Genomic DNA, 57,025 nt, shown 5'->3' with positions numbered 1-57,025 from the left:
AATAAAACACAGTCAGGGTTTGAACACCTTTTAAGGAAAATAAGCTTATTTTCTACTATTAAAGTTAAAGCATCAAATGCAATTAACGATGTGAGTACATCCTCGATTTCTCCAACCGGGATAGGTACTAGCTGCTGTTCAATGATTTTATATGTAAACGGTGCTTTCTCAATTTGTTTTTCTAAATACGTAATAAAATCATTGGAAATTTCGTGCTGATCAGCAATTGCCTCAAACTGCTTTCTCATTATATTTCTTATTTCTAATATACTAGATGTAACCAGCTTCATTCGCTCTTGAATCCCTATAAATGTTTTTCCATTCAAAAAAGGAAGATTAACCTTTATTACATGTAACCATTCTAATACATCTTCATCTGTTATTAATAAATCATAACGTTGTCCACGCCTAACTAACTCTGTATTTACTAAATCTAATGAGAGATTTCCCGATATAAGCGGGAATTGTTTTGTTTCATGCATGTACTCATCACCTTCTCTTTAAATAATCATATTCCAAATTAATACAGAAGTACAACTTTTTTATAAAGTACAAAGTATGAAGATTAAAGCCTTTAGCCATAATTACGACTAGAGGCTTTTGTATATAAGTAAATGAAAAAGGAGCTAATTTTATGGAACATAATAAAAATGGAGTACTTGCTTTAATTGTTTTATTTTTAGGATTAGTGTTTTTTGTTAGTGGAATGGTTTATCATTTATGGGGCTCATTTTAATTTCAACTTTTAGACAGATAAATAATTCGAATCAGAGAAATGTACAACATTTTCCCTTTTCCTTCCAAAATCAATATAATAAGATATAAAATGTAATACATATAAAGACAAATATATATAGCACTCATTAAAAGTGCTTCTATTTTGGAAGGAAGAAACAAACGATGAACAAAAAGTTATTAACATCATTATTATGTAGCACATTCTTGTTTGGAGTATCAGCTTGCAGTTCACATGATACATCTGCGAAAAACGAGCAAAAGACTTCAAAAAAAACAGAGAATAACGAACTTAATCGCAAGAATCCGCAAAAAGAACTTCCTACCAATGTAGATTCCTCTGATGTATACATGTCAATGGGATCTGCCGAGTCATTAGATGTTCTAGGGACTGGAGAAGTTAAAGCACAAGGTGTCTTTAAAGTATTAGATATCGCAGTTTATAATCGCAAAGAAGAACCCATTACACTAGATATCAACAACTTTAAATTAATTGATGAATTCGGAAAAGAATATCACATTTCTAATGAACATCAATCCGTACTTAAAGCTGCAAATACCTCTACATTTAAATTTGGCATTGTTAACCCTGATGAACATTCGGAAGGAAACATTGTATTTGATGTACCGAAAAACACGCAAGGATTAACTTTAAAAATTAATAATGATAAGTTAGATAAAGAACTCCAATTAAAAGTGGAATAGGCCAAATAAATACGTCTCCCTTAACATTCTCTACTGACATAAAAAAGTACAGTCTTTTCTACAGCAGACTGTACTTTTTTACTTATCATTTCACATAACATTCCCTAATTTTTTTGACTAGATGCTCTCCAATCACGAAAAGATGTTGGGCGTCCAGAAAAAGCCCTTTGCTTTGTAACAGATGGTTTTTCTTCAGGAGTCATTGTTTTTTCTTTAAGAGTCGCTGGTTTTTCTTTAAGCGTCACTGATTTTTCTTCAAGAATAGTCACAGCTGTTTGCATTTTCTCTAACTGTTCTTTCAACAATTGTTGTTCAATCTTTAAATCCGTAAGTAAACGTAAAATCATCTCAGAATTAGCCATAAGATCCTCCTTCCCCCAATACACAGAATAAAATACAATATGTAGAAGACGAAATACCGGTGACAAAAATAAGGTCGTCAACTCTTTTTAACTTCCAAAATCCTTTTATTTTTTAAGGACCTGCTCCATTCATCCTTAAAAACATAAATTAAATTAAATCCATTAATAAATGGTCTTTATGGAAGGAGGAGTTAATATGGGATATGGCGGTAGTTGTGGTGGAGGCTGTGGTTTCGGCGGCGGATTTGCCTTACTTGTTGTGCTCTTCATCTTATTAATCATCGTTGGCGCTAGCTGTTGGGGCGGCGGATTCGGCTGCTAAGGAGAGGCACTCTTGAGAGTGTCTTTTTTTGATATGCGGCTCGTATACATATTGTTCAAATCTATATATTTTTTAAAAATATAGATTTAAAACATATTTCTCAATGAATAAAACAACTTAACATGGTAAAATAATATTTGGATGGGAGTCCAATATATTATTAAAATTAAGATGGTTCAAGTCGAAGGAAGGCACCTTAGGGTGTCTTTTCTTTTTTATAAATAATTATAAATTAAAATCGAAAAAGATGCTTACTACTTACAAGGAACATTTTGTTCAGTCCAACTATCCCCATATTTATTTGAAACTAATTACTATCATAAATATAAAGAAGTTATAGATAAAATAGTGAGGTAAATAAAGCAAAAAAATAATAAGCTGCCCATATGGACAGCTTATTTACATCATTACATTTCTATTATTTATCTTACCACCTGAACAGATGCTGGTTTCCACCCCTGATTTTCTACCCAATCAATATTAACCTTATATTTTTTATTATTTTGCTTATCTCGTACATTACCGTAGGCTTTATTATTACCATTATTCCCAATAAAATCGAAAATCAATTGGCTCTCTGGAACATCAACAGCATAAGAAATTGCTTTTTTCATCTCACTCCAATCTACTGTTCCTTCTTTAAATTTCATTTCAGGTTTTGCTCCTTGCTCGGTACCAATTGGCTTCCAAGAAGGATTAGTTTGAGAACCCTTTTCTTGAGATGCCGCTTTTTCTTCCTCATTATTTTCATTTCCGTTTGTTTTTACCGATTTTTCTGCTTTTGATTTCTCTTCTAGCTGTGCTGCTTCTTTATCTTCAGTTTTCTTCTCTTCTATCTTTGCTACCTCTTTATCTTCAGTTTTCTTCTCTTCTAGCTGTGCTGTTTCTTTATCTTCAGTTTTCTTCTCTTCTATCTTTGCTACCTCTTTATCTTCAGTTTTCTTCTCTTCTATCTTTGTTGCTTTCTTTTCTTGAGCAATTGCTTTCTTTGATGTATTAGAAGCAGTAAATAACTGGTATGTCACTATACCAACTGTCACTAATATTAAAGTAAATGCAATATTAAAAATTGCCTTTTGACGACGATTCTGTTGTTTTTCTTGAAATCTACTTACTTGTCCCATTCTTCAAACCTCCGCGTTTACTTTCTCCTCTACTCTTTATGTATTATCTCTATAATTTTCTTAATATTTTATTAAATAATAGAAATAAACTACACTTTCCTACAGGATCTCAGATCATAATAAAATTTATTTTTTTCAAGCATCTGACATATGTCATTCAAAATAGTTTAATACATTAAAAATTGATAAGCTTCCGCACTTAAGAAACCTTCAATTTTATTCAAAGGTGATTCCAATTATGTCCACATTAGATCTCCTGTAGAAAGCTTTTTAACAATTAAACCTCTTCTTCCCTTATTTATAATTTTTAAATTAAATTTCCCTCTATAGTATAATAAAGATGTTTCGTTTTCTAATGGGGTATGTCGTAAAATCAAAAGAGATTTTATCTCTTTTACCTTCTTTTCAGAGTAAATTTCACCACTAGGAAATTCTATTATTCCTAATGTAATCTTTAATTCGCTCTCATCGAAAGGCCACACCTTATTAAGTTCCCTTATCTTTTGTATAAAACTTCTTTTGGTTTGTCCTATATATAGCAATGTTACATTCTTAGCACATACTCTAGAGATTGCAAATATCCCCTTCTTAGAAGCTTCTTCCCTATTATAAAAATCATTTATACTATACATTCCATACCATTTAATATTTACTGTTTCTATGAATCTCACCTCATTTTTAGACAATATTATAATTTCTGAATGTTCAAATTATAATGGGCGCATAGTCCTGATTACTTGAATTATAAATTGTGCTTTTCAATAATACATTTTATTATTACTAATTTCAATAATACAAAAAAAATACAATATTATAGTTTAATTACAAAACTTTATAAAAAAACAAAGTGATGTCGTACCAAATATTATATTTTTTTCAATATCAGACTATCGTGAACAAAAGTTAGGGAGTTATGGAATAAAATATAATTTGTATGTACATACATTTCTTTAAAAGAAGTTTTGTAGTTTGCAACTGAATTAAAAAAACATAGATTTTTATGACTCTTTTTGAGGATATAGCAAAGTGGGATCTTTTATATGCACGTTACTATACCGAACTAAATTTCGGTATAGTATTTTTTTGCAACTCCTTGATTTTTCACCAAATACTTATAAAAATCAATAGTATGAAAATAAACTACTGGCTAAAAGTTTACTTTCGATAAAATAAAAAAGAAACTGCTCCATTCATTGTTAAAAACATAAGGTAAAGCGAGCCTGTTAAAATACATGAATGAACCTTAGTTTTATCCTCTTACCTAAAGGAGGAACTATTATGGGCTATGGTGGTAATTGCGGAGAAGGCTGTGGTTTTGCTGGCGGATTTGCTTTACTCGTTGTACTCTTTATACTATTAATCATTATCGGATGCAGTTGCTTCTGCTAAAAAACTATTAGAAAGGACACTCTTATATAAGTGTCTTTTCTTTATGAAAAATATCTAACTATCAACCTTTTCCTTATGATTTCTAACATCAACAAAGGGTGATACAAACTATTACATATGTTTGTACCACCCTTTATTGATGCGTTTAAACTTCACAGGTGTTGAAGCTTTAAACTTCTCCCTTTGTGCACCCATATTATTAGAACATCCTGTAATCTGTAGACAAAATGTAGCTAATAAAAACAATATTAATAATTTCTTCAATAAATCCTCCTACATACATAAAACACCATATGTTACAAAACAAACATAACATCAACTCTTTATAAAAACAACATAATCCTTGGTACTTAAGCTATCTCTTAACATAGGAGTACCACCACATATCCATCAAGCTAAGATTTTAAAATATCCCCTGCTTAAGGAATTTGTAAGTATCAAGTAAGAAAAACGAGAGCTTTGTTTCCTATAATCAAAATAGAAAGTGAAGGAAGGAAGATTATTTCTGGGATTAATATGCATGTGACAAGAGAAAAAATCTACGTTTTTTAGAATAATAATATTAGTATGTCCAAGTTTTGGAGATTACTTGCAAATATTTTGAAGTTTTCGCACTAAAATTCTAATTACTATACCTGTTTTTTACCATCACATATTGGAGGTTAAAACATGAATAAAAAAAAGAAAATAGAAAGATCTGCACTTACCTTTACCCTACTCTTTTCTTTAGGCGTTTCATCTTTCCCGCTTACAACAACTATTCACGCAGATACACACGAGGAACAATCTGCTGAAAAGAAACTAGTCTCTTTAACGGAGCGTACATCATTATTTTTTGAATATCTCCAGCAAGGTAAGTATGCAGAGGCACTACAGTTGACGTCTGCTGCTTTTCAATCCAAGTTTACAGCAACCACATTACAAAACTGGTGGACACAAAGTGGTTGGAGCGGGATAAAAAGCATGGGAATCCCCGTGATAAAAAAACGAAACTTGGTCCATCAGACGGTGGAAATTCCAGCAGCTACCGAAGGAACTACCATACCGCTACTCCTTAAATTCACACCTGGCGGGAAAGTAGATGAAATTGGAGAAAGGCCACCCGAGGAATCTTATACCATCCCGCATCCTAGCTATGATCAACCTGACTCCTATCAAGAACGTGAAATCGTCATTGGAAATTCTACCTATCCGTTACCAGCGACATTAACAGTTCCGAAACATAAGCGTGGTGAAAAACTGCCCGTAGTTGTTCTTGTTCATGGTGCTGGCATCCATGATCGCGATAGCACATATATGGGAACAAAAATCTTACGAGACATTGCGGTGGGCCTTTCATCCAACGGAATTGCAGTGTTGCGCTATGAAAAGCGCACCTTAGAACATGCATTAAAGATGAGTGCAGAACCTGTTACATTAGACCGTGATACTACAGATGATGCCATATATGCAGCAAAATCAGTAGCGCAGCAGGAAGGCATTGATCCAAATAATATTTTCATTCTTGGACATAGCCTAGGAGCTGGCACAATGCCACGTATACTGAACAAAGCGCCTTCCTCACTTGTCCGAGGAAGCATCTTACTCGCACCACCTGCACGCCCTTTGACTGACATTGCCATTGATCAGTATGAATACCTTGGGGCGTCAAAGGAAGAAATCACTGAACTAAAAAGACAGGTTGCTTTTATTCAGGATCCTACTTTCAATCCTGACCGTCCTCCAGCTGACTACAATTTTGGGTCACCTCATTTTATGTATGATGTTTCTAGGTGGCGTCCAGTTGAAGAGGCAAAATTACGAAAAGAGCCTTTACTCATTCTGCAAGGAGCACGCGATTACCAAGTAACAGTAAAAGATGAATATACAAAATGGCAAGAAGGACTTTCAAACCGCGGAAATGTTCAGTTCAAAAAATACCCGAAATTGAATCATTTCTTCATGGAAGGTGGCGGTGAATTAAGTCTTCCTAGTGAATACGAAATCCCTGCTAATGTTCCCGAGTACGTCATCCAGGACATTATTACATGGATCAACGAGACAAAAAAATAAGAAAACATCAAAATCCTTCATGCAATCATCATTGCGTGAAGGATTTTTGAAACTAGTGATTCAGACATATCTATTATAATTATATTTTTCTACGCACTAAATAAAAAGCTAAGGACCCCATAATGACAGGTGCAGCGAAGTCAAAGAAATGTGAAAAAGTAAAAGTAAAAAGAAAAAGAAATGGTATAAGTGTATAGATAAATGCTAGTCCTATAAATAAAGGAATTCCAAATTGAAACTCTCGACATCGTTTAATTTTCCTATATAAAACTTCCCCAAGTAAACAAGCTATGAGAGCTGGTATACTACCATAAGTGACGATAGTTTTTATGAATCCATGTAAAACGTCCGGGTGAATAAAGCTAGGATTAAAAATATATGAAATTAAGAACCATCCAAAAATAAAAGCAAACAGACTTGCAGCATAACTAACTACAAATTTTATCAAAGTAAGCAACGTAATCATCCCCATAATTTCCTAATATTATCTTCATTGTATCATTTTCTCTTAAAAAGATTCCAAAAGGGTATACTTGCCCTTCAGCTTTCTTTTTTAATGCTTGTTCAAGACGTATTTTTTGATGTTATTCTGTATAAAAAACTTCTGGGAGCAACCTGTTCTGTTGGCTTGATGAGCATGATATGCCGCTAATATTTCGAAAAAAATTACGCTAAACAAAAAACTATAACAAACTTTCCATATGGGCAACTAAATTACATCAAAAAAGACACCCTTAAGGTGCCTTTCTCCGACTGGATAACCACTTTAATTTTACAAATGTGTATTGGACTTCCATCCTCAACGAATGGAAAGTAGAGATGCTTCAATTATGTACCGATCTGGAGCGTCTCCTATATAGTCAAAAGGATAACAAGTTGTTAATGTTAATGTTGACTCACTTTTTTCTACAATAACTGTTCGATCTTCTGAATCTGTTATCCAATGCTTTTTAATTTCATATGTATATGTTTTATTTTCATATTCCACGATAAGTTGGTCATTTTCCTTTAATTGACCAAGCTCGGTAAAAACAGTATCTCTATGTCCACTTAAAACTGTATGACCATTTCCAGATGGTGTAGTAGTTAAGTCACTAACAAACATACCTACACCCTTTTTTAATACTTTATCATCAGCTCCCCAATATACAGAGTATTTCTTTTGTATTTTAGGGATAATTAAATATGCTACTTTATCTCCTAACTGATGGTTTACCTTTGAAGCAGGAATTTGTACAGGTTCTTCAGATTGTAATGAAGTGTCAATCTTTGTCTCTGTCTCTATCTCTGTTTGATTGATTTTTTGCGTTTCATTTTCTTTAGAAGGTGTGGAGGTCTCATATTGTTTAGCCTCGTTAGTTGTTAACGACTCTGCTGATTGTCTAGCACTATACCATTCTAGAAAATAATAGGAAAAGATAGTAAGTCCAATAACAGTTAAACATAAGCCTATCCATTGTTTTTTATTCACTTTTATCACTCCATTTGAAAACGACAGGATTTCTCCTGCCGTTTTAAGGAACTATTTTATGCGTTTGTCTTTTTACGACGGAACATTAATACAGAACCAGCTAATGCTAATCCTAAGCTTGCTAACATCATTGTAACACCGTTTGATGCTGTATTAGGTAATTTTTCACCTTGTTTTTTCGTTTCTTTTTTCACAACTGTATTAGTATTTTTCTTTGTTTCTTTTGCAGTTGTTTGAGGCTTAGTTTGTTCTTGTTTATTATTTGTTGTTTGGTTGTTTTGTTTTGAATTCTCTTGCTTAGTGTTTTCTTGTTTAACAGGTTCTTGTTTAGTGTTTTCCTGTTTAGTGTTTTCTTGTTTAGTGTTTTCTTGTTTAGGTTGTTCTTGAGGTTTAGTAGTTTCTTTATTTTCTGTTGTAGTATTTGTGCTCTTTGGATATTTATAATCTTCACATGGAATGCCGTCTTTATCATTATCTAAACGGTGTGGATCATTTCCAACACCATATCCATTTTGATCCCAGAATGCTTGAGCATCTTGTTGACTTTTAAAATGGCCACAGTTTTTTGTATCATTAGGACTCTTAGCTGCAAATGCAGAAGAACTGTACCCCACTGTTAATAGTGTTACCGCTGTTGCTGAAGCTAATAATTTTTTCATAAATTTCTTTATCCCCCTAAATGGTATGTATTTACATTGAAATATTTTACATTTAAAAAATTAAAAATACAATAATAATTTGTAGATAAATGTAAGATTTCTAGATAATAATACCAAACTATTAATTCGTATATTGTCATATTATGTCGAAAGAAAATAAAAAAAGAGCCAAGGCCCTCTTTAATAACTACTAATAACCATAGTCACTATCCTCACAGTAATATGAATTTGATTCATCATAACAAATATATGTTGTTTGTTGGATAAATAATGGACTCGGTGAAGCGTTAGCTGTAGTAGCATTTGAGACAGTAATACTTTGAAAACATCCTCAAGTAAGAAAGTTTTTGTATCTCTTGATGTTAATGTTGTTAGTGTAAAAACTCCCTTTAGATGTATACGGAGGTTTTTTAAATTTATATTTTATTAGATTCATAAACTTCTCATAAATTATAATACAAAATATAGAAATACAGTTATAATATACTATGTTCTTATATATTTTTGGGGAGGATTTATAGTGAATAAAGTATATGAATTTAAAAGTGCTGGAAAGTCTACAATTACTATTGATGGGAATTTTATCCGCATAAAAAGAAAAGGCTTTGTAAACCTTATGAATCATGGTTTAGATGGCGAAAAGACAATTGATATCAATACGTTAACTGGGGTACAAATGAAGCAGGCTGGATTTACTAGTGGATATATCCAATTTATTTTTATGGGGAGTAAAGAAAGCAAAGGTGGAGTATTTGCAGCTACAAAAGATGAAAATACAGTTATGTTTGTAAAAAAAGAGCAAAAAATGGCTGAAGAAATCAAAACATACATAGAAGGAATATTGTCAAATAAGGGGCAAACACAAGTGGCTGCAACTACAAGTGGTGCTGACGAAATATTAAAGTATAAAGAGTTGTTAGACCAAGGTATTATTACTGAAGAAGAATTCCAAGCGAAGAAAAAACAATTATTAGGTATATAGAGGGCACTCAGTTGAGTGCTTTTTTATTTTATGGATATCAACACATACACATCAAGCTAAAAATTCTTTGTGTTTTATACTAAGGAAATTTATTTTTATCATTTTGGTGAGGAACGTTTTCCTTAACCTGATAGCGATGGGGTGCCGCCAGCATTCCGAAAAAATCACGCTAAGCAAAAAATATAATAAGCTGTCGATATAGACAGCCCTTTACATAATTATCGTTATTGGAATCAAAATAAACTTACACATCCAAACTATTGATAATAGCTAATATTTGATGATCTGTCCATTTGCCATTAATCCTTATATTTTCTTTCGCTATACCTTCTTTTTTAAACCCCACTTTTTCTAATACACGAATAGATGCTATATTATCAAGCATCGCTCCTGCTTCAATTCTATGTAGCTTTAATTCCCTAAAAGCAAAATCTACAACAAGTTGAAGAGCCTCTGTTGTATAGCCCTTTGCATTATGCTCCTTATCTAAAGTAAATCCCGTATAACAGCTTTGGAGGTCCCCCCTAACAATTTGAGTTAATGAAATGTCTCCGATAAGCTTATCATTTTCTCTTAAAAAGATTCCAAAAGGGTATACTTGCCCTTCAGCTGTCTTTTTTAGAGCTTGTTCAAGACGTATTTTTTGATGTTCTTCTGTATAAAAAACTTCTGGGAGCAACGGGCAAACTCTTTGAAAAAATTCGCGATTTCTAATATGTAAGTTAGCTAACTCGTTAGCATCAGCAGTTTTATAAAGCCGAATATAAATGTGCTTCCCTACTAGTTTCATAACATCCCTCCAACATTTTTATATGTCTAATGAGGCAAAAGTATACCGTATACTTTATACAGTTGGCTATTGTCAGGAATCATTTTGCACGAAAGAAAAGACACTCTATATGAGTGTCTTTTCCAATAGTTTTTAGCAGAAGCAAGAAGCTCCAACGATGATTAATAAAATGAATAACACAACTAATAAAGCAAAGCCTCCAGAAAAGCCACAACCGCCACAACTACCACCATAACCCATAATAGTTCCTCCTTTAGATAAGAGGGGAAAACTAAGGTTCACTCATGTATTTTAATGGATTCGTTTCATCTTATGTTTTTCCGCATTGATTGAGCAGGTCCTTTCGAAAACTATTCACATATTAACTATATTTTTAAAAATAAATAATTCGACTATATCAATAGATAGATAAATTAATATAATGTATTAATCCTAAAAGAAGGGAGGAATAGCCATGCAATTAGTTTGTTTTAAAATAGTAAGTGGTCAGTATTTCTTGTTTGTAGAAGGTATTCAAATTCCTGTACCAATTCCAGCAGTTGCTGCAGCTTTATTAATTGGTTTAGGAGTAATTCCACTTTGTTCTTAATGTAAGGAATTCGGATCATTCCTATCTTTCAATTGGAAAAGCCTCAAGTATATGAATACTTGAGGCTTTCTTTATATCAAAGAAAAAACACCTTACAGCGCTTGAAGATCTCCTGATTTAACTAATGCGGCCGTTACATCATCACCGAAAGTATTGAGACAGAATACTTGCTCGTCTACCTTATCCATTACTGTAGCTTCACCTATCTCGCCACCTTGAAGTTTAATAAAATAGTTATGTTCTTCTAAAATTTTACTAAAATCTCTATTTGCCCATCTTTCAGTAATTGCTAATAGCTCTTCTTTATTCTTGAAATTGTTTCCGTTTAGAATGTTTCTTACTTTCTCTGCATTCTTTTTAGACATAGGAATTGCTCCCTTTCCTTCACACGCTTTTACTTTTTGATGAGTCATGCTATGCATAGCTGAAATAACTTCTTCTTCAGCAGAAGTTACTGTAATGTGAAGTTGTGCATTTGAACCTTTAACTTCTGCTTCATTCGACAGTATGTCTTCTTTATCAACCTCTGCAAAAACATGGTCCTCACTCCCAAGCGGGACTTCAGCAAACTGTAACATTCCATAAGTTATACCAGTTGCAAGTACTACTCCCCCTATAATAGATGCTAGCCAATACGTTAGCTTCTTGTCCATCTTCATTTCCCCTGTCTTCGTTTAAATATCTTAAATACAGAATACCATATTTAATTCCTTTTTATTGAAGAGTCTCTAATTTCTACTATTTAAAAATATTCTCATCGTTTAATGTAATACGATATAATCATTTTATAATACAAAAAACCCCATATTCTCATTCCCTATTTTTTTGGAGGTGATTGTCTTGAATAAAAACATCAATCTACTTCTTCAAATAATAATTGGAATTATAATCATGATTGCACCTATTCTCATAACAGGATCTATATACGATGTCACTAAATCATTTGGTGAACTATTAGTGGCAGAACTTATTATAAGAACACTTTCTCTCATTATTGGACTCTTAGTTATTAGTACGGCTTTGCATCGTTATTCTCAATAATTATTCATGCTCAAAAAGGATAAATATTGTACATACCAATTCTTATGTATTAAGACATCAAAAAAAGTGTTACGAAAAAAATATGAAAAAGACATCTTTCCCTAGAAAAGATGTCTTTTTTATATAAACCTTAATTTTCGTTCTGTAAAACGCCCTTTACTTCTACTCCCTTTTTCTCTTCTTTTAAGAATAGCGATACGATAAAAGCAACAACAATAAAGACTAACCCTAGTGTAAATGCACCTTGGAATCCTGAAGTTAAACCGTTTAACTTCTCTACTGAGTCCAGTGGGTTTGCGGAGCTTTCCATATACTTAGTTGTTCCTGAAGACATTTTCGAAATAAAGATAGCCGTACCAATTGCGCCAGCTACTTGTTGTAACGTATTAAACAGTGCCGTTCCGTGCGGATATAAATCTGGTGTTAATTGATTTAAACCGTATGTTTGTACTGTCATGACAAACATGAGTCCAACCATTAATACGCTATGCATGACAATAATTTGTACCATTGATGTATCAGGAGTAATGCCTTTAAATAAGAACATTGCAATTCCTACTAACACAATGCCGGGAACGATAATAACTTTCGGACTAAATTTATCAAATAGTTTACCTGCGATTGGTCCCATTATGGCGCTAATGATACTTCCTGGAAGCATGATGATTCCTGATTTAAAAGCTGTAACGAGTAAAACTGTTTGCAGGAACATCGGTAATAAAGTCATCGTTGAAAATAACGACATCATCACAATGACGATCAATCCAACTGATATTGTAAACATCGGAACTTTAAATGCTCGTAATTCTAAAATTGGATTCTCAATTTTCAATTGTCGAACGACAAAAATACATAATGAGATAAGCCCAACAATTAAAGTGCCATACACTTTCGCATCGGACCATCCTAAATCACCTGATGCACTAAAGCTATACACAAACCCGCCAAATCCTAACGTCGATAAAAGGATAGATGGATAATCTACTTTTGGCCTTGTTAACTCTGAAACATTTTGAATGTACTTCATCCCAATCATAATGGAAATGATCACGATCGGAATAACAATATAGAATAACCAGCGCCAATTGAGTGAGTCTACGATTACTCCAGATAATGTAGGACCAATTGCTGGAGCTGCCATCATGACAAGTGCGATTAATCCCATTGTGGCACCACGTTTTTCAGGCGGACAAATAAGTAAAATCGTATTCATTAATAACGGTGAGATTAACCCCGTCGCTACAGCTTGGACGATACGGCCGATTAATAAAACGGAAAATGTCGGTGCAAATCCCGCAATTAATGTACCGACTAAAAACGTTACCATAGCGATCAAAAACATTTGTCTCGTTGTGATCCATTGCTGAAGTAACGCTGTAATCGGGACTAAAACACCAACTACTAACATGTAAGCTGTAGACAGCCATTGAATCGTTGAAGCCGTTACGCCAAATTCTTTCATTAATACGGTTAACGCATTACCAAGTAACGTTTCGTTTAATAATGCAACCATTGCCCCTAAAAGTAATGCAATTAAAATCGGGGTATGTTTCATATTAGAAGTATCAACTTTGCCACTTGCAGGGCTCTTAGTTGTCATATTCATTTACAGATTCTCCTCCTGTTTCTTACTTAAAAAACTTTAAATACACCAGAACACATGTAATATAATATACATATGTAGATTAAAAAGGGAGAATCAATTTTCAGCCACTGTATATTTAATCTACAAAAAAGGAGAATTGTAGATGAATGATAATGAAAAACAACTTGATTTACGTATTAGACGTACACATAAATTACTATGGGATTCTTTATTCGAATTAATGACGCAATCAAAACAAAAATATAGTACGATCACGATTAACCAAATTTGTGACCGCGCGATGGTACACCGAACAACCTTTTATAAACACTTTGAAGATAAAGATGCTTTATTAGCCTTTGGATTTAAACGATACAGCAAGATGATTGCGGGAATACCGGTTTCAGATCGATTAAGCAAACCATTTCAAGTAATGGAGCAATTTCTACACCATGAAGAAATCGGTAAAATATTAGAGACGCAAATGTCTGATGAACAATTTATTAACCGGACACAGCAGTTAAGTCACGAAACGAGAAAACAAGAAATAGAAGCGTTACATCAACTGCGCAAAAATCATACGATGCCAAACGATTTAATCATTGAGTTTTATTCAGGGGCAATCACCTCATTAAGCGCATGGTGGTTTAAAAATGAAAGAAGCGTTTCTGCGGCTGAAATGGATAGGTATCTCCACCAACTTATTAATCGGGATATTTTTCAGTTTGAAGAGGAATAAGACTACACCTTTTCAATCATGCAATAAAGTGAAACTTTAATCAGTGGGGGGTTTTGTTCATCCCCCACTGATTATCAGCCCTCACCAATCGGACTTTTACGGACAGTTGATCCCCCACCTAACTTCTTTGCTTCCACTGAATTTTGAGGTGGGGGTCTTACTGCCCGTTAAAGCGGGATCAAATTGACCACAAAATAGGAATATGATATATTTTCCGTAGAATACTATATAAGTGTGACATCAAATAAAATGGCATATAATAAAAAGAAGAGATGCGCTAACATCTCTTCCCTAACTGCTACCGTATGGGTGGTAGTTATTATAAGCTATTTCTTTTTACGAAACCCACCCTTTTGCTTCCTACGGCGCGGAGTGGGTTTTTTGCTGTCCTTATCCAGAAGTTGCTTCCGCAAAAAATACGCTGAAACTTCACGCACAGTCGCTTTGACAAACTCTTTTACAAGGTCAAACAAAAAGTCCATATTATCACCTCCTTTCCTTCCAAATAGAAAGAAGGGATAACTACCCACCCTCACAATATGCAGTTGATTTTATTTTATCAAATGATTGTAAAGATATTATGTAAACAAAACAAATGAAATTTTACATAAAAAAAGCCCTCCAAACTGGGCTTTTTTTTATACATACTATTACTTCCCAATTGTTCTGAAAAAACCGTCGATAAATTTAAGTTACAAATATTCAGAATTAATATTAAAATAAACAATGGGGATAAGGGTATGGGATTATAAAGTGAAACTTTAATCAGTGGGGGTTTTGTTCATCCCCCACTGATTATTAGTTGAACCAATCGGGCATTTACGGGCAGTTGATCTCCCACCTAACTTCTTTGCTCCAGCCGAATTTTGAGGTGAGAATCTTACTGCCCACAAATAGCAGGATTAAATTTATACATAACGAGGGAATAGAAATGAAACTACAATTAAAAGCGGATTTAATGTTACTACTAGTTACATTTTTTTGGGGTGCATCCATCCTACTTACAAAACTTGGACTTGATGGCATAGAAGAATATAATTTAATCGCATTACGATTTATTATCGCTTTTCTTTTATCAGGTTTAATATTTTACAAACATTTATTTAAGATCGATTTTAAAACTGTAAAATATGCATTTATACTCGCTTCTGTCTTATTTATCGTTTACATTTTCGCGACTTTCGGTACAAAGTATACGAGTGTTTCTAATGCTGGTTTCCTACTATGTCTCACAGTCATTTTCATTCCGATATTATCAGCTATATTTTTAAAACACATTCCGGAAAAGAAAGTTATAGTAGGAATCATTTTAACGATAATAGGAATCGGCTTATTAACATTAACTAGCGAATTCAAGATCGGTAACGGCGATATATTTTGCATACTGTCTGCCCTATTTTATGCGATCCACGTCATCATTACTGGAAGCGTAACGAAACATGTGAATTCCATTGCACTTGGAGTCATACAACTAGGTTTCGTCGGCCTATTTAGTCTTATTTTCTCATTCATTATAGAAACACCAAAACTTCCTAGCACGATCGACTCATGGCTAATCATATTAGCTTTAAGCATATTTTGCACCGCAGTCGCATTCATCGTGCAAGTAATTGCCCAGCAATACACTACACCTACCCATACAGGTCTTATTTTTTCATTAGAACCTGTCTTTTCCGCAGGCTTTGCTTTTGTTTTCACAGGTGAAACGCTGACAGGAAAAGGATACTTAGGGGCTACCCTTATATTGTTGAGTGTGTTAATTGCTGAGTTAGATTTTAAGAGTTTGTTGAGGCCTAATTATAAGAAGAATATAGAGTAAACATTTCACTATGATCAATAAACATACCCCAGAAAAATATGAGTTTATATTATTTTCATTCTCTTCACTTAGATTTTCTTTTTAGATGCTATCTTCAAACAAGGTAGCATCTAAAAAATGTTAAAAGGAATCTCTCCTTAGTATCTTCTTATACTTGATGTAGTTTGCATACTTGACCTTTTCTACGTTCTTTAATTACTTACTGAATATAGTCATACAGATTTTTCGCTAACAATAAACAAGTTACTGTAATGAAAAGGGCACGAACATAACCACTTCCTTTTTTTATAGCGAATTTGGAGCCAACAATCCCTCCAGCAATTTGAGCAATCCCCATTATAAAACCATACGCATAGTTTACTTGCCCTACATACATAAACATCAATAATGCACCAACATTACTTCCTAAATTAAGAAGCTTCGCATTACCTGCTGCTTTTAAAAAGTCATACCCAATAAATAAAAGAGAAAACATTAAAAACGAACCTGTTCCAGGACCTAGAAATCCATCATAAAAACCAATAGCAAAAACAAAGAAAGTAAAAATAATGACGTGTCGACCAGACAATTTCTTATGAGTGGAAATACTACCCCAATCCTTTTTGAATATCGTATAAATAGCGACCGCACCAAGCATAATCAGCATCAATGGCTTCAGTATTTCTGGGTTCATTAAATGAACGGTCCATGCCCCTATTATGGAACCTATGAAAGTGAGTGGAACTAATTTAAACGCCGATTTCAAATCAAGATTACCAGAACGGTAAAACACAATATTACTAGTTGCACTTCCCATTGTCGATGCTAGTTTATTCGTAGCTACTGCACTTGCTGGATTCAGTCCTGTAAATAATAAAGCTGGTAAAGCAATGAGTCCACCACCACCTACAACTGAATCAATAAATGCAGCTACAAATCCAAAAACAATCAAAATCATCAATACAGATGGGTCTAAATAAAAATCCATACTATTAACCTCCCCTTTAGTCACTATTCGAATAGTAACTAATAATTTGCTAAATGTAAACAGTTATTGTAACGTTGAAATATAAAGTGAAACTTTAATCAGTGGGGGGTTTTGTTCATCCCCCACTGATTATTAGCCTTCACCAATCGGGCTTTTACGGGCAGCCCGCCCCCCACCTAACTTCTTTGCTTCCGCTGAATTTTGAGGTGAGGGTCTTACTGCCCGGCAAATAGCGGGATAAAAGCAAACATCGGAGGACGAAAAAAGTGGACTACATAGTGCAACAGCTTAAAAAAATTGGTTTCAATGAATATGAAGCTAAATCTTATGTATCTCTTGTTAAACAAGGGCCTGTCACAGCCTACCAAGTGAGTAAAGATTCGGGTGTCCCAAGAGCGCGAATTTACGAGATTTTAGGTAACCTTGTAGAAAAAGGAATTGTCATGAAGGAAGAAATAAATGACACCACTCGCTATTCACCTCTACCTGTTGAAATCTTTTTACAGAAGGCGCAATCAGAATGGCAGTCTACTTACGAAGGAATTAGTGATTCATTAAAAACACTAGAAACTTCCGAGGAAAAAACGGATAATCGAGTGATTACTTTAAAAGACAATAAAACAATCATTAGCTATTGTCAGGCATTAATAAAAAAAGCAGAACGACGTATTGTCATTTCAATGTGGGATGAGATGTATGAAGCGTTAAAAGAAGATCTATCTGAAGTAGCTGATAAAGTTACAATACAAGGTATTACCCTGCATGTTGAAAATCCCATTAAAAATCTAGAAGCCCATCGCATAACACCTTATACAGAAACCTTGTCTACAGAACATTGGTTTATTGTATCGATAGATTCTAAAGAGATGATTTATGGACCATCACTTGAAGAGCGTAATATTGCTTTTTATACAGATGACCCCGTTCATATATACTTACTAGAGGATTATGTATGGCACGATGTTTTAGTAAATCGACTTGTCCGACGTAGCCAAGATGATTTGCAGCAATGGATCACTGCAGAGAGAAAATCCTTCTTTATGGGGAAATAAGAAACATATTCAAGAGCAAATCAAAAAATTTGCGTATTAAACCTAACAACTTCTCCTTATAAAAATAGCCGACTATTACATAATAGTCGGCTATTTTTATATAAATTTATACAGACACTGCCATTTTCCCTTTGCGAAATATTCCCATTAAAATCCAGCGATTAATGAGATAAACGCTTCTCCCACTCTTTCACCTTTTCAATTGTTACATCTAATTTCTTAGCCACTTCCTCTATACTCATTCCTTTAAAGAGCATTCCAGCTGCCGAAAGTGCTTTATCAATTTCTTCTTGCTTCTCCTGTTCATATAAACGACCCACTTTTGTCATCCGTAACCACTCCTTTACTTTTTTCGCGTAGTCTTCATCAATAAATTTATCTGTAGCTACAAGAATTCCGGCAATAACTTGAATTTGTTCTTGCTCATCGGAGATACATTTTGCTACTTCTATCGTCTTCTCAATTAAAATTTGTCTTTTTTCCCTACTATGCATAAGTGGTACAAGTATTAATTTCATGGTTTCTTCATCCGTCAAAGATTTTCCTTCTTCCATTTTTTTAATAACCTTTTGAAGGATAGCATCACCATTATATTCGCTTAGTAAAACCGCTTTGGAATTTAAACGTATACTACATACATCTATTTCTTCTATTGGATTCATTACCTCACTTGTATAAATAACCACGATTCGAATATCCGGTAACTCTTTATTCTTATTATAATAACGATACATAATTTGATTTGCATAATCCATATACTTCAAATGGTTTTCAAGGAAACGGGTATTACTTTCATACTCTAACATTAAAATTGAACCATCTTCCATTTCAAATAAAGTATCTGAGCGCCTTTGATCTGCACGAACTCTCGAGAATTCATTTAATAACAGCTCTTTTATTTTTGGAAAGCCTTTTAATCCATATGCTTCAAGCCCTTTATCCCTATAACATTCACTTAAAAACTTCATAAGAATATCTTTATTATGATAAAAAATATCATTCCCTGCCAATAGCTAATCCCCCTTAACTATTAGTTACCATTTTCTTTATTATATAACTTATGAAATTAGCGTTACAACTTTGGTTCACATGTAGATACTATTTTCAAAACAACTTGCCCTTTCACTACTTTACCCCCTCCACGAACCGCCCAAATCCCTTCAAAAACCGCAGCTTAAAACTCCCCACAGGCCCATTCCGATGCTTCGCCACATGAATCTCCGTCATCTCTTTCTGCATCGTTTCCTTATCGTAATAATCCTCTCGATACATAAGCATAATGACATCCGCATCTTGCTCAATTTGGCCCGTCTCTCTTAAATCAGATAAAAGCGGACGCTTATCTTGCCGCGACTCTACAGAACGAGATAACTGTGATAACGCTACTACACAAACATTTAACTCACGTGCTAATAACTTAAGCTTACGAGAAATCTCACTAATTTCTTGAAATCGATTGCCCTTATGCTTCGGATCGCCCGTAATAAGCTGCAAGTAATCTACAATAATTAAAATCTTTTTATCACCGTGCTTCCTCTTTAACTTACGAGTTTGCATCCAAATATCTTGTACCGTAACGCCTGCATTATCGTAAATCTCAAATGGCAACTCACCAATCTCCGCAAACGCCTTACTTACCTTCTCCCAATCTTCCATCGCAAAACGATGCTTCGGATTTTTCAGCCTACCTCCTGACACTTCACCTATGCAAGATGCCATCCTTTTTAACAATTGCTTACTACTCATCTCTAACGAAAACAATCCAACCGCCACTCCAGACTTCGCCGCATGCAATCCAACATTTAGCGCAAACGCAGTCTTCCCCATAGAAGGGCGCGCACCAAGAACGACAAAATCACCTTCCTGCAATCCGCACGTCATTTTATTTAACGATGTATAACCAGTCTCAATACCTGTAATCTCTTTTACATCTTGATGAAGCTCTTCATATAAATCAACTAACGCATCCTTCAAATCAAACTCACATACACAATCCTTTTCCTCTAACTCACAAAGTGCTGTAATCGTCTCACCAATAATCTTCTCACTCTTCTCCGCAATAAGACGCTCTCCCATTTTGTGCCCAAGAACACCGGCCTGATACATTTTCCAGGCACCTCGAACAAGCCCCTCATAATAAGTAAAGTTGCTAGTAGTAGGCACACCATCCATTAATCCTATAAAATACTCCATTCCCCCGATCCCCTTCAAAAAATTCGGGTCCACTCTAGAAGTGAACGTCACAAGGTCAATCGGTTGCCCCTCTCCTTCCATTTTTCGCATTAACTGAAATATAGACTTATGTACTGGCATCGAAAAATACTGCTCTGTCAAACGGCACTCCTTAATAAGCTCTCCATCAAGTAATAGAGAACCTAACACTGTCTTTTCCGCCTCCACATTTTGAATACTCATGGACGCCACCCGCGCTCCGCTAAAAAGCGCTGCAACTCTTCCTCAGACGGCGCATTTTTCTCCCACTCCTCACACCTCGCCAAAAACTCCTCCGTCTCCCCCGTACTAACAGACGACTCCTTTTTCCGAAACTTAGCTGTATCCGCCTCAACTTCACACACTTTCGTAAATCCTTTCCCATGCCAACCTCTCAAAATCCCTTTCACATAAGCAACCGTCCGCTTATTATTCTCAAACGCAATTTGAAGAGCCTTCAGCACAAGCTCCTCTGACAAATCTTCCATCCACGCACTCAGTTCCTCTACAGTATGCGGAGACAAACTACCGAAATGTTGCTCATAAAAAGAAAACACACGACTTCCCGTTTCTTCCTCTACAACCTCTACAACCTCTTCTTCCTCTGTCTCCTCGAAAACCGGCTCAACATCATCCACAGCCAAATCACCAGGCATACCAAAATGTGCTAAAAGCATCGGAACACTTAGCTCCTCTTCTGCACACTTCTGAAGAAACATATGTACAAACTCCTTATTCTTCACACCCTTAAGCTCACGAAGAACGCACTTCTCCACATTCGTATTCGTCACCGGATTATAACGAAGCCAATTTAAAACGAATAACTCCCGCGTATCCGCATCATACAGAATCTTTCCATAATCAACAAAGCGCTGCACAAGCTTATCAACAGTCTCCCGATTATATCCCGTCTCCATCTCAGCTAACCGCTTCGGAAAAGGAAAAATCCCGCACTGCGTCGTCTTCGAACAAGTTAATAAGTAAATATAAAAATACCGCTCCTCCGGCGTCAAATCCAAAACAAAATCATCCTGCCAAAAATTCACCTGCACATTACGATACACCGCCATCCTAATTCCTCCCGTCTCCGTTCAAAATTAAAAGCCCCTTCATAATATATATGGGAGGTTGGTCGGGTTTTTGGCGTGTTATTTCAAAAATTTTTTCGACTCCTACTACGGTGTTTGTTGGTGTTTTTGTTTTGTTATGTTTTTTCTTAGTGATTTATTACTTGGTAGGGACTTGTAAGGGGCTTAGGAGGGGCTAGTTATCGGTTACTTCGATTAAAAATACTTGATCTGAGAAGCCGCCTCTTTCTTCTGCTTTCTTTTTCCGGATGTTGTTGATTTCTTCTAGTGTTGTGCCTTCGTGTTCGGCTAGGGCGTTTATTAGTTCTAGTAGGTCGGATAGTTCTTCGAGTTTATGTTCTTTTGTGTCTGCTTCTAGGTATTCGGTTAGTTCCTCTTCTGTTTTCTTGCAGATTTCTTTTATGTATTCGTCTTGGGGTAGGATTCTTGTTGTGGGTGTTTTTCCGTTGGATTTTATTATTTGTGGGATTTTGTTTCGGATTAGTTTGTTGTAAGTTGGCATGTGGTTTTCCTCCGTTTGGTTTTTCTTCTATTTTAAACTTCATAGAGTATGGGGGTTAAAATAGAAAAAAACTTTAAGGTAGACAGATTTTGATTTTTAATCTGTCTACCTTAAAGGGAACATATCATTTCTCCCGTACTCTTTTCCAATTATTACAACATAGAACCATACTAGTTAGTATCTACATTAAAAGATTCCATCATCTTTTGAAAACTACTTATCCTATCTCTATGTTTCACACTATTATTTTTGCGCTAAATTGACCACTTACTATCCAAAAATCAATAAGCTGGACCAATGACTTAGTTTGTTGTTCATTTAGTGGAACTCCCAACTCAAACTGTGTTTGCAATGCTCGTTCACTAAAATTTGCTGATCCCATATAGCCTTTTTCTTGATCTATTAATAATAACTTAGCATGGAACCATAACTTTTTCTCTTGTTTTTCTAAAGGTTCAAATATTCTCATCTGAATATTTTCGTGTAAAGACTGTTCTAATAAATATTCAAAAGCTTTTCTATTCATATCTAAATCATAATCATTTACTATCCAATCTATAGTAATACCGCTTTTGTTTTCGCTGAGCGCCTTTAGGCTTATCATCAATTGTTGTATACCTGCAACTGAATAGTATGGTGAAAAGAAGATTATTCTTTTATTTGCTGTTTGTATTAAATTTTGGATCCATGTATTTAAGTATTCGAAATGCTTCGAAATCCTTCTCGGAATCACAGGATTAATACCATGTGGAATAGTCCACAATAGTTGTTCATTCTCTGTTTCTAACGAATCATAATCAAAACTCCCTACTATTTCAGCTAATTCAAATATTCTTTGTAACTGGATATCATTAATAACAATGTATTTATTTTGACTTTGTTTTATCAATTCCATATCTTCTAATATCCTAAAAAGTGTATGTGCAATCCCTTCATCTATATGTTGTTTATTTAAGCTTATCCATTCTTTTAACGTAAAGCCATTTGGTTGAATACACTGTAAGTAACGAAAAATTCCAGCCCATTTAATTAATGCGCTATCTAACTTGTTTTTTTTAGTTAAATTTATAAGCCTTATCAAAATTTCCTTTCCCCTTCTTCATTACCTCGTCTAATTCTTTGGAAAAATAGCCAATTATAGGGGTTTCTCCAACATAACCACCTGTTAACAAATTTCTGCTTAAACCACGATTAAAGTGCTGACACGAAAACTTCAAGTATGAACATGCATGACAAGCACCGTGCTGTCCTTTACAAATCGGATCATATAAGCACGTTTGAGTTTTCTCATAAGTATTTCTAAGCCATCTTTCAAGATCATTTTCAAATGCAGCAATAAGTGCCCCCATTCCACCACCTTGTAACTTAGAAACATAAATTGTGCCTGCCAAAGCAGATGGGAAGATGTACTCAGACATACTATCTACATCTAAACCTATAATGGATTTCCCAGCATGCAACAACATATGTAACATTGTATGAACCAGTTGATATGTCATAATAGTCGCTAAAACCTTTTGATCATGCACATAGTCTTTTGGATCAAGCATTACCAAATCTTCCTTCTCCATTTTAGAAAGAAGTAAATAATTATATAGGATTGCATGTGCCTCTCTTTTACTGTTTGGAGACTCATTATTAAAGGTGATTAATTTATTTATCTCTAACCATCTTAAAATTCTTAATGGATCTAATTTAAAAATAATAGCTTCATTGTCATTTTTTAGAACAGGGATTACTGTATATCGCTTATTACTTATCTGCTTCCGGAATGGGTTTAAAATAGAGCGATTTCTATCAAAAGATTTACGTGTGTACCCTACCCCCATGGTAATAACCGGAAACTTTTCTAGTAATACTACTGATTCTAAACCAAGATTCTCAACTTCATTTTGTGCCCGTATATAGGAAGTTTCTTGCACTAAATCACTATTTATCCTTGCTTCTTCTAATTTAGCCTCGATAGTTTGCCCATCATTTTCATACCAAGAGAATAAAAACTCATGTAATAATCTGTCCTCTTCAACAGTTTCAATAGGGAATGTCTTTTGAAATATCTCCTCCACTTCTTTTGTTATATCTCCCTCTAAAAACTGTGCTCCCAAATCACTGTTTTTAATAGTTTTTAATAGTATCCTTCTTTCTTCTTCATTCTTTGCAGACTCTAATAGTATTTGCAATGTACTATTATTTTTTTCAATCTCGAAATTTTGTGCGTAGTTTCCCGTATTAATTGAATCCAGTTGTAATAAAGCTGCCATTTGGATCTGCGTAAAACTTTCATGCTCCTTTCGTTCTATTAGTGTTTGTTGTTCTAAATTAACCATAGATTTTAGTGCAGGATAATGAATATCGCCTTCTGATAGATGAGTTCCTCCCAAAAAACGTTTGTTATTTTGTATCATTTCCTCAGTTAAAGGAAGATTAGTACGCTTTGTCCCAAGGTCACCTAATGATATTTGCTTCTTATAGTTGTACCAGGTCGCTGTAGTAAAACGTCTAGTATCGCGCATACGAATTCCATCATATTTTTCGTGCCAGTTTTTAGCACCTTTATTAGTCTTAACATTAATAGATTGAAGATCTCCATTTAGATGAACAAGAGCGTATGGATATTGCTTAATAACATCTTTGCTACAAAATTGGCATCGTAATTCTGGATTTTTTCTAGAAAGGTCTTCAAGGTTAAAATATTGATGTACATTTCTACAAGAACGATTGTTACAGCGAAAAACTAACGGAAAGAGTGAAAATTCAATTTGATCGATCTCTCCAAAGAAATATAATTCATCCTGTTCGGGAAATAAATTGGTACTTAGTCCTGCATTTGTATTCCAATCATTAATATATCTTCTAACCGCTTCAAGAAGATGAGTTGTTTTTTCATTTAATTTATTTAATTCCATATCTGTTACCTGATACCACTTCTTATCCTCCATAAAAACCGATCCAGGGAGAAAACGGAATAGAACTTGACTTCTACCTCTTTTCAATTTCTTAACCATAATTACTTACCATTCCTTTCGCTATGAAGGAGTGCATACCTTAGAACAACATCTGTTTCTCTGCACGACTGTATTGTAATGCCCTCTTCTATGTCTCGAAAACTTGTGATAGGATTCAATGCCTGTTCATCCTTAAGGTTCAACGTTTTTGAACTTATATTTAAAAGATGTTCTTTTTCCTTATATATTCGTTCAATTGCTTCTTTGACTCTTTCCCTAGCTGTTAGTGAAAAATACTCATATCCTGCACCAAATATTCTCTCCAACTGCTCAATAATTTCCTGGCTAACTGAGTCCCCACTTGTAACTCTAGCCGCAACATACTCCTGAAATAAACCACAACTATAGATAGTATTATTTTGTTTTTGAGAATGTACGTTAAGTAACAGACTTGATAACAATCCTGGTAAAGTTCTTTCAATCGCCTTTAAAGATAAACGATTAATCGGAACAGGATCCACCAAACGATCCATAAAAATGTGATTTTGAATAAAAAATTGATACTGAGACCTTTCACGTAAGTCATTCGCCCTGAAGCTCACTAATACTAATCCTGCATGCGATCTAGCAGAACGGCTTGATGCTTGGATATACTCAGCTTGTTTTGAAGGCATACCTGCCATGAAAAAGTTGTTTATTCTTTCCAAATCCACTCCATGGCTAATTAGACTTGTAGCAATTAACAACTGCAATTTATCCTTATACTCTACCCCACTACCCTGTGACTCAATTTTATCAATGACATCAATAATTTTATCCATATCATTTTCACCAGTCAGCATTTCAGTTTGTATACCGAATTCTGGACCTGTAATTTCTTCCATACGCCTTGCTATGTCCGATCCCATAGTTTTTTGGTTTACATACACAGTAGACAAGTCATACCTTGATAGCAAATCCAAAAAGTCCTCTTCACACTCAATTCCCTCAAATCCAAATTGTTTAAAGATATAACTAGATTTATAATATAAATCTTTAATTTCTTTTTGATATAAATAAACCGCTCTTCCTATTATTTCCTCTTGAGAACGTGAATGCGGCAAGATCCCTAGATATAAACGTCTTTTAACATTTGGCGTACTTGTAGCATAAAAAGATTCACCTTTCTTAAATCCCATAGATGGATACTTTCTAGGCGCACGTAAATACAAATGATTAATATGATGTTCATATGATTCAATTGTAGCAGTGGCAGCAATAATTTTAGGTAAGTGCTCAGGCTTTCTCCCAAATGAACGAGAAAATTCATTTAATGCTCCCTCATAATGACCATTTAAAGCCCCTAATTCTTCTTTTAATAAGTGAAGTTCATCTTGAATGAACAAAGATGGGACTGGATCATAAAAACTATTTTTTATAGTCAATACATCTCTCTTATGCTTGGCCGTATTTTTTACTTTTTCGCTACAAGATTGATATTCATCGTAGGCTCCAACAATACATCTATCAGAATAAAAGCCATGTTTAGGGCATACTCCACCAATTTGTCCAAAAATATGCGAAAACTCCCTATATCTTCCCATAATAGCCAACTTATCAACAGTTCCACACAATACACTTGGAACAAATCTATATACTTCTGAATCAGTAATATATATCGGTACAACACCGTTTAATTCTTTACTCTTTACAACAAAACAATCGCTATTAGTACAACGATGTTCAAATCTCCATAAAGACTCGTTAAATTCAAGTGTAAGATTTTCGTTACATCTAGGGCACTTATGTAATAACATCTTCTTTTTTTTACTTATTTCATTTTCGAAATATTTCTTTCTCATACGGTCTTTTACAAAGTTATCGGTATTACCTCCCCCTGCAAAGAAACCTATTGAGAATGGTTTTCCTTTTTCTGGAATTTCATCACTTTTTTGTCTATATTCCTCTGCATATATTAACATCTTAGCAAGGCGATCTAATTGGTTCTTGGATAGCATCCGAAGAGGGAATCTAATCCATGAACTACATCCTCGTTTTTTTCCCCTTAACCGATCATAGAATAGTGCTGTAACCACTAAGCCCAGGTAAGCTTCCGTTTTACCTCCACCAGTTGGAAACCATAATACGTCTGCATATTTTGCAGATTGAGTAATTTCTTCTTTTTTACTATCAGTTTCAGCCATTTCACGAGCGTATAAGCTTGGTAAAATTCTTATAATGAATATTATTTGGAATAACCGCCAAGAAGTATACTTACCTTTTCCAGATTCCGCAAACACTTTATTCATTATATTAAATGCGGTCATTAACCTTGAATCCATATTTAATACATATATCCCTAATTCAAATGACTCAATTTCCGCCTCGAATTCCTTCATATCTTTGATACAACTAATAACTTCCTCTTCATTTATTAGTTGTTTATCTCCATCACCTTTATAGTCAATGAAAGTTTTCCACTTGCGTAAATACCCCTTCATTTCTAACACTACGCTTGAGAGCGTTTTATTTACCAATTCCGGTGTTGTAAGATCTCCAAAGGCAACTGACAGATCCTCCCTAGTTCTATAGTGTTCTTGAAAATAAGACGGGATGGTTTCTGTTGATAAAATTAATTCACTATCAGTATCCTCATACGCCCCTACACAATTAATACCTTTGACATTATAGCTTTTATCATATTTATAATCATCGCTAGCTCCATCAAAATAAAATGGTATATGGCTCCCCTGTTGAACTTTGACTTCAAAATAACAATCAAAAAACTGCGTTGAATGGCCTGTTGGCTTTTCGCCCATTTTTATATCAGGAACTTTCGTATCATTGATTAAGCTTATACTAATTTTTAATAAGTTCTTTCCTTCTTTATTTTTATAATAAACTGGATCAATGACTAGCTTTGCGTCCCAATCAGCTATATTAGCGTTTGGTTCCCTTATTTCTCGCAGCATATCTTTAAACTCTTCTTCTGTTTCGGGTTTCTTAATAATTGGTACAACACCTGTTTTTTCTATAACATTAGAATACACGGAAAATAAATCTTCTCTATCCAAAAGATGCATTATTTTTTCTTTTAAAATACCCTGTAGTGGGATATCCTGTTGATTTAATTCATTAACATCTATTTCAAAAGGCAAATCATTAAAGTGAACTTGTATTTGTTCATATTTCTCCAACAATTTAAGTCCTTTATTTTGTTCATCTGTCTTTTTATCATCAATATATTTAGTTGTATTACCTTCTATTTTCTCCTCAGTTATCCCCACTACTGTTTCTCCTAATAATTCAGTAGTATATTCATTATTAGCCAAATATTCAAATGACTCTTTTTGTTCTGAGAAAGCAGGGAAAAATCTTGGATATAAATTAAATTTCCCCGAAATTGTTCCTTTCACATTTACGTTATTTGGATCTATTAGAAATTCTAGCCCCATATTACAATTTTTTGTTAAGCTCTTAAACTGAGGCTGCGGGTCATTCTCCTCGTTCTCTTCAGTTAATTGGTTTATAAATTCAATATCTGGAAACAGAACACCTGAGAAAAAACGTCGAATAGGTTCTTCTCCAATTACGATTTTTTCTTTATTCCCCCGTAGACCGTCTTTCAAGACTTGCTCCATATGTTCAACAAATTTTATTTCATTATTAGTATTTTGCTGTTTACTGATACTCTGTCGTTTCCACATATTTAACTATTCCCCTTTCAATAAACAAATTATGGGTTTCATCTGAAATAATTTTTTCTACTATGCTTGGATGAACTAGATAATCCTGATTCGCATCCAAATATTTAATCTCAGAAAACTCTATAACATCCAGAATGTCTTTCATTGAAATACGCATACCTTTACCTAAGTCTATCCATCTTGATTCATCTAGCTCATATCCTTCTACTAAACCTGCAGCTTGCTCCGCAACAATTTTCCCTAAGGACTTTCCTAATTTAATATGAATCCCCCAAAGTTCCTTCATTGCTTTATAAATTGACCGAACCCTATCTTCATATTGCTTCTCTTCTAATATCCTTGCCACAGCTCTTACATTTGCATAATCTCGGACAAGAGAAACGTCCCCATTAATCCAGTTTGAAATTGTTATTGGAGATACGATTTTCCCACCATTATTATTAATAGCATTCAAAATTTTTTCATAGGATTCAGATTTATATCTACTATTATGATGATATTTACGCCACAATAAGTTTAACATATCTTTCCATTCACTTGCATTCGCTTCTATCCATTTCATAATTAACGCATTAGATGACATACTAAGAATAGTATTAAAAAGCTCTTTTCTCTGCTGTTTTTTTACCCTCACCCATATATCACCAGGCTTTATCTCTAAGGGGTTAATAGTTTTAACATCAGACTCATTGAATTTTTTAACTTTCACTGTACAATCGTTGGGGATAAATACATATTTTTCATTATTCTTATCCTCATTTAAACCACTTGATACTGTCAGCCTAACACATGTGAAATAGGTGTCCGAAGAATTACCAACAAGTTCATGACCAAAAGATGATTCATCGATAACATTTGTATTTAGTCCCCACTCGCCTTCAAATTCATCGAAATCATTTTCTTCTGCTAAAATTTTAATTAGAACATTATCTTTAAATAAATCATCAATTTCCGTTTTATTAGCTATATCAGATATGGCACTATTATTATCTACAAAGTTAATTACATGCTCATTCAAATTAATTTTCACTGGCGGTACCGTGTCCTCTTGAGCAAAGACTTCTATATTCGCCCCAAAAAGATTACGAAATGTGGTATCCAACCGTTGTGGATATAAATTACTTATCATTTTATTAATCTGGTATTTTATAAGTGGTAATTCCTTGAATCCCTCAATAATATGTATTTCTGTTTTTCTAGAAAAATAAGATGAGCTCATATATTTTTTGGCCCACGGATTAACCAAAATCACAAGATCTGGTTCGTTTGATCCATCTAAATATATTTCTTTCAACTGTTTTTTTGCCCAGTTTTCCTGTGTCATCACATTAACTTTCATTAAATCTTTTAAACTAAAGTTCAATGTAGCTCTAAGCCATACTTTAAGCTCTTCAGCAACAATCTTATCTGACACTATTATTAAGATATTACCCTTACTATTAATATGCGTATTTATAAGTTCCTTAACTATTTTCCCTCTAGGACTATCTCCCATTCCCATTAAAATATCATAAATTTCAATAACATCTTTTAACAGATGTGGCATCAGAGTATCGTAAATAAGTTTTTCTTCATAGCTATCACCCTGAATTTTAGAAACTGTTAATAATATCTCTTTAATTGTAGGCTTACCTTGCGACCACCTTGTTCTTTCATACCAATCTATAGGAATTGGTATTGATAGCATTTTCAAAAGTATATTCTGTACTTTTTTAAAACTAAGTACTTGTTCACCTGAGCCGGTATAACTTTTACCCAAAATATCTAATGCTTTACTGAAGCTTTGATGTAATGAACGTAAGCCTTTTATTTGTTGGATTGTTATTTCACGTTTCCATTCTTTAAGATACGGCACGGAAGACTGTAAACTCCAAACCGCTGTAACTGGATTGGGAATCAAATTCAAATCTAGATTAAATAAGCTATTAAATTTCTCAATTGTATACATATCTACTGGGACACAATTTTCCACTTTCGCTGCAATATTTAATGAGATTTCATCACCAGTAGGGGCGATTACGATTACATGTTTAGCATGTTTTTTTGCCCATTTTACTAGTTTCATCGCCCTACTTCTGTGTCGGAACGGTAATAAATCAATTACAATAACATCAGGGTTCATTTCTAAATCTTCTGGTAGAGAATGCCTATACGCCCTGAAAAGTGCTAGCCATGGCAATGTCCCATCATCCTTATTAATTCCATCCTTCTTCTTTTTTCCTTTATTATCATTAAAAGTGAAAGGTTTAAATTTTTCCGCTTCAACTGTATATATCTTTATATAATCACGTAAAAAGGTATTATCGATTGAAGTTCTCCAAATATGGGATAATAATTCAATGTTATCTGTTAAAATGAGTATCCCAGAATTCTCAGTAAATCTAACTCCTACTTCTGGAGCTAGACTGCCAACTACATGTTGTAATATTAAATGGTAAGAAAGTAAAAGAGGAAAACCATAAGAAAATGAAGGAATAGAATACAGAATGTCCCCTTTATTTGCTTCTACTTTAGATAAAGAGAACGCTTTCAACGATGTTGTTAAGATGATATTATCAATATCTGAAGGTTCAACTTTTTCTGTTTGGGTAGTGGATTCAAACGAATTTAATGATTCAAATAAACAATATTTTTGATGATTTAACATACCTCTCCCCAAGTCCAAACTAGATAAGCTTAAGAAATCTCCTAAAATCTCCCTCGTCGCATGTTCATAAACATTTATTGGTACCGGCATAATTTCTTTATATGCTCTCTTTTTCTGTGCATCTGTTAAACCACTCAATAGAAAATCCCCCATCTTATTGAAGTTATCTTAATATCATTGTAAATGAATTGATTTACTAAAAAAAGTAATCTCTCCTTAAAATAGAAAATTATTCCGGATAACAGTTTAAAAGGAAGTATTAAAAAAAGTATGTTATAATCTTATCAAGCTGAAAAATAAAAATAAGGATTGAGATACAATGACAAGATTTCCGTTTAATATCCCTAATAATGAGCCTGTATTTACCACTGAATATGGAAAAGCTTATTGTTCGGATTCTATAAAATTCATGGAGAATATTCCTGACAATTCAGTAGATTTAATTATGACTTCTCCCCCATTTGCATTATTACGAAAAAAAAAGTACGGCAATGAAGAGTCTAGTGATTATGTAAAATGGTTTATAGATAATTTCGCTTCAGAGTTTTGGAGAATTTTAAAGCCCACTGGTAGTCTTGTTATCGACATTGGAGGTACTTGGAATAAAGGGGAACCTACACGATCTTTATACCATTTTGAATTATTACTGCAATTATGTTCAAGTGATATTGGATTTCATTTAGCTCAAGAATTTTATTGGTATAATCCTTCCAAGCTCCCATCACCTATTCAATGGGTTAACATAAAACGAGTACGTGTTAAGGATTCTATAAATCCTGTATGGTGGCTATCTAAAACAAAAAATCCAAAAGCTAATAATCGAAATGTACTAACCCCATACAAAGCAAGTATGAAAAAGCTATTTACTAATGGATATAATGACGGTCCTAGACCATCAGGACATCACGTTTCTAAAAAATGGGGAACTGATAATGGTGGAGCAATTCCACCTAACCTTATTGGTTATGAAGAAGCATTCGATTATTTTAACGATAACTTATTAGAAATATCCAATACTCGTTCCAATGACAAATATCTAAATGCATGTAAAATTTTAGATAAGAAGCCTCACCCTGCTCGATTCCCAAAAGAACTACCTTCTTTCTTTGTTAATTTCCTTACAGATGAGGGAGATGTAATTTATGATCCTTTTGGTGGAAGCTGTGTTACCGGAGAAGTCGCAGAAAATTCAAAAAGAAATTGGATTACATCTGAAATCCTATCGGAATATGTAGAAACTTCCCGTTACCGCTTCGAAGAATTACCTTCCCTTAATAATGATACTAATGATTAGTAACTTATTAATACATACAAAAGGGATTTCTAAATTAATACGTTTAGAAATCCCTTTTGTTGTGAATATCCTCGGAAATATACCGTCAATCATTCAGATATATCCTTTTATTCGAAATAAAATAACTATTTTAACAAAAACTAAATGTAATTCACATAAACTCTCAATAATAATTCTAATTATTGATTAAGAAACACTAAATACTTGTTCGTATGATAGAATATATAATTATTTGTAGGAAGGTGAAAAATATGGCTCCTAAAGACCAACATTTAGCTCTTAGTTCCGGAATCGGCTTAGCAGGATTAGCTGTTTCAAATTTTTGGGACTATGGCACAGAGGCAGCTTGGGTCTTTAAAGATGAAATTATAGATAGTATTGTCAAACCCACCAAATTGACAGCAATACATCATTTTTTGTATTTTTTTCAAGATATTGAAAATGAATTGGACATGATTTGGAAAAATGCCGATGATATGAAATGGGTATATACTTTCATAGTAAGAACACTTCACGAAGTAAACTTACACCCCAATCTTACAGAACCAGATTTTGATTTATGCATTGATGACCATGGACATTTTAATTGTGCTTGTAACGATATTATCCATCAATGGATAGACTATGTTAATGACAATCAGGATAAAATAGATGATTTAATAGTACATTCAGCATTCCAATTTATTTTCCAAGATAGAAAATTCTTACATGATTTCCATTTAGAATTATCTAGGTTTATCGAAAAATATATGGATGATATTGAGAAAAAACATTCAGACTGTGTAACAAAAAAGAAACGAATAAAACGACAATATTTTCCTAAATGGCTAACATCAGCAGTATTTTATAGAGATAAAGGGACATGCGCTATTTGTCGATGTGACCTTTCTAATTTAGTAAGAACACAGAATACTATACATCTTGACCACATTATCCCGCTAGATGTATACGGTAGTAATGACGCTTCAAATTTCCAATTATTATGCGAAAGGTGCAACACTTCTAAAGGAGCAAGATCTACAACCACCAGCTTAGTAAGCACTCCTGTTTGGAATTTGTAAACATCGTACTAATTCACTAATAATGCTCTCTAATCATCGTCATGTCCTCTTTTTTCTAGTAAATAAGGCCATATCAAAAGCAAGCATCCTCCGATGCCATTTTGATACAGCCTTATTTACTACTGCTCTTTAATCATTTTAGGGTAATGCTGGTATTAAAAATTCAACCTACCTACAAAACATTACCTTCCTTTAAATAATCATAAAGCTTATTATCCACCGATTTCTCCATAATCATATTCATCGTAACAACCGGTTTTTTATCTTGCATTTCAGTTTGTTCTACACTTGCTTTATCAGGTCTCGCTTTTCCTAAATAGTAAAAGTCGGTTCCCTCGTCATCATCTTTTTTTACAAAAATATGGACATCAATATTATTTTCTTTAGCCTCAATAATCGTCTGAACTTCCTTTGACTTTAATGTTCTATTACTTCTTGTGTACCACTTAAGAACATCTTGATTAAGGAATTCATCACCGTAGTCCACACTGGATTCTACGGCATCATTTTTATGGTATGTGATAAATATTGGACAAGTATAGTACTTTGTCTTATAACCATACATAGTTGAGCTCTCATCATTATGCCAATTTAAAAGTTTACATACATCTTTTCTTGAGTATTTTTTATATATAGTCAGATTACTATCACACTCATAGTTTTTGCTCTTTTCTTTCGCGCTTTTAATGATGTCCATAACCATATACTTAAAGTATTCATTTTGTTCTAAACTTTTTCGAATAGAATCATTAAATATAAATATCTTCTCATCCTGCAACGTGAGAATTGGCTTTTCTCCATATTTTTTTTTGTTATTTTGTGAGAAAAACTCTAACTCAAAAATCCGTTGCACCGAAGTAATCGTATCATCATCTGTTAAGCAATTAGATTGTTCAAGTTGCTTTACATACTCATCTTTATCAACTTTTTCTTGCTTTAATAATAAGTCTAACAAGACGATTTCGTTTTTACGTTTTCCATTTAATACTTCCAATGAGAACATTGTTAAAACTTTGTTTTCGTACTCTGTTAATGCAGGGATATCCTCTTTCATTTTCAATAGAAACTGATAATAGTTTGAGTATCCTTCTACAAGTACAACTGGATCAATAGAATAGTTTACGATAAAGTCATATAGATATGGAATTCTACCTATTCTATTTTTTAACTCAGCAAAAGCTTCCTTTAATACTTTCATAGCTGTTAAATTGCTTTCGTTAATGGCTTTAAAGATCTGCTTTTTCGCTATCTCTTCAAAGTTAACTGTTGAAATACCTTTAATATAACTCGTATCATTTGTATACCTACGTATATTATCTTTATTTTGTGATTTATCTCCGGAAAGGGCAATCGGAATTAAATAGTTATTTTTATAGTTTCCAATAAAATCAATGATCGTAACAAAATCTTTCGAATCGTGTTTTCGAAGTCCACGCCCCAATTGCTGTATAAAGATAATACTCGATTGAGTTTGTCTCAACATAACAACTTGATTCACACTCGGAATATCAATTCCTTCATTAAATATATCTACCGTTAAAATATAATCAAGTACGCCATTTTCTAATTGATTCACGCGTAGTTCTCTTTCCTCTTGGGAATGATCTCCTGTTAATGCAAATGTGCGAAAACCTCTATTATTTAAGGCGTGTGATAATTGTTCTGCTTCATCTTTTCGGCTGCAAAACATTAGTCCTGTTACTTTCTTACCAGAAAAACCGTAATATTTTACTTTTTCAACTATATGATCCACCCGTTCTTCTGTAACAAGTTTAGATAAAACCGTAGTGTCATCTATCTTTTCACCATTATATTCAAAATCAGTTACTCCAAAATAATGGAAAGGACAAAGCATATCTTCTTCAAGTGCTTCTTGCAATCGAATTTCATAAGCAATATTGTAATCAAATAGCTCATAAATATTAAAATTATCTGTACGTTCAGGTGTAGCAGTCATTCCCATTAAAAATTTCGGTTTAAAATAATCAATAACTCTATGATAAGAACTAGCACCAGCTTTATGAACTTCATCTATTAAAATATAATCAAATAGCCCAGGATCAAATTGATGTAAATTTTCTTCCTTTGAAATAGTCTGGATTGTCGCAAATAAATATTTAGCATTTATTTGCTTATTTGATCCTGATAAAACTCCAAAGTCCTCATCGGCTCCACCAAGAACCTTTTGAAAATCTGATTTTGCTTTATTTAATATTTGCTCTCGGTGAACAATAAATAGCATCCGTTTAGGTGCAAAATTTCTAACATCAAATGCTGAAAGATATGTCTTACCCGTTCCAGTTGCAGAGATAACTAATCCTTTTTCTTTTCCAGCGTCTCGAATAGCTTGTATTTCTTGTAACGCAGCTTGTTGCATTTTATTTGGCGTAATTTTCAACGCTTCTTCAATTGCATTATGATATTGACCAGGTAATTCTATAACTCGATCTAGCAACTTATTTTCTGTAACTTGTTCATATATTGTTTCGTAATTTGCAATTAACTCTTCAGTTAATATTTGAGAATGCTCCCAGACTTCTTCAAATTGATTTTTAAAATGTTGAACAATCTCTCCATCTTCATGCGATGTTAACTTGACGTTCCATTCATAGTTTACCTTCAAAGCATGTGCAGTCAGATTTGAACTACCGACAATTAATGAACAATGTGTTTTATTATCAAATATGTACCCCTTTGAATGAAAACCAGATAAGTTTGTTAATCTTACTTCTACATTTTCAAGTTTCATTAACTCTCTAAACACTTTTGGTGTATTAAAATTTAAGAATGTAGATGTTAATATACGTCCTTTAACCCCTTTTTGTTTAAGATCAAGGAAATGTGACTTTAAAGTCGCTAGCCCACTTTCCGTAATAAAGGCCACCGAGAAAATAAAGGCTGTACTATTTTCAAGCTCTTCCAGCAATGAGCTTAAAACATTTTCATTTTTCTTCGTATTGTTTACTAATAATTTAGGCTTATATATTCCAGGATGATTATGTTTTTGATTAATAAATCCTTTATATAAAGACCCTTCTAACTTTTGAATGAAATTCTCCATATGATCACCATTTATGACAAATTTTTATACTAATTGTATTACTCACTGATTTAAAGTGCAAATTTATTACAATAAAAAAACTATCCGTATAAAACGAATAGTTTTTAATCAAATTACTTTACAATCGATTCTTTTGATAATTTCTCAATAGTTGGGATATCCGCAGGTGCCCATTCTAAAGCTGCTAGTTCATTTGGATATAACCATTTAATTGCTACGTGCTCAGTTAGAACCGGACTTCCTTCAACAAGTTTACAATAGAAAGTTTTCAAATGAACAATACCAAAATCATACTCATAGGCTGTATAATCAATTTGCTCACCAATCTGCACGCTACAATGCATTTCTTCATCAATTTCACGCTTTAACGCCTCTTGAGGTGTTTCTCCCTCTTCTATTTTCCCACCTGGAAATTCCCACATAAGAGGTAGCGATTTAGATGGTCCTCTTTGTGCACATAAAATTTTCTCATCTTGAACAATTACTGCTCCAACAACATAAATATTTTTCTTCATTATGTCCTCCTTAAATCTCACAGAAACTCTATACTTTATGTTTCCACACTTTATAGACTGAAAAATGCCTTTTATATCTTTTAACGACTAATATATTTTTAATCAGTAAGCTAGATTTTATCTATCCCTATCTAGCTCTTTTAATGTAATTAGCCTAACACTCTCATCTCTTTTATATTATATAGAAGTAACTACAAAAATAAAGCCTGATTGAACACTTCCCTTTTAAGCCTCTTTTTTCACCATTTCCTCGTACCTAAAATCACTCTCCTCCAAAAACCCCCTACTCTCCCCACTCCCCTTATAAAAACACTCCCAACCCCTCTCCCTCAAAATTCCCTTCCAACTATCACTCTCAACCATCCTCTTAATCACATCATCCCAATAAGCAACCTCTTCCTCCGTCATATCTTTTGGGCCCATAATTCCTTTCCAGTGCTGGAAGATGACGTTGATTCCTTGTTCTTTCCATGTTGGGATTTCGGGTAGGCGGTCTAAGCGTTTTGGTGCGGATACGGCTAGTATTTTTATTTTGCCGGCTTTGTATTGTTTTTCGGCTTCGGATAGGGTCATGGTTGCGGCGCTGATTTGTTTGTTCGTTAGGGCGTTTATGATTTTTTCTTTGTTTTCGTAGACGAAGAATTGTAGTTCGGCAGGGTTTATGCCGAAGGCTTTGCTTACTTGTACGAAGGATAGGTGATCGTCGTTTCCTAGGCCGGGTGCAACGCCGATTTTGAAGTTTTTCTTGTTTTGTTTTAGTTGTTCCATTAGTTCGTTTGCGTTTTCTATGTTTGATTCTTTTGATACGACAACGACTTCCCAGTCTGATGCGAGTGTTGCGAGCGGTGTGAAGTCTTTATATGTTAGTTTACTGTGGCCTAGTAGGTTGTTCGTTATGAGTAAGCTTGAGTTGATCGCCAGTACGTGACCGCCTTTTTGTTTCGTATATTTCCATCCGACGTCACCGCTGCCACCTACTTTGTTTGTGACTGTGATTGGTTTTGTGAAGATTTTTTCTTCTGTTAGCGTTTTTTGCATTGCCCGTGCTGTTAAGTCCCATCCTGCTCCTTGAACGTTTGGCGCAACGATTTCTACTTTGTCTATGTTTACTGTATTCGTTTGAGTTTTTTCCGAGGAACAACCAGCTATTACTCCTGTTATGATCCATATACATAGTAATAATCGTTTTTTCATAGTCCTCGTCCTATGCGATATTTTCTTTCTGGTCGTCCGATAATGCCGTATGTGTACTCTACTGTGCATTCGTTTGTCGCTACTAAGTATTCTAAATATCTTCTTGCGGTTGTTCTGGATGCCCCCATTTGTTCTCCCATTTCTTCTATTGTAATGCCCTCTTCGAATCCTTTTATAATTCCTTTCACTTTTTGCAATGTTAACGGATCGACACCTGTCGGTAAGTTTTTCATATCTTGTATTTGCGAAGTACCGAAGAAGTTATCGATAAGTGTTTGATTCACTTCATTGTTACTATGTAATAATTGCTTCTTTCTTTTATAGTCTTCAATTGTGCGAACAAATTTTTCTAACGTGACCGGTTTTATAAGGTAATTGCTTACTCCGTTTCGAATTGCTTTTTCTAGCATATAGTTTTCATTCGCCGCCGTTACCATAATGACGTCAACGCTTGGAAAGTCAGCATGAATTTGTGGTAATAAGTCAGTTCCGATTCCATCTGGTAAATAATTATCTAATAGAAGTAAATCAATTTCTTCCCTTTGTAGTAGTTCTATCGTTTCTTTCGCATTTAATGCTTTTCCGATTACTGTTACGCCCTTTATTTTTGATAAAAACTCTTCCTGAATTTGCGCGACGCGGAAATCATCTTCTGCAATTGCAACCTTCAACATATGTCCATCCCCCTGTTTGTCATGTACTTTCTTTCAATGTTTTCGGAAGGTAAATTGTAAAAATAGCTCCCCCATTTTTCTCGTTTTGAATTTCAATTGTTCCCTCTAGTAGATCTACCATTTCTTTCACGTTTGCTAGTCCGTAACCACGATTGTTTCCTTTCGTTGAAAATCCTTTTTGAAAAATGGTCGTTATTTTTTCTACCGGTATTCCTATCCCGCTATCTATCACTTCAAACACAATATCGTGTCCAATATCCGTAACAAAGAAGGAAACACTCTTTTCCTCTCGTTCATTCACCGCATCAAATGCATTGTCGATTATGTTTCCAAGAACCGTAATAAGATGCGAAACCTTTATATGGTCTGGTAACGGATGAAGCGCGCTGTCTCCTTCAATATGAAAATCGATTTTCTTCTCAGACGCTGTTCCAAGTTTTCCTAATAAAATAGCCTGTACTTTCGCATCATGAATTTGATGGAATAAAATATGGTTTTGGCTTTGATGAATGTTAGATTCTTGCTGGATAAATTCAATCGCTTCTTTGTAATGCCCTAACTGCAATAAACCCGATAACACAAAAAGCTTATTTGTAAATTCATGCGTTTGAGCACGCAAGTCCTCTGAATATTTTCTTACCTCAGATATTGTATTCACTAAGTTTTGCAGTTCTGTTTTATCTCTAAAACTACATACAACGCCTACCGTACTATTATTTTCGAGTATCGGTGTCATGTTTAAAATAAACACTTTATCTTGAAACGCGATTTCTTGATTGTTTTCTCGCACTCTTTCCATATTAAAATTCGGTAAAACTTTTGAAATGTGCTGCTGCATATAATCATCATTTACATGAAGCATTTCTTCTGCCGACGTGTTCATCATCGTAATAAAACCGTTTTGATCAATAGCTATAATTCCTTCTTTTATAGATAGTAGTATCGCGCTTCGTTCCCGGTATAACGCTGCGATTTCATTCGGCTCTAAACCGAGTGTATCTTTCCTGATGCTACGCGCTAAAAGGATTCCACCAACAATGCCGGCTAATAATACCGCTACGGAAAAGAGGATAATTTCTTTCGTTCTACTCAATATGTTAGATTCAATGCCTTTTATTAGAAACTCTACTGTCACAACACCTACTACTTGATCGTAATCTCCGTTATGAACAATAATGGGTGCTTTCGCCATTAAAGCTGGACCACTTTCACCATTTCCTTCGAGCGTATAATAGCCACCAAAAGTGAGTGCTTCATAGTTATATGGATTGTTACTCTTTGTTCCAATCAACTCAGAATTAGAATGGGAATACATAACCCCAGAGCGATCTTCTACAATGACATAATCTGCACCAGCTTGCTCACGAACTTGTTCCGCAATGGATTGAATCGTACTTTTATGCTCGTTATTTTGAAAAGCTTCTTTTATAGCAGGCATAAAAGAAAGCGACTTCGCTGTTTGCAGTGCTAACTGTTCCACTTGTCGCTTCGTATCAACGGACTGAATGTAAACAAAGATCCCCGCTAATAGGAGAACGATAAATAAAATTAACGCAATAATTAAGCTTACTATTTTCGTTTGCAATGACACTTTGCGTGATTTTTTCATGCTTCATATCCTTTGATAAAATATTCAAAACTATCAATCTCCTTTTTCTATTATTATGACAAAACTGAAAATGAAGCAACTATTAAAAATATCCATGTTCATAAAGTACAAAAAGAATAAAATTGTCATAATATTGAGATTTCATTTAAAGGACAGTACAATTCTTTTGCGATGAACACGCTTTCATAATTATCATTTTATTACTAAGCAAGAGGAGGAATTAGTATGGCTCAAGTAAAATCAAACCGAGTCGCCGGCAATATTTTCAAAGGTTCAGTTGGTAATTTAATTGAATGGTACGACTGGTACGTTTACTCTGCTTTCGCCGTTTATTTTTCAGCAGAGTTCTTTCCTAAAGGCGATCCAACGAGTCAGTTACTGAACACAGCCGCTATTTTCGCAGTTGGATTTTTAATGCGCCCTATCGGAAGTTTATTAATGGGCCGCTATGCGGATCGGCACGGACGCCGGGCAGCATTAACACTTTCGATTACAGTTATGGCGGGTGGTTCTTTAATTATTGCCTGTACACCGAGTTACGAAAGCATCGGTATTATGGCACCAATTATTTTAGTTCTTGCTCGTTTACTTCAAGGGTTGTCACTCGGCGGAGAGTACGGAACTTCCGCAACGTATTTATCTGAAATGGCTAGTAGTGGACGCCGTGGTTTTTATTCAAGTTTCCAATATGTAACGCTCGTTGCTGGACAGCTGGTTGCGTTAGGCGTTCAAATTGTTCTTCAGCAATTACTAAGCGAACCCGATATGAAAGCTTGGGGCTGGCGCATTCCATTCATTATTGGAGCGATGGGAGCAGTAGCTGTATTATGGCTTCGCCGTACGATGGATGAATCGGAGCAGTTCTCAAACATAAAATCACAAAAACGCGAAAGCGCAGGAACTGTTCGTGCACTTATGAAACACCCGAAAGCAGTATTAACAGTAGTCGGCCTAACATTAGGAGGCACTGTTGCATTTTATACGTACACAACATATTTACAAAAGTTCATGGTAAACACAGTCGGTCTTCCGAAAGAAGTTGTAAGCTGGATTAACTTTGTCGCACTACTTATTTTCGTCGTACTTCAACCAATTGCAGGGCTACTATCCGATAAAATCGGACGCCGCCCACTATTAATGGCATTCGGTATTCTCGGAACATTACTAACGTCACCAATCTTCTTCTTCATGGAAAAAACGACTGAACCAATCGTAGCATTTTTACTCATGATGGTCGGTCTCATCATCGTTACTGGTTACACTTCTATTAACGCAATTGTAAAAGCAGAACTCTTCCCGACCGAAATTCGCGCACTAGGCGTAGGTTTACCATATGCACTAACCGTTGCGATATTTGGTGGAACAGCTGAGTTCATCGCATTATGGCTAAAGAGTATCGGAATGGAATCACTATTCTATTTCTACGTAGCTGGATGTATCGCGATCAGCTTTATTACGTATTGGCGTATGGATGAGTCATCGAAGACTTCGCAGATTGAGGCGGAGCTTGGTGGTGGGGATAAACTAGCTAATAATAAATCTAGTTAAAATGATGTATTCTGTGTTCTTCGTTTATCTGAACTCGATGAATCTCTTTCTTGGCAGGGTAAAGATGTTGTTGGTGCTTTAGAGGTAAGATTAGGATTTACCATTGATGTAAAGGTAACTGTGAATGGAGCGCCACAATACAAAGTACATAATAGCAAGGATAAAAGATACTATGTATCAGCAATTGACGCCTATTTGTATGTAAAGTAAGAGGTATAAAAGGGCATCCACTTAAATGATACTTTTTAATTTAAATCAACAAAAGAGACCGCAAATGTTAGGTCTCTTTTGTTGATCATTCTCCATATGTAACTTTCTCTTCACTTACTCCAAGCTAGATAACATGGTTCATTGAAATATTCAATCTTAAAGAAGGCTTGTTCTTCAAAAAATTCATTTCTTGCCCTCAGAATCTAGCAAAGTAGCTATTCAATAAATTTTTTCTCTGAATCCAAAAATTTATAAAACCTATTTAACAAATCTTCCTTCGTAGTTGGGGTATCTTGGGGCATATAAGTAATAAAACTTGTCATATCTTCAGGATAATCATGTCTATCATAAAACTCTGCAATTCTATTTAATAGTTCATCCTCATCAGTAATCTTTTCTTTTAACTTAGATAAGTAAACGAATCTGAGTTTACTTATCTCATTCTGTAATTCTTTACTATTTTCTTCTAGATTAGGAAAGTGGAAATCTTTAATTTCAAACAAAATTTTATCTAAATCACTAGAATCTATTCCCCAAGCTAGTTCATTAACAAAAGCTTCATCATCACCGGCTTCCATTAGTTCCACCGCATAATCAGAAATGACATTCGGTTCGAAATATTTTTTATTTACACCGGTATAAATAGTTTTCCAATCATACTTAAGACCTTTGTTCTTAAAATCTATTAAATCCATATAATTCTCCTTTTACTTTTTGGGAACTTGATTTGGTTTCCCTGTAACAGTACCATTTTCAATAAATCTTCTATGACTTACATTTCCATTTGGTTCAACAATCCACTCAAAGACACCTTTTTTACCACCGTTGCTTCCTTCTATTTGGAAGAATATTCTACTAATACGATCTCCTCCTACTAATGGAAATTCATCAGCAAATCTTGAGTAATTATCAACAATATCAGAAAAGCCATGTTCCTTAGGGACATGAGGAAACTCTTTTACTATGATAGGCTTTCCTTTTTCATCTCTTCCCCAAATAAGTTTTACTTTATCAATCTTTTCTCCACTTCCAACTCGCTTTCCATCAATAACAGGTTCCTCTAATTCCTCAATTACTTTTGGATTATCTCCGCTGGTTTTATTGCTGGTATTATCCATCCCTTTAGTAGCATTTTCCTCTTTATTAAGTTTACCATTCTCTTTAACTTTATTAATACGCTCACCAGAAGATGGAGAAGACTCGAATTTTTGAAGAGTATCCTTAGCATTTTGAATCGATTTATCCCAAACCAATCCACCATGTACAACAACACCAACACCAGCCGCTGTAGCAACTGCATCTAATGGAAGAACAATTGGTGATGCTAACCCACCACTTCCTACTTCTGCGACAAGTGTTAAGAAATTAGCCCCACCTACTAAAGATGTAGCCATGTTGCAAGAAATTTCAAATCACAGCACAACACAAATCACACTAAAATACATTGGTATCAACAAAGAAAAAAAGATAATATTCTTGATACATTTCAAATTTAATTTATTTAGAATTACTATTTTTTAATTATATTTTCGAAAAAACGTTAGATTATACATTTTTTCTTTGTTATATTTAAAGAATAATTGGAGTATTAAAATCAACTGATAGAGGTGTTTGCGTGGAATTATTTGAGTATTATAAAAAAAGGGGAAGTTTAAGTGTTTAATTGGAACTGGGCTTTTTCTTTATGGATTAATTGGTATGTATAATACTTGGGGTAACATTAATTGGGGACCAGTAATCTTAATTATTATAGCTTCTCTTGTATTTTTTAGTATTGGATTTTGGCAATTAAGCAAAGGAAATTTACTAGAAAAAATATAGTTAAAAATGATTTAACATTTTGGGATATTGATACTTATGTTTTGTTAGAATTACCCAGCAATAATAAACATTTAGGTTTATATACTCCTGATGGAAGATATGTAGCAGGAACAAAGATGATTTCTTCAACATTACCTATTTTAAAAAATAAAGAAGTTTTTGGATTAGAAGCAAGTGATGGAGAAATTCTTGCATACTTTCATAGTGAAATTGAAAATTATGATTGGGCTATTTATGATTCAAATTATAATTGTGTAGGTATGTTTAAAGAAAATATGATACAAGGATTTGGAATGGTACGTGGTTCTTTAATAAATGAAAAAGAGATAAAACTTTCTGAGATAGAAGTTGAATTTGATTTTTTTGAAACATCTTTTCGTACAATAGATGATCGTATATTAATAAACTGTAAAAAAGGATATATGCCTTTAGAATGGAGTGAAAAATTCGGATTAAATGTACCTATTATTAAATTAGGTAATAATATTTCTAATGCTGAAAAGATATTTGGTTTAGGTATTCTTATTTATATTTTAGAAACTATTAAAGTAAGAAAAAGTAGGATTTTTAATGATTAGAATTAAATTATTATAAAATTTATTAAATGTTTTATTAAGAATCACCAAAAGTGAAAGTAGCTCTAAAATCAATTTTTATTGTATATTTTGGAGCTACTTTACGTTTACTTCTTAAAATTAATAAGCATGTATTACCAAAACCAACTAGAAATAGAATTGGCAAACAGGTAAAAATCAATTGCCATTTTTTATAGCTTTGTATGTATTTGAATTCCTTTTGCTTTCTCTTCTTTACCCTTCACACGTACAATTAAATCATATGATCCGGGTTTTGGCGCTTCAAAAGAAAGCAAACCTTCTTTTTGAGAAGTGACTTCTTCTTCATAAATGACCTTATCATCTTTTGTGACTTGCAATAAAATCGTACCTTCTTCAACTGCTGCCTCATAAGGAATTTCCACATTTCCTTTTTCAGCTTTAAGCGTTTGTAAATCGTAATACCCCTGCAAAGAACCAATTGTTAAAGTCGTTTCGCCATTTTTTTGAACCTTTGTGACTTTTGTTGCTGTATTACATGCGCTTAACAATACAACAAGAGTCAAAATGAGAAATGAACGAAGTAATTTCATAGAGAGTCCCCTTCCTTTAAATATATATGTCTTAACATTCATTCATTAACTATTTCAAAAACACTAACAGCTTAAAAAATCACCGTGTTTCTTCAACTTCTTTTTTAAATAATTTTTGAAACTCTAATTCTGTTTCATTAATAAAACCAAGATGTAAAACACTAGAAATATCTTCATGATTCAAAAAGAAATTATACTCCGAAGAAATATTACCATGAGGAAAATAACAACATACATAATCCCATGTTCTTTTTGTTTCAGAATCCATCTGTTTTCTTCCATAAATCATTAATGGATGTTCCCAATCTTTAAACATTACAACAGAACCTATTGGAAGTAATTCTAACTCTAAATTTTGTACCATCTTAGTTTCCCCTTCTTAAAATAGCCTTTTTTATAATGAAATAAGTAATAGAAAACAACAAACAAGTACCAATTGTACCAAAAACTGCAACCGAAATGTTACCTGCTAATGTTTCATTTGGATCCAATGCATTAGGTAAAATTGTACCAAAAATTGCAATACAAGCTAATATAATCATAAGATATTTAAAATTTTTCACTTTTTTATTCATACTAATTATCTCCTTTATTCCTTAACACTAACTTCTAAACCAAATCCCCATAAACCTACACCAGGACCAAATGGTGCATGGAATTTGAATCCGCTTTTTCCAGCTTCAAAAGATCCCCCGAGTGTTCCAAGCGATGCTGATCCCCCAATTTGTAACTTTTTATCCATAAATGGAATAGGAATTTTTATAGCACTCTCATATTTTACTAGAGTAGCTTCAGCTCCTATATGTAAGTTTCCATTTTCCACATGAGCACCTAACTCTGCAGTAGCAATCGCTACTTTAGCCTCAGCTCCTATTCCAAATCCTTTAATATTCTCTTGTTCTATTCCAGCTTGGGCTACTGTAAAACCAACCATAGGTCCATAGGTTTGTTCTCTCTTTTCTTTATCTTTTACATCAAATCTATCATAAGTACGAGAACTTACAAATGGCTCTGCTTCAAGTGTAAGACCTTTAATAAATATACCACCATATCCCTTTTCCTCAGTAAATGATTTTTCATACTTTTTACCATTTATTATACTACCAATTCCTTTTACAACTACTCCAGTAATTGTTGCTACTCCATTAGCTGTTTCCTCAGCTTTTTCCTTTACCTCTTTTGAATCCATCAAAAACCAATCATTTTTAACAGCTTCTTTTTCAATTTGAACAGCATGAACTTTATCTTCTGATTTTTTTTGAATAGCCACCGTCCATTCCATATTTAATTCTTTCACACTAAATATCCCTGTTAAAGCATTAAAACCTTTTCCACTTTGGACTTCCGCAAGACCTGCAGCAATACTCGCTGCTAATTGAATTGCTGTACTATAATTATTACTAGAGGTCTGATTGAATTGATACAAATGATCCAGCTTTTCTTGCAGTTTTTTCCTCATAACAATAAAAAGATTTACCATAGCATCCATACCCGGAATTGGCATAGCTTGATTGACAGCTTCCATACTTGTTTTCATTCGATCAATTTCTCGAATTTGTTCTAACACTTCTTGTTCAATAACATCAGTTGAAGCTACCTGTGATTGAAATTGACTTGGAAAGGCATTATTCTGACGGATTAGTTCTTCACATAAGTAAATAATTCCTTGTGCTAGAGGACGAAAAGTTTGTACAAAAAATGATTTTGCACTGCTATACGTTTGCCCTTGTAACACAGTATCAATTGCAAAAGCATCAATCGACTGAATCGCTTGTTCCATACCTTGAATGGTGGCCGTACATACAGCATTCATACTTTGAGTTTGGTTCTGTACTTCTCCCAAATACATATTTAAACTCATGAATTAGCCTCCTTTACTAATTGTTGTTGCTGATATGAAAGGGCGTTTTCTAAATTACTAAGATCTCGTTTCTCTTTAAACAATGTTTCTTTTTTGTTTTCCAATTCAAATGTTACTTTTCGTTCAATATGTTGTGCATCTTGATACGTATTCAAAAAAAACTGGGACATTTCTCTATCACCATGCCAAGTTCCTAAAATTCGTTCAAACAAACGACGATTTCGACTCCTACATTCATAAAAATCTGCTTCCGCTTGTTCCTGAGCTTGAATCGCGAATTGATTTCGGTCCTGTTCTTCAAATACATTTCGTAACTTTAGATTTAACTCTTTAATTTTATTTTCAATATCTCGACCCATCTTTTTCCTCCTACTATTTTACTTTACGTAGGTTGTCACATCAGCGAAAAGTATTGTGAAGTTCGTTATCCATTCTCTCAAATTCTTTAGCTACCGAATGAATATTATCAACCGCTTGCTGGAAGGCAGCGGAAAATTGTTTCGTCAAGTCTAAAACTTGCTGATTCGCTTCTTGTGATTTGAAATTAACAGACAACGTTGTACGCGCCGCCTTTGTTATAGAACGACTGGTTGCACTTTGAATCCTATCAGAGGCTGATCCCATTTTCGTAGCAATTTGCGTTGCTGTTTGTAAATTACTTTGAAATTGTCCCATTCTTTCAAACCCTTTCTATAAGTTTTCCAGACGCACCAAAGAAATCTCATTAAATATATATCCCTATCAATATCACTCGCTAGGCATGCAATCAAATGAGCCATACAATATAAGCTGTATGGCTCATTTGAAATACTTGTTATATAGAGTAAAACAATTTTTATTTCAAACCAAAATTACGTGATAATTCTTCATCATGAGAAGCAACAGCCTCTGCAGTTTTATTAAGCTGCATATTAATTTCTTGTAATAGCTGTGCAAAGTTTTGTACCTTTGGCTTTAATTGATTGAACTGTTGGTCAAAACCTTCAAAAGCACGACCTTCCCATTCTCCTCTTAATTCATTTTGTAAGTTTTGTAGTTGACTTAAAATGTCCTCAATTTGATTTGCACCTTGTCCATATCGAGCCGCTTTCGATTTAAGCTCCTCTGGTGACATACGAATTTGTCCAGCCATTTTCATTTCCCCTTTAATACATAATGAGCAAAATATATATTGGTTAATTTTACTAAACATATTATAATCTATTATTCTGAACTTTTAAACGTTTTATCTTTCTACTGAATATTAGAATATGAATATTCAATTCTAATCATTAAATATCCTACTTTTTCTTGCTTTACAAGATTTCATGAAAAAAAGACCACCAAAAGGCAGTCTCTCAAAATTCAACCCTATTCCTAATCCCGCACTCCACCGCATTCCCATACAAATACTTCGCAACGATAATATCTACTACAGCCAAACCAACTGATTTGAAAATAATAATCTCTTCATCATTTTCGCGTCCAGCTTTTCCCCTTATAATTTAACCAATTTCGGCGTGGAGATTGCTAGTTTTATCAAAATTTGAAGGTTACCTGTTTCTAGATCCTATTCAATTAAGCAATCCTACAAATGCCTCTTTTTCCTCATCTATAAAACCTTCAAATACAATTTCTTCAATAGCATCATGATTAAATAGAAATGTATAATCAGGATCAATATATTCTTCTGGATAAAAACAGCCAATATAGTCATACATTACAGGTTCTTCAACCATAAGTAGTTGTTTTCTCTCGTAAATTACAACCTTTTTTGTCCCTCCTATTTTTTCTATCCTTTAACCAACTATAAGAAGAATGCGATTATATACTTGAAATGCAACAAATTCTCTTTAAAAGCCTATACGTATTTTCCTTCCATCTTCTATATGCTTCCGTAAATAATAATACTTATGGAGTTCTATAATCATATAAAACAAACCAAACGAAAACACTGTGCATGCACACATAAATACAATTGCCCCCATCTGTTGTGTTGCAATGCTAAGAATTATATTAGCAATTAACTGCCCCGATCCCGCTGCAATAGCTGCTACTTTTACACCACCAGTTCCTTTCGATGATTTTGATTTTTTTCTTGGTTCCTGAAGTTTTTCAATATGATTTTTATAAAAATGATACAAAGCAAAACTATACAAACCAAATGAAAGAATACAATAGATAGGAGTTTGTAATTGTAACACTTCATAAGCATATTTTTGAGTTATAACTAATAATCCGACTGAACATATGGTGCCATATACTCCTCGAAATAGAGTGTATTGTAATTGTCGTTTCCGAGGATTGATAGCAATCCATATCGCCCACAAATTTAAAAAAACAACTGGAGGAGTTACTATATATACATAGAGTAATCGAAAAGGATTCGCAAACGCAGGCAAAAGAACAAACACGTCTGCCCCCAAAAGGACAAGAACAATTACGTGGACTCTTATTTCATTTACAGGATAAAGAGCCATATAATGTGCAAAAGCTTTCTTATTAAAATCTATACTTTTTTTCATGTTAATTAAACCACCCCGCTACTGTTCCAATCAGTAAAAGTTTCATAACTATTCATTCTCTCCCCCTAAATTTATCCATAATATTATGAGCAACTATATTCCATAGTAAAGAAAGTACGGTAACAAAAAGTACAGCTAAAGAAAAATAAATCCTATCCTTCCATGTATCATATACAATCATGCCTAGTACAATCATTATTAACGCACCAACACATATAACTATTTTTGAAAATTTTCGCATTCTATTATCTCGCTTCCTTCTCAAACTTAAATGAAACTCCTGCGGAATCTATAACCATACCCACCTATTACAATCTCACCTTTGGAACTTATATCATAATCACCTAATACAGGTATATAATTAGGTATCTTAATTTTAGTAATTTCCGCTTCATATGTTTGCAACACTATCAACGTTTCAAATGTCCTTTATACATTCCTTATTTAACCCCAAAACATTAAAATATGAATATTATAAAAATTAACTATCTACTTCCCATCAAAATTACGGTAATCCTATTAAGCCTGGGATTACTCCTTCTACCTTCGCCCATTCAAACGAGCACTCAACTAACATTTGATTCTTACACTTAATTTTTAATAAACCTTCTTCTTCTATCGTATTTATTTCAAAATAATCAATTATATTTTCTGTCCCTAAACCTTTTATTGTTAAATTATGAATAGCAAAGAAAGATATCTCTACATAAATTACATCCCACTTATCCCATCTTTTTGGCTTGTTTTCAACATTTTCCTTTGTCATCAATTGAATAACTAAAGTAGGACCATCTCTTTTAAGACGCACATCTAATAACTCTGATTCTTCAAACTTTGGTATTTTCCCAAAAATACTAATTAACGCTTGTGGATTTAAAAATTTAAATTGATCAATCATTTTTATACTTCCTATTTTTATTTCTCTTCTCAAAATAATAATGATCCTCCATACCATCTACCTGTCCTGTTCGTGTATTGTATTCAGGTCTTACATTATGATGCGGTGACTGATCTCCAATTCCACCTTCTCCAAACTTATGACCCTCTGAATGATCTTGAATTATAATTTTTTGACCTTTTACTTCATATGTTAATTCTCGAGTTATAATAGGCTGTTTATTATCATTTAATATCCTTTTACCATTACTATCTGTTAATGGTACCATTTTTTGACTAATCGGGTGTTGAAATCTAGGTATATTTAATTGTCTTTTAATTTCTTTTAAACTAGCTCCCCTAGATTCATGAGAATTTTCCCCCTCAATCTTCTTAACTTTGAGATAATATTAAAAAGACTTATGCGTAATTCACATAAGTCTTACTTTTGTTACTCATAATTAATTATTATTTGTCTTTGCAATCACATAAGCTAGAAAACACTTCTCAAAAGGACGAACCAATAATGCACACTCTACAAAATAGAATTGATATCCATTAAATATAATAGTCAGGATTTTCATCCATTTTAATTAAAAATTCTTCTAAAGAATCCGCTATTTTCTCATCTTCAGAGTAAATAGGACATTGACCTAATTCATTTTCCTCTTTAAATTTAATTGTTAAAAAGTTAAGTTCTGTTACTTCAAAAAACACTAATGAATCATCATCTACATCATCTAGGTTTGGATTATATTCATAAATATCTTGCCTTAAACGGAAATCTACAACTGAAATCGGGTCCATAAATCTGTTGAAAAACGTTCTTTTATCAGACTTTAAAAAACCATAACCTATTTCTTGATAAAAGCGTTTTAGTTCTTTTGGGAGTTCCATTTGTAATAAACTTTCTGCCTCATCTATCTCATCTTGATATATAGGATAGAAAATAGGTTTCTGTTTAGAACGGACACTTCTGTCTGCTACAACATATTCTTTCAAAAAATTAAACATAATTTTTACTACCTCCTATTAAAGAAGGGCTGTTTTCAATGCTTCCTCAAGCATTGTGTTGCAATCATTATATGTATTCATCACTGTACCAGATGGTTTATCAAGTTCTAAATAAGTACCATCAGATAAGTTTTTACAGAACCATGCTATATTTGAATCTCCAAGGAAAAGATACTCTTTTTGAAATTCATTTTCATACCAAATCTCATTGGTTTCTATAAGCCCGCAAATTGATTCGTCCCTTTCTGTATCCAACAAATAAGAGTCAACTCCATAAAGTACTTGCCCGTTAAAATCTAATCCATTTACAGTCTTAAGAAACTCCTCATATTCACTCGGGAGGTCAACATTAAAACTCTTTTTCATGCGTTCTCTTAATTTCTTAACTTCACTATCTGTTGCTGGTGTATTCAGTTTATCATTAAAATTTTTCTCTATTTTTTCAATTTCTAAAACCAGATTTTTCCACATATAAATTTCACCATTGCTTCAGCTTGAATCAGTTCAAAAATTTCTTTTTCATTTCCCTCATAATTGTTTAACATTCTTAGAATTTTTAAATCCTTTACATCCATGTCACTAACTCCTATCAATTATTTTAGGACTTTCTTTTACATGTTTGCTTCTGAATCCCATACCTCGATAAATTCAAAACCTTTTAAATCACTTTCTAACAATGTATTTCTAAATTCATCTGATACAAAAACGGAAGGAATATGTAATATTTCATTTAAGTAAACTTTAAATATTGTTTGGTTCTTAACCATATTAGGTAAGAATGCGTATTTTTTGAAATCTATTACTAAGCCAGAACGTAGTTTCTTTAGTATAGCTTTCTCATAGTCAATAGCATCTATTGCATTTAAAACGTTAATTATATAATACACTTCTCCCGTCACATCATGAATTAGGGGAAGAAATTCTACATTATCACCAAGTATAGACTCTAAAAATTTTTTAGCTTTCCCACTAACCATTGGTGTACCAACTTCTCCCCAAAAATGAGGCAAATCACTTTGATTTCCTTCTTCTACACATTTAATACGTATTTCTCCCCATGAATCAGATGCTTTTACTGCCGAGTCAATTTTTCCTTCAAAATACTTTTTAGAATCTTCTTCTAAGTTCAATAGTTGAAAGGATTCATAGTCATCAAATGAACTCTTTAATTCCCAAATTTTCATTTTTACTCTCCTTTGTTATTTTTCTATTATAAGATTACTCTTTCTTCGGTTTATTTAATTTTAATTCACCATTCAATAAACGTTCTCTTATATCATGTAAGGCGTCAACAGCATCTTCTTGAGTACCGCCCCGTTTCTTAACAAGACTTAATACTCTCTCTACTTCAAGTATATACTCTGAACTATGCTTCCCTATGTGTAAGACTTCAGTAGTCACGTATTTATTAACTTTATAAGGTAAAAATACTCCATTAGCCGCCGAATCATGGTCTATCCCAAATTCCTTTAATAATTTTTGTGCCTTTTCTGCCCTACTATCATTCCAAGGTGTTAGATGATGTGCTGCATTAGAATATGGGGGTGGTTCAATCCCTGCATCTTTTCCCCCATGCTCCAATCGTTTTTTCTGCGTTATGAATCCCTCCAAAACCAGGATGTAGTGGCAGCGGAACACCAACAGCTTGACCACCACCAATATGGTGATGGACTAATTTAGTTCCACGTAATCCGGTAAAATCATATTGTAGAAATTCCCCTCTAAATCATTAAGGATTTAGAGGGGAATTTCCTTATCACATAAGTAATATCATTTCTTATTAAATTTACTGTGTATCAGTTCAAAGAATTTATTTGCACCAAGTGAAATTGCGCCAATAATAAGAACACCAATAATAAAATAAATCTTTTTAAATAAGTTGTAAGGAGATAAAATAGCAACTACAAGAAGTATTATAATTGCAACGAATGTGACTAATTTCCCAACTTTAAATACTTGCATATCAGCTTTCCTCCTTCTGGATAAAAACAGCCAATATAGTCATACATCACAGGTTCTTTAACCATAAGTTTTTGTTTCCTTCCATAAATCACAATACTTAAAATTCAATAAACCCCTTTAAAAGGTTTCATGTGTTCTACCCCCATCTTCTATATGCTTCCTTAAATAATAGTACCTATGGAGTTCCATAATGAAATGAAACAAAATAAACGAAAGCATGGAGTATACACACATTAATACAATTGCTACCATCTTTTGTGTTGCAAAACCAAGACTGATATTAGCAATGAGTTGACCCAATCCTACAAAAGCCACTACTCCGAAACTAGAGTTTTTTTTCGATGATTTTGATTTTTTGATTGATTCCTGAAGTTTTTTAATATGATTTTTATAATAATAATACAAAGCAAAAATATACAAACCAACCGAAAAAATAAAATAGATAGGAGTTTGTAATCCTAACATTCCATATGCAAACTTTTGGGTTATAACTAATAATCCTACTGAACATACGATGCCAAATACCCCACGAAATAGAGTGTATTGTAATTGCCGCTTCCTAGGATTTATAACAATCCATATTGCCCATACATTTAAAAAAGCAACTGGTGGAACTATTATGTACATATATATCGGTTGAACAGGATTCGCAAAAGCAGGCAAAAGCACAAATATATCTGCTATCCCAATCACAAGAGTAATTATAGTCGATCTTATATCATTTACAGCATAAAGAGCCATATAATATTCAAAAGCTTTTTTATTAAAATCTGTATTTTTTTTCATGTTAATTAAACCACCCCGCTACTGTTGACCAAGCTTTTTTCGAACCCGTTTTCACCCTATCCTTAATACTATTATCTTCACCATCACCATCTAAATCAACATCCCATTTTACACCTTCTGTGAAATATTATTCCCTTCTCGAAAAGAAGATCAACCCATTAATAAAATCTAGGCTTATCAAAAATTTCAAAAAGCCAAAGATTTTGCTGGGATCGAATCTATTGGGACTCACACCATGTGCAAAACCTTCGGCTATTGGTTCTATAAACAAACAAAAGATTTCGCTATGTTGTAAGAAATACTCAATCATAGCACCTCATAAATTACACTTAAAATATATTGGTATCAATAAGGAAGAAAAAGATAATATCTGAGCTACATTTCAAATTTAAAAAATAAAAAGGGCATATCCCTTTCAGAATTGCCCTTTACCTTAAAAGTATATGTCAGCTTATTATTTATTTCTTTTCACAAAATGATGAATCCCTTCAAAGATTACTTCTTTTAAAGCTTCTGGATAATCCGAATAGCCTTCTTTTTCCATAATTATCTCCAACACTTCCCTTAAATTCCCATCAAGTATTATAGTAACTCCTGGCGTTAGTTCACCAGTTTCTTCATTTTTAAATGTTTCTTTTATCATAACTACTTTATTTTCTTCCATGACCTAATCCTCTCTAACTAAATAGTTTTTATTCTCATCTTCCCAATATCTATATTCATAGGGTACTTGTTCATCAAATCGCTGTAAATAACCTCTCCAGTTATTCGGAATATATTCTTCAAAAGATATTGATTCCGGATAATTAGAATAAAAAATTAAACGCTCAAAGTCTATTAGGAAACATGGATTATAATCATAATAGGCTTCTTCTCTATTAGTTCTTAGTTCCCTTAAAAATTCTAACCTAATATCTTCTGTAAATCTTTTATATTTTTCTATTCTTTCTAAAAAGTTAGCTATTGTAGTCTCATTTAAAATACTAATGCCTTTTCTTTCCTCTGGATATTCACTAGGAGAATATCCAGCTTGATTATAATCTAAATACCATAAATCCGATTCAGTTATATACCAATTGAGCTTATTTTTATATTTTACACCTACTATAATATTTTCGGCGTATAAAGGCTTAATCATTTAACACGCTCTCCTCTCTTACTTAATAAGTTTAGCATTCCGTCCGTATTCTACCAACCACCGACTAATGGGGTCAGGTAATTCGTATGCAACACCTTCAAATCCATATTTATCAAAAATACCCTTGTCAACAATCTTAGGAGCTGTTCTACCTTGGTTAAGTGGATTAGTTTTATAACCCTTCTGAGAAATCGCATTTTCTCTAATTAAACCATCTAAATACTGTGGTACATCAAATTCTACAATATATGAGTCTGCTCGTTTATTTTTGAAATATGTAGAGTGATCTTTTCCAGTAGATACATTTAAATTATGATCTGCCCTCCATTTACTATTTAAAGAGAGTGTACCATCATCATTAACTAAAATTAACTCTTTACTATCACCACCTTGAACCCTACGATAAGTAACGTTTTCTTCTCCTACACTAGTTCCGCTGACTTTCTTATTAACTTCACTTGTACCTTTAGCTGCATTTACTTTCTCAACAGGTACTTTTTTAGTTTTATTTACAACCTTAGTAGCGTCAGCAGTCATCTTTACACCCTTACCAACTTTCGAAATTTTTCCAATTGGGGTAAGACCAGCTACTACCATCCCACCAGCTAAAAATCGGTCCAAAGTAGACAGTTTTTCTCCAGATGATGGATCAACACCATCCCAAGCCCGACGAATATCATATTCACCACTTATTTCACCAGCTATATCCCTTGCTAGTTTTTTACCATCAAAACCTTTTTCTTCTGATTCCGATGAAAATCTACCATCAATTGCTCCTTCTTCAATTGTACCACTATTTAGAAGGTTATCAGTCTGACGATTTCTATCTTCTGTAATCTCCTGAATTGAAGTTGTCCATTCCATATTCAACCCTTGCGTACTAAATGTACCACTTGCAGGACTAAACCCTTTCCCACTTTGAACTTCCGCAAGACCTGCAGCAATACTAGCTGCTAATTGAAGGGCTGTACTATAATTATTACTAGAAGTCTGATTGAATTGATACAAATGATCCAGCTTTTCTTGCAGTTTTTTCCTCATCACAGTAAAAAGATTCGCCATAGCGTCCATACCTGGGATTGGCATAGCTTGACTGATGGCTTCCATACTTGCTTTCATTCGGTCAATTTCTCGAATTTGTTCTAATATTTCTTGTTCAATTACATCTGTGGAAGCGACTTGTGATTGAAATTGACTTGGAAAAGCATCGTTCTGGCGAATTAACTCTTCACACAGATAAATGATTCCTTGCGCTAAAGGACGAAAGGTTTGTACAAAAAATGATTTT

The 57,025-nt window shown here is 33.7% G+C and carries 62 protein-coding genes and 9 pseudogenes (2 of these 71 running past the window's edge); 17 read left to right on the top strand and 54 right to left on the bottom strand.

Annotated elements, in window-relative coordinates:
• A protein-coding gene (locus JFU02_RS24445) for a CGNR zinc finger domain-containing protein (protein WP_061667537.1) crosses the window boundary here: on the bottom strand, positions 1 to 482 show its 5' portion. The gene continues 103 nt to the left of window position 1, outside the view; only the first 482 of its 585 coding nucleotides appear in the window; its start codon is at positions 480 to 482; its stop codon lies beyond the left edge, outside the window.
• A 418-nt stretch (positions 483 to 900) separates the two neighbouring features.
• Between JFU02_RS24445 and JFU02_RS24440 the strand changes: the two genes are divergently transcribed.
• Complete coding sequence (locus JFU02_RS24440) at positions 901 to 1,440, top strand: DUF4352 domain-containing protein (protein ID WP_086406489.1); 540 nt, start codon at positions 901 to 903, stop codon at positions 1,438 to 1,440.
• Positions 1,441 to 1,544: 104 nt separating this feature from the next.
• On the opposite strand, the gene JFU02_RS24435 is transcribed toward JFU02_RS24440, so the two are convergent.
• Entirely contained in the window at positions 1,545 to 1,802 is a 258-nt protein-coding gene (locus JFU02_RS24435) for a hypothetical protein (RefSeq protein WP_000013694.1), read from the bottom strand.
• Between the two features lie 196 nt (positions 1,803 to 1,998).
• Between JFU02_RS24435 and JFU02_RS24430 the strand changes: the two genes are divergently transcribed.
• Positions 1,999 to 2,124, top strand: coding sequence for a YjcZ family sporulation protein (locus JFU02_RS24430; protein ID WP_000540377.1), 126 nt, complete (start codon positions 1,999 to 2,001; stop codon positions 2,122 to 2,124).
• 422 nt (positions 2,125 to 2,546) lie between these two features.
• On the opposite strand, the gene JFU02_RS24425 is transcribed toward JFU02_RS24430, so the two are convergent.
• Positions 2,547 to 3,248: a YrrS family protein gene (locus JFU02_RS24425; RefSeq protein WP_098471946.1), complete on the bottom strand. Its 702-nt coding sequence runs from the start codon at positions 3,246 to 3,248 to the stop codon at positions 2,547 to 2,549.
• A gap of 236 nt (positions 3,249 to 3,484) precedes the next feature.
• Positions 3,485 to 3,919 carry a hypothetical protein gene (locus tag JFU02_RS24420; RefSeq protein ID WP_042973216.1) on the bottom strand — a complete coding sequence of 145 codons (435 nt, stop codon included), beginning with the start codon at positions 3,917 to 3,919 and terminating at the stop codon, positions 3,485 to 3,487.
• Positions 3,920 to 4,526: 607 nt separating this feature from the next.
• On the opposite strand from JFU02_RS24420, the gene JFU02_RS24415 reads away from it, so the two are divergent.
• Complete coding sequence (locus tag JFU02_RS24415; protein WP_000540370.1) at positions 4,527 to 4,637, top strand: YjcZ family sporulation protein; 111 nt, start codon at positions 4,527 to 4,529, stop codon at positions 4,635 to 4,637.
• 111 nt (positions 4,638 to 4,748) lie between these two features.
• Here the strand turns inward: JFU02_RS24415 and JFU02_RS24410 are convergent, their stop codons facing one another.
• A complete protein-coding gene (locus JFU02_RS24410; RefSeq protein WP_176543001.1) occupies positions 4,749 to 4,901 on the bottom strand; it encodes a hypothetical protein in 153 nt (50 codons plus the stop codon).
• A gap of 405 nt (positions 4,902 to 5,306) precedes the next feature.
• Here JFU02_RS24410 and JFU02_RS24405 point away from each other — a divergent pair, with 405 nt between their 5' ends.
• On the top strand, positions 5,307 to 6,689 hold the full coding sequence (locus JFU02_RS24405; protein WP_098867561.1) for an alpha/beta hydrolase family protein: 1,383 nt from the start codon (positions 5,307 to 5,309) through the stop codon (positions 6,687 to 6,689).
• 79 nt (positions 6,690 to 6,768) lie between these two features.
• Here the strand turns inward: JFU02_RS24405 and JFU02_RS24400 are convergent, their stop codons facing one another.
• From JFU02_RS24400 to JFU02_RS24385, 4 genes and pseudogenes are all read right to left on the bottom strand, one after another.
• Entirely contained in the window at positions 6,769 to 7,155 is a 387-nt protein-coding gene (locus JFU02_RS24400) for a hypothetical protein (RefSeq protein ID WP_025988997.1), read from the bottom strand.
• A gap of 25 nt (positions 7,156 to 7,180) precedes the next feature.
• A pseudogene (locus tag JFU02_RS24395) lies at positions 7,181 to 7,303 on the bottom strand (GNAT family N-acetyltransferase); the annotation flags it as partial.
• Positions 7,304 to 7,488: 185 nt separating this feature from the next.
• Entirely contained in the window at positions 7,489 to 8,160 is a 672-nt protein-coding gene (locus JFU02_RS24390; RefSeq protein ID WP_098316594.1) for a class D sortase, read from the bottom strand.
• Between the two features lie 56 nt (positions 8,161 to 8,216).
• A complete protein-coding gene (locus JFU02_RS24385) occupies positions 8,217 to 8,819 on the bottom strand; it encodes an excalibur calcium-binding domain-containing protein (RefSeq protein ID WP_097820804.1) in 603 nt (200 codons plus the stop codon).
• Positions 8,820 to 9,339: 520 nt separating this feature from the next.
• Between JFU02_RS24385 and JFU02_RS24380 the strand changes: the two genes are divergently transcribed.
• Entirely contained in the window at positions 9,340 to 9,801 is a 462-nt protein-coding gene (locus JFU02_RS24380; protein ID WP_001045577.1) for a DUF4429 domain-containing protein, read from the top strand.
• Positions 9,802 to 10,045: 244 nt separating this feature from the next.
• Here JFU02_RS24380 and JFU02_RS24375 read toward each other — a convergent pair whose 3' ends face one another.
• Both JFU02_RS24375 and JFU02_RS24370 read right to left on the bottom strand, forming a co-directional pair.
• On the bottom strand, positions 10,046 to 10,591 hold the full coding sequence (locus JFU02_RS24375; protein WP_000779763.1) for a GNAT family N-acetyltransferase: 546 nt from the start codon (positions 10,589 to 10,591) through the stop codon (positions 10,046 to 10,048).
• Between the two features lie 132 nt (positions 10,592 to 10,723).
• Positions 10,724 to 10,831, bottom strand: coding sequence for a YjcZ family sporulation protein (locus JFU02_RS24370; protein WP_000540375.1), 108 nt, complete (start codon positions 10,829 to 10,831; stop codon positions 10,724 to 10,726).
• 214 nt (positions 10,832 to 11,045) lie between these two features.
• Here JFU02_RS24370 and JFU02_RS32515 point away from each other — a divergent pair, with 214 nt between their 5' ends.
• A complete protein-coding gene (locus JFU02_RS32515) occupies positions 11,046 to 11,180 on the top strand; it encodes a hypothetical protein (RefSeq protein ID WP_001177693.1) in 135 nt (44 codons plus the stop codon).
• A 92-nt stretch (positions 11,181 to 11,272) separates the two neighbouring features.
• On the opposite strand, the gene JFU02_RS24365 is transcribed toward JFU02_RS32515, so the two are convergent.
• A complete protein-coding gene (locus tag JFU02_RS24365) occupies positions 11,273 to 11,833 on the bottom strand; it encodes a PRK06770 family protein (protein ID WP_000358703.1) in 561 nt (186 codons plus the stop codon).
• Positions 11,834 to 12,020: 187 nt separating this feature from the next.
• On the opposite strand from JFU02_RS24365, the gene JFU02_RS24360 reads away from it, so the two are divergent.
• The gene (locus tag JFU02_RS24360; protein ID WP_001038824.1) at positions 12,021 to 12,221 is read left to right on the top strand and encodes a hypothetical protein; all 201 of its coding nucleotides are present in this window, start codon (positions 12,021 to 12,023) and stop codon (positions 12,219 to 12,221) included.
• A 130-nt stretch (positions 12,222 to 12,351) separates the two neighbouring features.
• Here JFU02_RS24360 and JFU02_RS24355 read toward each other — a convergent pair whose 3' ends face one another.
• Entirely contained in the window at positions 12,352 to 13,827 is a 1,476-nt protein-coding gene (locus JFU02_RS24355) for an MDR family MFS transporter (RefSeq protein WP_061667529.1), read from the bottom strand.
• A 142-nt stretch (positions 13,828 to 13,969) separates the two neighbouring features.
• Here JFU02_RS24355 and JFU02_RS24350 point away from each other — a divergent pair, with 142 nt between their 5' ends.
• Positions 13,970 to 14,545 carry a TetR/AcrR family transcriptional regulator gene (locus tag JFU02_RS24350; protein ID WP_000999308.1) on the top strand — a complete coding sequence of 192 codons (576 nt, stop codon included), beginning with the start codon at positions 13,970 to 13,972 and terminating at the stop codon, positions 14,543 to 14,545.
• A 326-nt stretch (positions 14,546 to 14,871) separates the two neighbouring features.
• On the opposite strand, the gene JFU02_RS24345 is transcribed toward JFU02_RS24350, so the two are convergent.
• The gene (locus tag JFU02_RS24345) at positions 14,872 to 15,027 is read right to left on the bottom strand and encodes a hypothetical protein (protein WP_017762861.1); all 156 of its coding nucleotides are present in this window, start codon (positions 15,025 to 15,027) and stop codon (positions 14,872 to 14,874) included.
• Between the two features lie 449 nt (positions 15,028 to 15,476).
• Here JFU02_RS24345 and JFU02_RS24340 point away from each other — a divergent pair, with 449 nt between their 5' ends.
• Positions 15,477 to 16,364, top strand: a complete 888-nt coding sequence (locus JFU02_RS24340; protein WP_000776055.1) for a DMT family transporter — start codon at positions 15,477 to 15,479, stop codon at positions 16,362 to 16,364.
• Between the two features lie 199 nt (positions 16,365 to 16,563).
• Here the strand turns inward: JFU02_RS24340 and JFU02_RS24335 are convergent, their stop codons facing one another.
• Entirely contained in the window at positions 16,564 to 17,331 is a 768-nt protein-coding gene (locus JFU02_RS24335) for a TSUP family transporter (RefSeq protein ID WP_000348454.1), read from the bottom strand.
• Between the two features lie 266 nt (positions 17,332 to 17,597).
• On the opposite strand from JFU02_RS24335, the gene JFU02_RS24330 reads away from it, so the two are divergent.
• Positions 17,598 to 18,383, top strand: a complete 786-nt coding sequence (locus JFU02_RS24330; RefSeq protein ID WP_000384612.1) for a TrmB family transcriptional regulator — start codon at positions 17,598 to 17,600, stop codon at positions 18,381 to 18,383.
• A 161-nt stretch (positions 18,384 to 18,544) separates the two neighbouring features.
• On the opposite strand, the gene JFU02_RS24325 is transcribed toward JFU02_RS24330, so the two are convergent.
• The 8 genes from JFU02_RS24325 to JFU02_RS24290 form a co-directional block, all read right to left on the bottom strand.
• Positions 18,545 to 19,393 carry a hypothetical protein gene (locus JFU02_RS24325; RefSeq protein WP_061667759.1) on the bottom strand — a complete coding sequence of 283 codons (849 nt, stop codon included), beginning with the start codon at positions 19,391 to 19,393 and terminating at the stop codon, positions 18,545 to 18,547.
• Between the two features lie 115 nt (positions 19,394 to 19,508).
• A complete protein-coding gene (gene dnaB / locus JFU02_RS24320) occupies positions 19,509 to 20,798 on the bottom strand; it encodes a replicative DNA helicase (protein ID WP_201071795.1) in 1,290 nt (429 codons plus the stop codon).
• Complete coding sequence (locus tag JFU02_RS24315) at positions 20,795 to 21,664, bottom strand: DnaD domain-containing protein (RefSeq protein ID WP_201071792.1); 870 nt, start codon at positions 21,662 to 21,664, stop codon at positions 20,795 to 20,797. The genes dnaB and JFU02_RS24315 overlap by 4 nt, the downstream gene beginning before the upstream one ends.
• A 193-nt stretch (positions 21,665 to 21,857) precedes the next feature.
• Positions 21,858 to 22,184, bottom strand: coding sequence for a nucleoside triphosphate pyrophosphohydrolase (locus JFU02_RS24310; protein ID WP_201071789.1), 327 nt, complete (start codon positions 22,182 to 22,184; stop codon positions 21,858 to 21,860).
• A 235-nt stretch (positions 22,185 to 22,419) separates the two neighbouring features.
• Positions 22,420 to 23,265 carry a phospholipase D-like domain-containing protein gene (locus JFU02_RS24305; protein ID WP_201071786.1) on the bottom strand — a complete coding sequence of 282 codons (846 nt, stop codon included), beginning with the start codon at positions 23,263 to 23,265 and terminating at the stop codon, positions 22,420 to 22,422.
• The gene (locus tag JFU02_RS24300) at positions 23,240 to 25,123 is read right to left on the bottom strand and encodes a hypothetical protein (protein WP_201071784.1); all 1,884 of its coding nucleotides are present in this window, start codon (positions 25,121 to 25,123) and stop codon (positions 23,240 to 23,242) included. The genes JFU02_RS24305 and JFU02_RS24300 overlap by 26 nt, the downstream gene beginning before the upstream one ends.
• Positions 25,124 to 25,191: 68 nt before the next feature.
• The gene (locus tag JFU02_RS24295; RefSeq protein WP_201071774.1) at positions 25,192 to 28,815 is read right to left on the bottom strand and encodes a helicase-related protein; all 3,624 of its coding nucleotides are present in this window, start codon (positions 28,813 to 28,815) and stop codon (positions 25,192 to 25,194) included.
• The gene (locus tag JFU02_RS24290) at positions 28,790 to 31,600 is read right to left on the bottom strand and encodes a DrmE family protein (RefSeq protein ID WP_201071771.1); all 2,811 of its coding nucleotides are present in this window, start codon (positions 31,598 to 31,600) and stop codon (positions 28,790 to 28,792) included. The genes JFU02_RS24295 and JFU02_RS24290 overlap by 26 nt, the downstream gene beginning before the upstream one ends.
• Before the next feature lie 181 nt (positions 31,601 to 31,781).
• On the opposite strand from JFU02_RS24290, the gene JFU02_RS24285 reads away from it, so the two are divergent.
• Complete coding sequence (locus tag JFU02_RS24285) at positions 31,782 to 32,756, top strand: DNA-methyltransferase (protein WP_147790441.1); 975 nt, start codon at positions 31,782 to 31,784, stop codon at positions 32,754 to 32,756.
• Between the two features lie 251 nt (positions 32,757 to 33,007).
• Positions 33,008 to 33,817, top strand: coding sequence for an HNH endonuclease (locus JFU02_RS24280; protein WP_084065349.1), 810 nt, complete (start codon positions 33,008 to 33,010; stop codon positions 33,815 to 33,817).
• A 172-nt stretch (positions 33,818 to 33,989) separates the two neighbouring features.
• Here JFU02_RS24280 and JFU02_RS24275 read toward each other — a convergent pair whose 3' ends face one another.
• From JFU02_RS24275 to JFU02_RS24255, 5 genes are all read right to left on the bottom strand, one after another.
• Positions 33,990 to 36,878 (bottom strand): DEAD/DEAH box helicase, encoded by a 2,889-nt coding sequence (locus tag JFU02_RS24275; RefSeq protein ID WP_151639794.1) that lies wholly within the window; start codon positions 36,876 to 36,878, stop codon positions 33,990 to 33,992.
• 113 nt (positions 36,879 to 36,991) lie between these two features.
• Positions 36,992 to 37,393: a (deoxy)nucleoside triphosphate pyrophosphohydrolase gene (locus JFU02_RS24270; RefSeq protein WP_000739608.1), complete on the bottom strand. Its 402-nt coding sequence runs from the start codon at positions 37,391 to 37,393 to the stop codon at positions 36,992 to 36,994.
• 225 nt (positions 37,394 to 37,618) lie between these two features.
• The gene (locus JFU02_RS24265) at positions 37,619 to 38,587 is read right to left on the bottom strand and encodes a tripartite tricarboxylate transporter substrate binding protein (RefSeq protein ID WP_201071768.1); all 969 of its coding nucleotides are present in this window, start codon (positions 38,585 to 38,587) and stop codon (positions 37,619 to 37,621) included.
• Complete coding sequence (locus JFU02_RS24260) at positions 38,584 to 39,261, bottom strand: response regulator (protein WP_098300682.1); 678 nt, start codon at positions 39,259 to 39,261, stop codon at positions 38,584 to 38,586. Before JFU02_RS24260 ends, JFU02_RS24265 begins: the two co-directional genes overlap by 4 nt.
• A gap of 19 nt (positions 39,262 to 39,280) precedes the next feature.
• Positions 39,281 to 40,870, bottom strand: a complete 1,590-nt coding sequence (locus JFU02_RS24255) for an ATP-binding protein (RefSeq protein WP_098300684.1) — start codon at positions 40,868 to 40,870, stop codon at positions 39,281 to 39,283.
• Between the two features lie 225 nt (positions 40,871 to 41,095).
• Between JFU02_RS24255 and JFU02_RS24250 the strand changes: the two genes are divergently transcribed.
• Both JFU02_RS24250 and JFU02_RS32240 read left to right on the top strand, forming a co-directional pair.
• On the top strand, positions 41,096 to 42,418 hold the full coding sequence (locus JFU02_RS24250; RefSeq protein WP_098300686.1) for an MFS transporter: 1,323 nt from the start codon (positions 41,096 to 41,098) through the stop codon (positions 42,416 to 42,418).
• 39 nt (positions 42,419 to 42,457) lie between these two features.
• Positions 42,458 to 42,628: pseudogene (locus tag JFU02_RS32240) on the top strand (N-acetylmuramoyl-L-alanine amidase); the annotation flags it as partial.
• Between the two features lie 215 nt (positions 42,629 to 42,843).
• On the opposite strand, the gene JFU02_RS24245 reads toward JFU02_RS32240, so the two are convergent.
• A complete protein-coding gene (locus tag JFU02_RS24245) occupies positions 42,844 to 43,323 on the bottom strand; it encodes a DUF2247 family protein (RefSeq protein ID WP_000364135.1) in 480 nt (159 codons plus the stop codon).
• 12 nt (positions 43,324 to 43,335) lie between these two features.
• Positions 43,336 to 44,013, bottom strand: a pseudogene (locus JFU02_RS24240) (hypothetical protein); the annotation flags it as partial.
• Here JFU02_RS24240 and JFU02_RS24235 point away from each other — a divergent pair.
• Both JFU02_RS24235 and JFU02_RS24230 read left to right on the top strand, forming a co-directional pair.
• A pseudogene (locus JFU02_RS24235) lies at positions 44,006 to 44,124 on the top strand (tyrosine-type recombinase/integrase); the annotation flags it as partial. The pseudogenes JFU02_RS24240 and JFU02_RS24235 sit on opposite strands and share 8 nt — an antisense overlap.
• 119 nt (positions 44,125 to 44,243) lie before the next feature.
• Positions 44,244 to 45,027, top strand: a pseudogene (locus JFU02_RS24230) (ABC transporter ATP-binding protein).
• 188 nt (positions 45,028 to 45,215) lie between these two features.
• Here JFU02_RS24230 and JFU02_RS24225 read toward each other — a convergent pair.
• The 21 genes and pseudogenes from JFU02_RS24225 to JFU02_RS24130 form a co-directional block, all read right to left on the bottom strand.
• Positions 45,216 to 45,596 carry a BA_1872 family lipoprotein gene (locus JFU02_RS24225; protein ID WP_000771855.1) on the bottom strand — a complete coding sequence of 127 codons (381 nt, stop codon included), beginning with the start codon at positions 45,594 to 45,596 and terminating at the stop codon, positions 45,216 to 45,218.
• A gap of 79 nt (positions 45,597 to 45,675) precedes the next feature.
• Complete coding sequence (locus JFU02_RS24220; RefSeq protein ID WP_061665890.1) at positions 45,676 to 45,960, bottom strand: DUF4176 domain-containing protein; 285 nt, start codon at positions 45,958 to 45,960, stop codon at positions 45,676 to 45,678.
• Between the two features lies 1 nt (position 45,961).
• Positions 45,962 to 46,171, bottom strand: coding sequence for a hypothetical protein (locus JFU02_RS24215; protein WP_001036917.1), 210 nt, complete (start codon positions 46,169 to 46,171; stop codon positions 45,962 to 45,964).
• A gap of 14 nt (positions 46,172 to 46,185) precedes the next feature.
• Positions 46,186 to 47,457 (bottom strand): T7SS effector LXG polymorphic toxin, encoded by a 1,272-nt coding sequence (locus JFU02_RS24210; protein WP_061665891.1) that lies wholly within the window; start codon positions 47,455 to 47,457, stop codon positions 46,186 to 46,188.
• Positions 47,454 to 47,816 (bottom strand): DUF3958 family protein, encoded by a 363-nt coding sequence (locus JFU02_RS24205; RefSeq protein WP_061665892.1) that lies wholly within the window; start codon positions 47,814 to 47,816, stop codon positions 47,454 to 47,456. Before JFU02_RS24205 ends, JFU02_RS24210 begins: the two co-directional genes overlap by 4 nt.
• Before the next feature lie 40 nt (positions 47,817 to 47,856).
• Positions 47,857 to 48,132: a TIGR04197 family type VII secretion effector gene (locus tag JFU02_RS24200; protein WP_000529664.1), complete on the bottom strand. Its 276-nt coding sequence runs from the start codon at positions 48,130 to 48,132 to the stop codon at positions 47,857 to 47,859.
• 160 nt (positions 48,133 to 48,292) lie between these two features.
• The gene (locus JFU02_RS24195) at positions 48,293 to 48,589 is read right to left on the bottom strand and encodes a WXG100 family type VII secretion target (RefSeq protein ID WP_000918591.1); all 297 of its coding nucleotides are present in this window, start codon (positions 48,587 to 48,589) and stop codon (positions 48,293 to 48,295) included.
• A gap of 205 nt (positions 48,590 to 48,794) precedes the next feature.
• Positions 48,795 to 48,974, bottom strand: a pseudogene (locus JFU02_RS24190) (ornithine cyclodeaminase family protein); the annotation flags it as partial.
• A gap of 36 nt (positions 48,975 to 49,010) precedes the next feature.
• On the bottom strand, positions 49,011 to 49,232 hold the full coding sequence (locus JFU02_RS24185; RefSeq protein WP_061667979.1) for a DUF4176 domain-containing protein: 222 nt from the start codon (positions 49,230 to 49,232) through the stop codon (positions 49,011 to 49,013).
• A 57-nt stretch (positions 49,233 to 49,289) separates the two neighbouring features.
• On the bottom strand, positions 49,290 to 49,961 hold the full coding sequence (locus tag JFU02_RS24180) for a hypothetical protein (RefSeq protein WP_061667978.1): 672 nt from the start codon (positions 49,959 to 49,961) through the stop codon (positions 49,290 to 49,292).
• Between the two features lie 505 nt (positions 49,962 to 50,466).
• Positions 50,467 to 50,859, bottom strand: a complete 393-nt coding sequence (locus JFU02_RS24175; RefSeq protein WP_061667976.1) for an immunity 50 family protein — start codon at positions 50,857 to 50,859, stop codon at positions 50,467 to 50,469.
• Positions 50,852 to 51,127: an HNH/endonuclease VII fold putative polymorphic toxin gene (locus tag JFU02_RS24170; RefSeq protein WP_000249010.1), complete on the bottom strand. Its 276-nt coding sequence runs from the start codon at positions 51,125 to 51,127 to the stop codon at positions 50,852 to 50,854. Before JFU02_RS24170 ends, JFU02_RS24175 begins: the two co-directional genes overlap by 8 nt.
• A gap of 268 nt (positions 51,128 to 51,395) precedes the next feature.
• The gene (locus JFU02_RS24165) at positions 51,396 to 51,851 is read right to left on the bottom strand and encodes an SMI1/KNR4 family protein (RefSeq protein WP_000481686.1); all 456 of its coding nucleotides are present in this window, start codon (positions 51,849 to 51,851) and stop codon (positions 51,396 to 51,398) included.
• An 18-nt stretch (positions 51,852 to 51,869) separates the two neighbouring features.
• Positions 51,870 to 52,322: a YrhA family protein gene (locus JFU02_RS24160; RefSeq protein ID WP_201071754.1), complete on the bottom strand. Its 453-nt coding sequence runs from the start codon at positions 52,320 to 52,322 to the stop codon at positions 51,870 to 51,872.
• Entirely contained in the window at positions 52,301 to 52,426 is a 126-nt protein-coding gene (locus JFU02_RS32510; protein ID WP_000382634.1) for a hypothetical protein, read from the bottom strand. Before JFU02_RS32510 ends, JFU02_RS24160 begins: the two co-directional genes overlap by 22 nt.
• A 36-nt stretch (positions 52,427 to 52,462) precedes the next feature.
• Positions 52,463 to 53,035 carry an imm11 family protein gene (locus JFU02_RS24155; RefSeq protein WP_000707082.1) on the bottom strand — a complete coding sequence of 191 codons (573 nt, stop codon included), beginning with the start codon at positions 53,033 to 53,035 and terminating at the stop codon, positions 52,463 to 52,465.
• Between the two features lie 34 nt (positions 53,036 to 53,069).
• On the bottom strand, positions 53,070 to 53,432 hold the full coding sequence (locus JFU02_RS24150; RefSeq protein ID WP_000399811.1) for an AHH domain-containing protein: 363 nt from the start codon (positions 53,430 to 53,432) through the stop codon (positions 53,070 to 53,072).
• A pseudogene (locus JFU02_RS32235) lies at positions 53,401 to 53,514 on the bottom strand (hypothetical protein); the annotation flags it as partial. The pseudogene JFU02_RS32235 and the gene JFU02_RS24150, both read right to left, overlap by 32 nt.
• Before the next feature lie 107 nt (positions 53,515 to 53,621).
• Positions 53,622 to 53,813: a hypothetical protein gene (locus tag JFU02_RS24140; RefSeq protein WP_061667974.1), complete on the bottom strand. Its 192-nt coding sequence runs from the start codon at positions 53,811 to 53,813 to the stop codon at positions 53,622 to 53,624.
• 11 nt (positions 53,814 to 53,824) lie between these two features.
• Positions 53,825 to 53,917 (bottom strand): annotated as a pseudogene (locus JFU02_RS24135) (DUF4176 domain-containing protein); the annotation flags it as partial.
• 13 nt (positions 53,918 to 53,930) lie between these two features.
• Complete coding sequence (locus tag JFU02_RS24130; protein ID WP_201071752.1) at positions 53,931 to 54,599, bottom strand: hypothetical protein; 669 nt, start codon at positions 54,597 to 54,599, stop codon at positions 53,931 to 53,933.
• 127 nt (positions 54,600 to 54,726) lie between these two features.
• Here JFU02_RS24130 and JFU02_RS32230 point away from each other — a divergent pair.
• A pseudogene (locus JFU02_RS32230) lies at positions 54,727 to 54,973 on the top strand (tyrosine-type recombinase/integrase); the annotation flags it as partial.
• 80 nt (positions 54,974 to 55,053) lie between these two features.
• Here JFU02_RS32230 and JFU02_RS24125 read toward each other — a convergent pair.
• The 3 genes in view from JFU02_RS24125 to JFU02_RS24115 are tightly spaced (at most 18 nt apart) and all read right to left on the bottom strand, a layout consistent with a single transcriptional unit that may run on beyond the window.
• Entirely contained in the window at positions 55,054 to 55,263 is a 210-nt protein-coding gene (locus JFU02_RS24125) for a hypothetical protein (protein ID WP_000392187.1), read from the bottom strand.
• Between the two features lie 3 nt (positions 55,264 to 55,266).
• A complete protein-coding gene (locus tag JFU02_RS24120) occupies positions 55,267 to 55,737 on the bottom strand; it encodes a hypothetical protein (RefSeq protein WP_000595046.1) in 471 nt (156 codons plus the stop codon).
• 18 nt (positions 55,738 to 55,755) lie between these two features.
• A protein-coding gene (locus tag JFU02_RS24115) for a pre-toxin TG domain-containing protein (RefSeq protein ID WP_201071750.1) crosses the window boundary here: on the bottom strand, positions 55,756 to 57,025 show its 3' portion. The gene runs 155 nt beyond the window's last position; 1,270 of the gene's 1,425 nt are visible here — the last part of the coding sequence; its start codon lies off the right edge, out of view — the gene reads right to left on this strand; the stop codon is at positions 55,756 to 55,758.

Source organism: Bacillus sp. TH13 (genome assembly GCF_016651175.1).
Lineage (GTDB): Bacteria > Bacillota > Bacilli > Bacillales > Bacillaceae_G > Bacillus_A > Bacillus_A thuringiensis_S.
Note: the sequence above shows the minus strand (reverse complement) of the source record. Positions and strands in the feature narration are given on the sequence as shown.

What these genes read in the sequence shown, in the direction of transcription:
- JFU02_RS24440 (WP_086406489.1), top strand. Translation starts at nt 901, where the DNA reads ATGAACAAAAAGTTATTAACATCATTATTATGTAGCACATTCTTGTTT.
- JFU02_RS24435 (WP_000013694.1), bottom strand. Translation starts at nt 1,802, where the DNA reads ATGGCTAATTCTGAGATGATTTTACGTTTACTTACGGATTTAAAGATT.
- JFU02_RS24430 (WP_000540377.1), top strand. Translation starts at nt 1,999, where the DNA reads ATGGGATATGGCGGTAGTTGTGGTGGAGGCTGTGGTTTCGGCGGCGGA.
- JFU02_RS24425 (WP_098471946.1), bottom strand. Translation starts at nt 3,248, where the DNA reads ATGGGACAAGTAAGTAGATTTCAAGAAAAACAACAGAATCGTCGTCAA.
- JFU02_RS24415 (WP_000540370.1), top strand. Translation starts at nt 4,527, where the DNA reads ATGGGCTATGGTGGTAATTGCGGAGAAGGCTGTGGTTTTGCTGGCGGA.
- JFU02_RS24405 (WP_098867561.1), top strand. Translation starts at nt 5,307, where the DNA reads ATGAATAAAAAAAAGAAAATAGAAAGATCTGCACTTACCTTTACCCTA.
- JFU02_RS24400 (WP_025988997.1), bottom strand. Translation starts at nt 7,155, where the DNA reads ATGATTACGTTGCTTACTTTGATAAAATTTGTAGTTAGTTATGCTGCA.
- JFU02_RS24385 (WP_097820804.1), bottom strand. Translation starts at nt 8,819, where the DNA reads ATGAAAAAATTATTAGCTTCAGCAACAGCGGTAACACTATTAACAGTG.
- JFU02_RS24375 (WP_000779763.1), bottom strand. Translation starts at nt 10,591, where the DNA reads ATGAAACTAGTAGGGAAGCACATTTATATTCGGCTTTATAAAACTGCT.
- JFU02_RS24370 (WP_000540375.1), bottom strand. Translation starts at nt 10,831, where the DNA reads ATGGGTTATGGTGGTAGTTGTGGCGGTTGTGGCTTTTCTGGAGGCTTT.
- JFU02_RS32515 (WP_001177693.1), top strand. Translation starts at nt 11,046, where the DNA reads ATGCAATTAGTTTGTTTTAAAATAGTAAGTGGTCAGTATTTCTTGTTT.
- JFU02_RS24365 (WP_000358703.1), bottom strand. Translation starts at nt 11,833, where the DNA reads ATGGACAAGAAGCTAACGTATTGGCTAGCATCTATTATAGGGGGAGTA.
- JFU02_RS24355 (WP_061667529.1), bottom strand. Translation starts at nt 13,827, where the DNA reads ATGAATATGACAACTAAGAGCCCTGCAAGTGGCAAAGTTGATACTTCT.
- JFU02_RS24350 (WP_000999308.1), top strand. Translation starts at nt 13,970, where the DNA reads ATGAATGATAATGAAAAACAACTTGATTTACGTATTAGACGTACACAT.
- JFU02_RS24345 (WP_017762861.1), bottom strand. Translation starts at nt 15,027, where the DNA reads ATGGACTTTTTGTTTGACCTTGTAAAAGAGTTTGTCAAAGCGACTGTG.
- JFU02_RS24340 (WP_000776055.1), top strand. Translation starts at nt 15,477, where the DNA reads ATGAAACTACAATTAAAAGCGGATTTAATGTTACTACTAGTTACATTT.
- JFU02_RS24335 (WP_000348454.1), bottom strand. Translation starts at nt 17,331, where the DNA reads ATGGATTTTTATTTAGACCCATCTGTATTGATGATTTTGATTGTTTTT.
- dnaB (WP_201071795.1), bottom strand. Translation starts at nt 20,798, where the DNA reads ATGAGTATTCAAAATGTGGAGGCGGAAAAGACAGTGTTAGGTTCTCTA.
- JFU02_RS24315 (WP_201071792.1), bottom strand. Translation starts at nt 21,664, where the DNA reads ATGGCGGTGTATCGTAATGTGCAGGTGAATTTTTGGCAGGATGATTTT.
- JFU02_RS24310 (WP_201071789.1), bottom strand. Translation starts at nt 22,184, where the DNA reads ATGCCAACTTACAACAAACTAATCCGAAACAAAATCCCACAAATAATA.
- JFU02_RS24300 (WP_201071784.1), bottom strand. Translation starts at nt 25,123, where the DNA reads ATGGAGGATAAGAAGTGGTATCAGGTAACAGATATGGAATTAAATAAA.
- JFU02_RS24295 (WP_201071774.1), bottom strand. Translation starts at nt 28,815, where the DNA reads ATGTGGAAACGACAGAGTATCAGTAAACAGCAAAATACTAATAATGAA.
- JFU02_RS24285 (WP_147790441.1), top strand. Translation starts at nt 31,782, where the DNA reads ATGACAAGATTTCCGTTTAATATCCCTAATAATGAGCCTGTATTTACC.
- JFU02_RS24280 (WP_084065349.1), top strand. Translation starts at nt 33,008, where the DNA reads ATGGCTCCTAAAGACCAACATTTAGCTCTTAGTTCCGGAATCGGCTTA.
- JFU02_RS24275 (WP_151639794.1), bottom strand. Translation starts at nt 36,878, where the DNA reads ATGGAGAATTTCATTCAAAAGTTAGAAGGGTCTTTATATAAAGGATTT.
- JFU02_RS24270 (WP_000739608.1), bottom strand. Translation starts at nt 37,393, where the DNA reads ATGAAGAAAAATATTTATGTTGTTGGAGCAGTAATTGTTCAAGATGAG.
- JFU02_RS24265 (WP_201071768.1), bottom strand. Translation starts at nt 38,587, where the DNA reads ATGAAAAAACGATTATTACTATGTATATGGATCATAACAGGAGTAATA.
- JFU02_RS24260 (WP_098300682.1), bottom strand. Translation starts at nt 39,261, where the DNA reads ATGTTGAAGGTTGCAATTGCAGAAGATGATTTCCGCGTCGCGCAAATT.
- JFU02_RS24255 (WP_098300684.1), bottom strand. Translation starts at nt 40,870, where the DNA reads ATGAAAAAATCACGCAAAGTGTCATTGCAAACGAAAATAGTAAGCTTA.
- JFU02_RS24250 (WP_098300686.1), top strand. Translation starts at nt 41,096, where the DNA reads ATGGCTCAAGTAAAATCAAACCGAGTCGCCGGCAATATTTTCAAAGGT.
- JFU02_RS24245 (WP_000364135.1), bottom strand. Translation starts at nt 43,323, where the DNA reads ATGGATTTAATAGATTTTAAGAACAAAGGTCTTAAGTATGATTGGAAA.
- JFU02_RS24225 (WP_000771855.1), bottom strand. Translation starts at nt 45,596, where the DNA reads ATGAAATTACTTCGTTCATTTCTCATTTTGACTCTTGTTGTATTGTTA.
- JFU02_RS24220 (WP_061665890.1), bottom strand. Translation starts at nt 45,960, where the DNA reads ATGGTACAAAATTTAGAGTTAGAATTACTTCCAATAGGTTCTGTTGTA.
- JFU02_RS24215 (WP_001036917.1), bottom strand. Translation starts at nt 46,171, where the DNA reads ATGAATAAAAAAGTGAAAAATTTTAAATATCTTATGATTATATTAGCT.
- JFU02_RS24210 (WP_061665891.1), bottom strand. Translation starts at nt 47,457, where the DNA reads ATGAGTTTAAATATGTATTTGGGAGAAGTACAGAACCAAACTCAAAGT.
- JFU02_RS24205 (WP_061665892.1), bottom strand. Translation starts at nt 47,816, where the DNA reads ATGGGTCGAGATATTGAAAATAAAATTAAAGAGTTAAATCTAAAGTTA.
- JFU02_RS24200 (WP_000529664.1), bottom strand. Translation starts at nt 48,132, where the DNA reads ATGGGACAATTTCAAAGTAATTTACAAACAGCAACGCAAATTGCTACG.
- JFU02_RS24195 (WP_000918591.1), bottom strand. Translation starts at nt 48,589, where the DNA reads ATGGCTGGACAAATTCGTATGTCACCAGAGGAGCTTAAATCGAAAGCG.
- JFU02_RS24180 (WP_061667978.1), bottom strand. Translation starts at nt 49,961, where the DNA reads ATGAAAAAAAGTATAGATTTTAATAAGAAAGCTTTTGCACATTATATG.
- JFU02_RS24175 (WP_061667976.1), bottom strand. Translation starts at nt 50,859, where the DNA reads ATGATTGATCAATTTAAATTTTTAAATCCACAAGCGTTAATTAGTATT.
- JFU02_RS24170 (WP_000249010.1), bottom strand. Translation starts at nt 51,127, where the DNA reads ATGGTACCATTAACAGATAGTAATGGTAAAAGGATATTAAATGATAAT.
- JFU02_RS24165 (WP_000481686.1), bottom strand. Translation starts at nt 51,851, where the DNA reads ATGTTTAATTTTTTGAAAGAATATGTTGTAGCAGACAGAAGTGTCCGT.
- JFU02_RS24160 (WP_201071754.1), bottom strand. Translation starts at nt 52,322, where the DNA reads ATGTGGAAAAATCTGGTTTTAGAAATTGAAAAAATAGAGAAAAATTTT.
- JFU02_RS32510 (WP_000382634.1), bottom strand. Translation starts at nt 52,426, where the DNA reads ATGGATGTAAAGGATTTAAAAATTCTAAGAATGTTAAACAATTATGAG.
- JFU02_RS24155 (WP_000707082.1), bottom strand. Translation starts at nt 53,035, where the DNA reads ATGAAAATTTGGGAATTAAAGAGTTCATTTGATGACTATGAATCCTTT.
- JFU02_RS24140 (WP_061667974.1), bottom strand. Translation starts at nt 53,813, where the DNA reads ATGCAAGTATTTAAAGTTGGGAAATTAGTCACATTCGTTGCAATTATA.
- JFU02_RS24130 (WP_201071752.1), bottom strand. Translation starts at nt 54,599, where the DNA reads ATGAAAAAAAATACAGATTTTAATAAAAAAGCTTTTGAATATTATATG.
- JFU02_RS24125 (WP_000392187.1), bottom strand. Translation starts at nt 55,263, where the DNA reads ATGGAAGAAAATAAAGTAGTTATGATAAAAGAAACATTTAAAAATGAA.
- JFU02_RS24120 (WP_000595046.1), bottom strand. Translation starts at nt 55,737, where the DNA reads ATGATTAAGCCTTTATACGCCGAAAATATTATAGTAGGTGTAAAATAT.